This is a genomic window from Sphingomonas faeni (assembly GCF_040407505.1).
GTDB classification, from domain to species: domain Bacteria; phylum Pseudomonadota; class Alphaproteobacteria; order Sphingomonadales; family Sphingomonadaceae; genus Sphingomonas; species Sphingomonas faeni_E.
On sequence record NZ_JAPZPQ010000001.1, the window covers coordinates 736,029 to 793,699 of the forward strand.

47 protein-coding genes (2 of these 47 cut by a window edge) are annotated in these 57,671 nt (G+C 66.4%); 27 read left to right on the forward strand and 20 right to left on the reverse strand.

Features of this window, described 5'->3' with window-relative positions; all coding sequences use genetic code 11:
- The 4 genes from O6X71_RS03475 to O6X71_RS03490 form a co-directional block, all read right to left on the reverse strand.
- On the reverse strand, window positions 1-717 hold the 5' portion of the coding sequence (locus O6X71_RS03475; protein WP_353464453.1) for a beta-N-acetylhexosaminidase family protein. It extends 1,272 nt beyond the left edge of the window; 717 of the gene's 1,989 nt are visible here — the first part of the coding sequence; its start codon is at window positions 715-717; its stop codon lies off the left edge, out of view.
- Between the two features lie 81 nt (window positions 718-798).
- The gene (locus tag O6X71_RS03480) at window positions 799-1,827 is read right to left on the reverse strand and encodes an endonuclease/exonuclease/phosphatase family protein (protein ID WP_353464454.1); all 1,029 of its coding nucleotides are present in this window, start codon (window positions 1,825-1,827) and stop codon (window positions 799-801) included.
- Window positions 1,828-1,908: 81 nt separating this feature from the next.
- Entirely contained in the window at window positions 1,909-2,415 is a 507-nt protein-coding gene (locus O6X71_RS03485) for a DUF2141 domain-containing protein (RefSeq protein ID WP_353464455.1), read from the reverse strand.
- Window positions 2,412-3,335: a hypothetical protein gene (locus tag O6X71_RS03490; protein WP_353464456.1), complete on the reverse strand. Its 924-nt coding sequence runs from the start codon at window positions 3,333-3,335 to the stop codon at window positions 2,412-2,414. The genes O6X71_RS03485 and O6X71_RS03490 overlap by 4 nt, the downstream gene beginning before the upstream one ends.
- 227 nt (window positions 3,336-3,562) lie before the next feature.
- Here O6X71_RS03490 and O6X71_RS03495 point away from each other — a divergent pair, with 227 nt between their 5' ends.
- From O6X71_RS03495 to O6X71_RS03535, 9 genes are all read left to right on the forward strand, one after another.
- Window positions 3,563-4,378 (forward strand): polysaccharide deacetylase family protein, encoded by an 816-nt coding sequence (locus O6X71_RS03495; RefSeq protein ID WP_353464457.1) that lies wholly within the window; start codon window positions 3,563-3,565, stop codon window positions 4,376-4,378.
- On the forward strand, window positions 4,365-5,555 hold the full coding sequence (locus O6X71_RS03500; RefSeq protein WP_353464458.1) for a glycosyltransferase: 1,191 nt from the start codon (window positions 4,365-4,367) through the stop codon (window positions 5,553-5,555). The genes O6X71_RS03495 and O6X71_RS03500 overlap by 14 nt, the downstream gene beginning before the upstream one ends.
- A complete protein-coding gene (locus O6X71_RS03505; RefSeq protein WP_353464459.1) occupies window positions 5,546-5,809 on the forward strand; it encodes a hypothetical protein in 264 nt (87 codons plus the stop codon). The genes O6X71_RS03500 and O6X71_RS03505 overlap by 10 nt, the downstream gene beginning before the upstream one ends.
- 367 nt (window positions 5,810-6,176) lie before the next feature.
- Complete coding sequence (locus O6X71_RS03510; RefSeq protein WP_353464460.1) at window positions 6,177-6,701, forward strand: RNA polymerase sigma factor; 525 nt, start codon at window positions 6,177-6,179, stop codon at window positions 6,699-6,701.
- A gap of 140 nt (window positions 6,702-6,841) precedes the next feature.
- Window positions 6,842-7,816: a FecR family protein gene (locus O6X71_RS03515; RefSeq protein WP_353464461.1), complete on the forward strand. Its 975-nt coding sequence runs from the start codon at window positions 6,842-6,844 to the stop codon at window positions 7,814-7,816.
- Entirely contained in the window at window positions 7,719-10,082 is a 2,364-nt protein-coding gene (locus tag O6X71_RS03520; protein ID WP_353464462.1) for a TonB-dependent receptor, read from the forward strand. Before O6X71_RS03515 ends, O6X71_RS03520 begins: the two co-directional genes overlap by 98 nt.
- A gap of 114 nt (window positions 10,083-10,196) precedes the next feature.
- A complete protein-coding gene (locus O6X71_RS03525; RefSeq protein ID WP_353464464.1) occupies window positions 10,197-12,584 on the forward strand; it encodes a TonB-dependent receptor plug domain-containing protein in 2,388 nt (795 codons plus the stop codon).
- Window positions 12,584-13,867, forward strand: a complete 1,284-nt coding sequence (locus O6X71_RS03530) for an aminotransferase class V-fold PLP-dependent enzyme (RefSeq protein WP_353464465.1) — start codon at window positions 12,584-12,586, stop codon at window positions 13,865-13,867. The genes O6X71_RS03525 and O6X71_RS03530 overlap by 1 nt, the downstream gene beginning before the upstream one ends.
- A 43-nt stretch (window positions 13,868-13,910) precedes the next feature.
- Window positions 13,911-14,822 (forward strand): crotonase/enoyl-CoA hydratase family protein, encoded by a 912-nt coding sequence (locus O6X71_RS03535; RefSeq protein ID WP_353464466.1) that lies wholly within the window; start codon window positions 13,911-13,913, stop codon window positions 14,820-14,822.
- Window positions 14,823-14,830: 8 nt separating this feature from the next.
- On the opposite strand, the gene O6X71_RS03540 is transcribed toward O6X71_RS03535, so the two are convergent.
- A complete protein-coding gene (locus tag O6X71_RS03540) occupies window positions 14,831-16,792 on the reverse strand; it encodes a putative bifunctional diguanylate cyclase/phosphodiesterase (RefSeq protein ID WP_353464467.1) in 1,962 nt (653 codons plus the stop codon).
- A 180-nt stretch (window positions 16,793-16,972) separates the two neighbouring features.
- Complete coding sequence (locus tag O6X71_RS03545; protein WP_353464468.1) at window positions 16,973-17,557, reverse strand: glutathione S-transferase family protein; 585 nt, start codon at window positions 17,555-17,557, stop codon at window positions 16,973-16,975.
- Window positions 17,558-17,669: 112 nt separating this feature from the next.
- On the opposite strand from O6X71_RS03545, the gene O6X71_RS03550 reads away from it, so the two are divergent.
- Window positions 17,670-18,473: a SirB1 family protein gene (locus tag O6X71_RS03550; protein WP_353464469.1), complete on the forward strand. Its 804-nt coding sequence runs from the start codon at window positions 17,670-17,672 to the stop codon at window positions 18,471-18,473.
- 21 nt (window positions 18,474-18,494) lie between these two features.
- Here the strand turns inward: O6X71_RS03550 and O6X71_RS03555 are convergent, their stop codons facing one another.
- On the reverse strand, window positions 18,495-19,814 hold the full coding sequence (locus O6X71_RS03555; protein WP_353464470.1) for a sensor histidine kinase: 1,320 nt from the start codon (window positions 19,812-19,814) through the stop codon (window positions 18,495-18,497).
- A complete protein-coding gene (locus O6X71_RS03560) occupies window positions 19,811-20,485 on the reverse strand; it encodes a response regulator (RefSeq protein ID WP_353465055.1) in 675 nt (224 codons plus the stop codon). The genes O6X71_RS03555 and O6X71_RS03560 overlap by 4 nt, the downstream gene beginning before the upstream one ends.
- Before the next feature lie 107 nt (window positions 20,486-20,592).
- Here O6X71_RS03560 and O6X71_RS03565 point away from each other — a divergent pair, with 107 nt between their 5' ends.
- From O6X71_RS03565 to O6X71_RS03590, 6 genes are read left to right on the forward strand one after another with little or no spacing between them, the layout of a single operon-like run.
- Entirely contained in the window at window positions 20,593-21,855 is a 1,263-nt protein-coding gene (locus O6X71_RS03565; protein ID WP_353464471.1) for an efflux RND transporter periplasmic adaptor subunit, read from the forward strand.
- Window positions 21,852-25,028: an efflux RND transporter permease subunit gene (locus O6X71_RS03570; protein WP_353464472.1), complete on the forward strand. Its 3,177-nt coding sequence runs from the start codon at window positions 21,852-21,854 to the stop codon at window positions 25,026-25,028. The genes O6X71_RS03565 and O6X71_RS03570 overlap by 4 nt, the downstream gene beginning before the upstream one ends.
- The gene (locus O6X71_RS03575) at window positions 25,025-26,446 is read left to right on the forward strand and encodes an efflux transporter outer membrane subunit (protein ID WP_353464473.1); all 1,422 of its coding nucleotides are present in this window, start codon (window positions 25,025-25,027) and stop codon (window positions 26,444-26,446) included. The genes O6X71_RS03570 and O6X71_RS03575 overlap by 4 nt, the downstream gene beginning before the upstream one ends.
- Window positions 26,447-26,449: 3 nt before the next feature.
- Window positions 26,450-27,076 carry a hypothetical protein gene (locus tag O6X71_RS03580; RefSeq protein ID WP_353464474.1) on the forward strand — a complete coding sequence of 209 codons (627 nt, stop codon included), beginning with the start codon at window positions 26,450-26,452 and terminating at the stop codon, window positions 27,074-27,076.
- A gap of 43 nt (window positions 27,077-27,119) precedes the next feature.
- Complete coding sequence (locus O6X71_RS03585; protein WP_353464475.1) at window positions 27,120-28,202, forward strand: glycosyltransferase; 1,083 nt, start codon at window positions 27,120-27,122, stop codon at window positions 28,200-28,202.
- Complete coding sequence (locus tag O6X71_RS03590; RefSeq protein WP_353464476.1) at window positions 28,199-29,281, forward strand: glycosyltransferase; 1,083 nt, start codon at window positions 28,199-28,201, stop codon at window positions 29,279-29,281. Before O6X71_RS03585 ends, O6X71_RS03590 begins: the two co-directional genes overlap by 4 nt.
- On the opposite strand, the gene O6X71_RS03595 is transcribed toward O6X71_RS03590, so the two are convergent.
- Together O6X71_RS03595 and O6X71_RS03600 are read right to left on the reverse strand one after the other, a co-directional pair.
- Entirely contained in the window at window positions 29,253-30,173 is a 921-nt protein-coding gene (locus O6X71_RS03595; RefSeq protein WP_353464478.1) for a glucosamine inositolphosphorylceramide transferase family protein, read from the reverse strand. The two genes, O6X71_RS03590 and O6X71_RS03595, sit on opposite strands and share 29 nt — an antisense overlap.
- 64 nt (window positions 30,174-30,237) lie before the next feature.
- The gene (locus tag O6X71_RS03600) at window positions 30,238-31,461 is read right to left on the reverse strand and encodes a hypothetical protein (RefSeq protein ID WP_353464480.1); all 1,224 of its coding nucleotides are present in this window, start codon (window positions 31,459-31,461) and stop codon (window positions 30,238-30,240) included.
- Between the two features lie 111 nt (window positions 31,462-31,572).
- Between O6X71_RS03600 and O6X71_RS03605 the strand changes: the two genes are divergently transcribed.
- Genes O6X71_RS03605 through O6X71_RS03620 form a run of 4 tightly spaced genes read left to right on the forward strand, consistent with a single transcriptional unit; the run spans window position 31,573 to window position 36,856 of the window.
- On the forward strand, window positions 31,573-32,937 hold the full coding sequence (locus tag O6X71_RS03605) for a lipopolysaccharide biosynthesis protein (RefSeq protein WP_353464482.1): 1,365 nt from the start codon (window positions 31,573-31,575) through the stop codon (window positions 32,935-32,937).
- Window positions 32,934-33,491: an RNA polymerase sigma factor gene (locus tag O6X71_RS03610; protein WP_353464483.1), complete on the forward strand. Its 558-nt coding sequence runs from the start codon at window positions 32,934-32,936 to the stop codon at window positions 33,489-33,491. The genes O6X71_RS03605 and O6X71_RS03610 overlap by 4 nt, the downstream gene beginning before the upstream one ends.
- Window positions 33,481-34,476 (forward strand): FecR family protein, encoded by a 996-nt coding sequence (locus tag O6X71_RS03615; RefSeq protein WP_353464484.1) that lies wholly within the window; start codon window positions 33,481-33,483, stop codon window positions 34,474-34,476. The genes O6X71_RS03610 and O6X71_RS03615 overlap by 11 nt, the downstream gene beginning before the upstream one ends.
- Entirely contained in the window at window positions 34,430-36,856 is a 2,427-nt protein-coding gene (locus O6X71_RS03620) for a TonB-dependent receptor (protein WP_353464485.1), read from the forward strand. Before O6X71_RS03615 ends, O6X71_RS03620 begins: the two co-directional genes overlap by 47 nt.
- Window positions 36,857-36,860: 4 nt before the next feature.
- Here O6X71_RS03620 and O6X71_RS03625 read toward each other — a convergent pair whose 3' ends face one another.
- The gene (locus O6X71_RS03625; RefSeq protein ID WP_353464486.1) at window positions 36,861-37,358 is read right to left on the reverse strand and encodes a DUF2141 domain-containing protein; all 498 of its coding nucleotides are present in this window, start codon (window positions 37,356-37,358) and stop codon (window positions 36,861-36,863) included.
- Between the two features lie 232 nt (window positions 37,359-37,590).
- On the opposite strand from O6X71_RS03625, the gene O6X71_RS03630 reads away from it, so the two are divergent.
- Window positions 37,591-37,812 (forward strand): hypothetical protein, encoded by a 222-nt coding sequence (locus O6X71_RS03630; RefSeq protein WP_056481571.1) that lies wholly within the window; start codon window positions 37,591-37,593, stop codon window positions 37,810-37,812.
- A gap of 47 nt (window positions 37,813-37,859) precedes the next feature.
- On the opposite strand, the gene O6X71_RS03635 is transcribed toward O6X71_RS03630, so the two are convergent.
- The 3 genes from O6X71_RS03635 to O6X71_RS03645 all read right to left on the reverse strand — a co-directional run bounded on the left by O6X71_RS03635 (window position 37,860) and on the right by O6X71_RS03645 (window position 40,507).
- Window positions 37,860-38,756, reverse strand: a complete 897-nt coding sequence (locus tag O6X71_RS03635; RefSeq protein WP_353464487.1) for a glycosidase — start codon at window positions 38,754-38,756, stop codon at window positions 37,860-37,862.
- Window positions 38,756-39,529, reverse strand: coding sequence for an SDR family NAD(P)-dependent oxidoreductase (locus O6X71_RS03640; RefSeq protein ID WP_353464488.1), 774 nt, complete (start codon window positions 39,527-39,529; stop codon window positions 38,756-38,758). Before O6X71_RS03640 ends, O6X71_RS03635 begins: the two co-directional genes overlap by 1 nt.
- Window positions 39,530-39,598: 69 nt before the next feature.
- Complete coding sequence (locus O6X71_RS03645; protein WP_353464489.1) at window positions 39,599-40,507, reverse strand: LysR family transcriptional regulator; 909 nt, start codon at window positions 40,505-40,507, stop codon at window positions 39,599-39,601.
- A 100-nt stretch (window positions 40,508-40,607) separates the two neighbouring features.
- On the opposite strand from O6X71_RS03645, the gene O6X71_RS03650 reads away from it, so the two are divergent.
- Window positions 40,608-41,813, forward strand: coding sequence for an MFS transporter (locus O6X71_RS03650; RefSeq protein ID WP_353464490.1), 1,206 nt, complete (start codon window positions 40,608-40,610; stop codon window positions 41,811-41,813).
- A 90-nt stretch (window positions 41,814-41,903) separates the two neighbouring features.
- Window positions 41,904-42,821, forward strand: a complete 918-nt coding sequence (locus O6X71_RS03655; RefSeq protein ID WP_353464491.1) for a hypothetical protein — start codon at window positions 41,904-41,906, stop codon at window positions 42,819-42,821.
- Between the two features lie 4 nt (window positions 42,822-42,825).
- Here the strand turns inward: O6X71_RS03655 and O6X71_RS03660 are convergent, their stop codons facing one another.
- The 3 genes from O6X71_RS03660 to O6X71_RS03670 all read right to left on the reverse strand — a co-directional run bounded on the left by O6X71_RS03660 (window position 42,826) and on the right by O6X71_RS03670 (window position 45,906).
- The gene (locus O6X71_RS03660; protein ID WP_353464492.1) at window positions 42,826-44,994 is read right to left on the reverse strand and encodes a histidine kinase dimerization/phosphoacceptor domain -containing protein; all 2,169 of its coding nucleotides are present in this window, start codon (window positions 44,992-44,994) and stop codon (window positions 42,826-42,828) included.
- Between the two features lie 183 nt (window positions 44,995-45,177).
- Window positions 45,178-45,621, reverse strand: a complete 444-nt coding sequence (locus O6X71_RS03665; protein WP_353464493.1) for a hypothetical protein — start codon at window positions 45,619-45,621, stop codon at window positions 45,178-45,180.
- Between the two features lie 93 nt (window positions 45,622-45,714).
- The gene (locus O6X71_RS03670; RefSeq protein WP_353464494.1) at window positions 45,715-45,906 is read right to left on the reverse strand and encodes a hypothetical protein; all 192 of its coding nucleotides are present in this window, start codon (window positions 45,904-45,906) and stop codon (window positions 45,715-45,717) included.
- A 273-nt stretch (window positions 45,907-46,179) separates the two neighbouring features.
- Here O6X71_RS03670 and O6X71_RS03675 point away from each other — a divergent pair, with 273 nt between their 5' ends.
- Window positions 46,180-46,896, forward strand: a complete 717-nt coding sequence (locus tag O6X71_RS03675; protein WP_353464495.1) for a prolyl hydroxylase family protein — start codon at window positions 46,180-46,182, stop codon at window positions 46,894-46,896.
- A 146-nt stretch (window positions 46,897-47,042) separates the two neighbouring features.
- On the opposite strand, the gene O6X71_RS03680 is transcribed toward O6X71_RS03675, so the two are convergent.
- Genes O6X71_RS03680 through O6X71_RS03690 form a run of 3 tightly spaced genes read right to left on the reverse strand, consistent with a single transcriptional unit; the run spans window position 47,043 to window position 52,316 of the window.
- Window positions 47,043-47,765, reverse strand: a complete 723-nt coding sequence (locus tag O6X71_RS03680) for a L,D-transpeptidase (RefSeq protein ID WP_353464497.1) — start codon at window positions 47,763-47,765, stop codon at window positions 47,043-47,045.
- Between the two features lies 1 nt (window position 47,766).
- Window positions 47,767-50,577: a filamentous hemagglutinin N-terminal domain-containing protein gene (locus tag O6X71_RS03685; protein ID WP_353464498.1), complete on the reverse strand. Its 2,811-nt coding sequence runs from the start codon at window positions 50,575-50,577 to the stop codon at window positions 47,767-47,769.
- Between the two features lie 56 nt (window positions 50,578-50,633).
- On the reverse strand, window positions 50,634-52,316 hold the full coding sequence (locus tag O6X71_RS03690) for a ShlB/FhaC/HecB family hemolysin secretion/activation protein (RefSeq protein WP_353464499.1): 1,683 nt from the start codon (window positions 52,314-52,316) through the stop codon (window positions 50,634-50,636).
- A gap of 635 nt (window positions 52,317-52,951) precedes the next feature.
- Between O6X71_RS03690 and O6X71_RS03695 the strand changes: the two genes are divergently transcribed.
- The 3 genes in view from O6X71_RS03695 to bcsA are tightly spaced (each overlapping or abutting the next) and all read left to right on the forward strand, a layout consistent with a single transcriptional unit that may run on beyond the window.
- A complete protein-coding gene (locus O6X71_RS03695; RefSeq protein WP_353464500.1) occupies window positions 52,952-53,245 on the forward strand; it encodes a hypothetical protein in 294 nt (97 codons plus the stop codon).
- On the forward strand, window positions 53,245-53,961 hold the full coding sequence (locus O6X71_RS03700) for a cellulose synthase operon protein YhjQ/BcsQ (protein WP_353464501.1): 717 nt from the start codon (window positions 53,245-53,247) through the stop codon (window positions 53,959-53,961). Before O6X71_RS03695 ends, O6X71_RS03700 begins: the two co-directional genes overlap by 1 nt.
- Window positions 53,958-57,671, forward strand: partial view of a UDP-forming cellulose synthase catalytic subunit gene (gene bcsA, locus O6X71_RS03705; RefSeq protein WP_353464502.1) — the 5' portion only. The gene runs 639 nt beyond the window's last position; 3,714 of the gene's 4,353 nt are visible here — the first part of the coding sequence; it begins with the start codon at window positions 53,958-53,960; its stop codon lies beyond the right edge, outside the window. The genes O6X71_RS03700 and bcsA overlap by 4 nt, the downstream gene beginning before the upstream one ends.

Below are 57,671 nucleotides of genomic sequence, written 5' to 3' on the forward strand. Positions count from 1 at the left end.
CTTCAGCGTCGCGGCGGGATACGCCTCCCGCCAGCGGTCGCGCGCATACGGATCGTCCTTTGGGCTGTAGACATAGGTGTTCGCCTTGACCGTGGCGAGGAAGTCGAGATGCTTGGTGCGGTCCGCCATCGACCACGGCGCGCCGTAAAATCCCTCGATCGTGCCGCGGATCGGCATCGCCGGATGATCCTGGATCACCATGGCCGGGATCGCCGACCGCCGGGCAAGCTGGCGAAAAGTCTGTGCGGCATGGAACAGGCCGTCCGCATCGTGTCCGGCCAGCGTGACGACCCCGCCCGACGCCGACGCCGACGCCAGGCTCGCGATCGTGTAGCCCTCCGCATGGCTGTCGGCCACCGCGCGGCTGCGGGCGAGCGCATCGCGGACGATCGGTGCGACGGCGGTTCCGAGCACGACATACGTCCCGTCGATGACCGAAGGCAGGCGCCGGGCGGTCGTGATCGTCTCCACACCCGACGCCGTCAGGATGCTGCGGATCAGCGCGATCGTTTCGGCATCGACGCCGGGCGCTGCGATCAACGATACCGAACGCCCGACCTCGATCGTCCCCGACCCGAGCTCGATCGAGGTCGGCGTGGGGAACAGCGCGGGCATCGTCACCGGACCAGCGGAGGCCGATCCCGAGGCGAGACTCGCTAGGCTTGCGGCAACCATCAGCGAGGGCACGAGGCCGAACTTGCCAATTTGTCGCGTCATGCTCGTCTCCGGTATTATAATGGTATTATGACCCGGGGGATACGGTAGCTGCGAGACGACCGCAACCCGTACGGAAAACCCTCAGCGGCTGGCGAGCATCGCCGCCATCTTTGGCCGGACGGCGACCCCGTCGAGCCTGTAGCTGACCATCACGCCGATATGGTCGGACAGCATGGTTTTGTCGCCAGCAAGGCCGAACGGCGCGCTCAAGGCGACCGGCTTCACCGACAGCGCATCCGACGCCCGGTACATCAACCAGTCCTTGGCGCGCCCGGTCGAGGTCGCCACGTCGGCGGCTTGCGTCACCAGGCATGTCGGGGTCGACCGGCACCGCTGCTCGCCGCCCGTGAGCGGCATCGCCCCGCCGAACATGTGCCGCGCGAAATACGCGCGGCGTGCGATATCCTGCCCGACGTTGAAGTCGCCCGCCACCAGCAGCGTTTCGTGCGGCCGTTCCATCGATCCGATGAACGCGCTCAACAGGTCGATCTGGCGCTTATACGCATAGAGCGCGCGGGGCTCGGATACGCCGGTGGCGCCGTTCGAGTTCAGGTGTGTGTCGATCACCGTGACGGGTCCGGCCAGTCCGGGCACCGCGATCATCGCCGCCATCGCGCCCTTGTTGGCGAGGCAGTCATAACCGGCGCAGACGGGATAGCTGATCCGCCGCACCGCGAGGATCGGATAATCGGAGAAGATCGCGAGCCCGCTGTCGACATGCTTGCCGACCTGTTCGCCGCGGAACATGCTGCCGGCGGATACGAAGCTGCGGTCGGTCGGCGTCTTGGCGGTCGCGGCGGCGGCGGCGGACGCGCCGAACGCGATGTAGCGATAGCCGGCGGCGGCACCGATCGCCTTCGCGTCGAGCACGAACGCTTCCTGCAACGCGACGATCCTTGGCTGATGCCCGGCAGCTCGCATCGCCTTTAGTTGTGCCGCGATCGCCGACAGCGATGCCGTGCGGTCCTCCGCGATCGGCCAGGGCAGGCCGTGCACATTGTAGGTCATGACCGAGACCGTCGACTCCGCCCCGCTCGCGGTTGCGGGCGATGCGGCTGCTGCGAGCAGCGCGAGGGGAGCGGCAAACCGACCGAGACGACGCGAAACCATTAGCGATCCAATTCCTGTATGTGCGTGGGTGACGCCACGGTCCGGTCGGAACCGCACCTGCCCGGCTTATTTATGTGGGCGTCAGCGCTTTAGCGGCGCGAACGAGAACAGCCCGCTTCGGTAGTTCATCACTACCGTCGTCGGCGTGATGCCGGCATGCGCGACGACCCGCGCCGCCTCCGCGCTCGGTTTGGAATGGCCGAGCCGTGGATTGCCGGCAAAGCCGATGCCGTCGTGGAGCAGGCTGAACCCGTGCCCGCCGCTGCGGGCGTGGACGACGCTGAGCGCATACGCACCCTCGCCCGGAACGCGCAGGCACAGCCGTGCCGGACCTGATGCCGGAACCGGGATCACCGCGCGGCGGAACGTCTTGCCCTGCGCCACCAGCACATTGTCGTCGGCCAGGAACTCGCCTTCGACCGCGGGATAGATTTCGGCGCGCAGATTGCCCGCGCGGTCCTTCAGCCCTTCGACGGTCACGACGATCGCGGGGCCCGTCTCGTGCGGCCGGCACTGCGCCGCCGCGGTCCCCAGCGCGGGCGTCGACGCGATCTGCGTTGCGGCGAGGGCCAAGAGCGTGACGATCATTGGTTATGCTCCGGATTGAGAAGTTCGACTGCGGTCAGTGCCGCGCCGAGCAGGAGGTGCGTGACCAGCCAGAGTGCCGCGATCATCGTCAGCATCGCGGCGACGTTGGAGGCCTGCCCGACGGTGAACGCAACGAGGCCGGCAAAGACGATGTCCTTGTTCGGCAACAGCGGCAAACGCGAGACGAGCAGCCGCAACGTCGCCAGCACCAGCCACCACGCGAGCGGTGCCGCGGGTAGTGCGACTGCCCACAGCGCGGCGGCGAAGACCGTCGTCGCGACGATCCGCAACAGGTGGATGACCGCTATCCGGCCGAGTTCATCGCGCGGCAGCGTGAACAGGCGCTTGCGCATCACGAGCGCGACGACCGACGGCAACGCGATGCTCGCGGCCGATACGATCATCACCTTGGCATCGGTGCCGAGGTTCAGCGCGACAAGCGACTGCCAGCTGATCGCGGCGAGCGCCAGCGTGCAGACATTGGCGACGACCGCGGACAGGATCGACACGTCCTTTATCGCGCCGAACGGGGTGCCGACCAGCGACGCATGGCGCCGCGCCCATGCATAGAAGTACAGTTCGCCCGAATAGCCTGCGATGATCTCGTTGCTGATCCGCTTGCGCAACAGCGCCAGGAATCCGCGCGGCGGCAGGTTCCACATGCGGCGATAAATCACCCACTCGCTCGCCGGCAGCGCGAGATAACCGGCCGCGAACAGCAGCCAGAACAGCGGCGAGCGCGGCACCATCGCGATCACACCGCGGACGTCGAGATAGCGCAGCTGCCACAACGCCGCGATCAGGATCGCCGCGGACAACAAAGGCGTCAGGCCCCGTGCGACGATCCCCTTACGAACTTCGATCGTCTTCAGTGGAAGCTTGGGGGCGGGCAGGGCCGCCTGGTTGAGGGCGTTGCTCATGCCGCTCTGCGCCGTACGGCGACCGGGGCGCCAATCTGATTTCCATGACGCAGCGATGCCGCGACGGCGGGGGAGCCGGGGTGTGTCATGGGTTCTGGACGTCACCGCATCGCAGCATCCGCAGCCCGAAAAATTCCGCGCGAAAAAATAATCTGGCGGACTGCGGTTCGGATCGTGCGGTGCCGTCTCCGGGGCATGTGTGTACCAAAGCTGCCCGGACCTGCATCATGACCGCCTTGCCAAAGGCGGTGCGCCCGCCGCCACCGGACCGGCGCCTCATCGTGTCGATCCACGATGTCTCGCCGGCGTTTGCCGAGCCCATCGAGCGGCTGGCTGAGATGATCGGCGCGATCCTGGGCGGGCCGCGGTTCGCGATGCTGGTCGTCCCCGATCACTGGGGTGCGGCACCGCTGGACCGGACGCCGGCGTTCGCGCGCCGGTTGCGCGAATGGGCCGATGCGGGGGTCGAGATGTTCCTCCACGGCTGGTTCCACCGCGACACCAGCGCGCACCGAGGGCCGGCGGCGACGATGAAGGCGCGCTACATGACCGCGGGCGAGGGCGAGTTCCTCGGACTTAGCGCGGACGAGGCCGAATACCGGATGCGCGCCGGACGCGACATGGTCGAGCAGGCGATCGGCGGACCCGTCGCCGGCTTCATCGCGCCGGCGTGGCTCTACAGCCCGGGCGCGATCTCGGCTCTGAAGGCATGCGATTTCGCGCTCGCGGAGGACCATTTCCGGGTCTGGCGTCCAGCCAACGACGCGGTCGTCGCGCGCGGTCCCGTCGTCACCTGGGCAAGCCGATCCCCCGCGCGCACCGCCAGTTCGCTCGCGGTCGCCGCCGCCGCGCGCACGCTGCCGGACTGGCTCCCGACGCTGCGGGTGGCCGTGCACCCCGGCGACGTCACGAAGGAGTCGCTGATGACCAGTATCGATCGGACCATCCGGTGTCTGGCGGGCCGCCGCACGGTTGCCCGCTACGCCGATCTGCTGCCGGGCGCAGCTATGTCGGAAGGGGAGGGCCGTCATGAAGATCGTTGATGTCTGCGCCTTCTACACGCCCAGCGGCGGCGGGGTCCGGACCTATGTCGACCGCAAGCTCGTCGCCTTTGCCGAGCGTGGCCACGAGATGGTGGTCGTCGCACCGGGCGAACGCGACGGCGAGGAGCGTCGCGGCCCGAACGCGCGGATACGCTGGGTGCGCTCGCCGCGGTTTCCCCTGGACCGATCGTACCGCTATTTCTCCGATCGCTCTGCACTTCACCGCGTGCTCGACGAGGAAGATCCTGACTTGGTCGAAGTCTCTTCGCCGTGGCGCAGCGCGTCGATGGTCGCGGACTGGAAAAGCGAACGCGGCGCCCGGGCGCGGCTCGCGCTGATCGCTCACGCCGATCCGCTCGCGGCCTATGCGTATCGCTGGTTCGGCGGCGTCGCCTCGACCCAGGCGATCGACCGCGCGTTCGATTGGTATTGGCGCCATCTGCGCCGCCTCGATCAGCGCTTCGACATGATCGTCAGCGCAAGCGACAGCCTTAGCGAACGGCTGCGGGAGGGGGGGCTTCGAAAGGTGCTGACCGACCCAATGGGCGTCGAACCCGGCCAGTTTTCGCCGGCGCTTCGTGACATGACCGTGCGTCGCGAGATGCTGGCGCTATGCGGCCTCCCCGAAGACGCGATGCTGCTGATCGGCGTCGGCCGCCACGCACCGGAAAAGCGCTGGCCGATGATTGCGCAGGCGGCGACCATGGCGGGGGCTCAGGCGCCGGTAGGACTCGTCATCATCGGGGGCGGATCGCGGCAGCGGCCAGTGATCGAGGCGATCGACGGCAATCCACACGTCCGCCTGCTCGAACCGACCACCGATCGTGCGGCGCTAGCGCGGGTGATGGCGAGCGCGGATGCCTTGATCCACGGATGCGAGGCGGAAACCTTCTGCTTCGTCGCCGCCGAGGCGATCGCGTCGGGCTTGCCGCTGATCGCCCCCGATCGCGGCGGCGCCGCCGATCTCGCACGAAAATCCGATGGCGTCTTGTACCGATCCAGCGACGCGATGGCGGCATCGCAGGCGATCCTCTCGGTTGGCCGGTCCGGTCTGCGCCGGAACGCGATCGTGCCGGCCCGGGCTACTCCGGTGCGGACCATGGACGATCACTTCGATGCGCTGCTGTCCCTGTATGCCGGAGAGCAGCGTCGGATGGGGCAGGTCTCATGCCGGTAATCGCGATCGCGTTGCCGGAAAGCGCTCCGACCCCCTCGTTGCGCGTCGTGTGCCCATGGGTTGCGGCCGAAGATCAGGACTGCGACTTCAGCGGTGACGGGCGGCTTGTCGGCGCCGTCGTGGCGGACCGGTCTGCCTGGCATTGCCCGCTGTTTTACCTTGCCTTGCCCGCGTCGGCGCTGCTGCTCGGCACAGTGGCCGTTGTCCGGTTTTCCCAAGCCGCGGCCGGCGCCATAAGCCGCGTCCTGCCTTGACCGACCAGCATCGCGTTATGGCAGGGTAGGTTCCGGCGGGAACGTTTGTGTTCGGGATCATCACGGTCGCAGGGGATCGGAGATAGGGCCTGCTTGAGAAGCTACTCAATTGGGGAAGGTCCGCCTTTAGGTGGAAACCAGAGTCTTCCACGCGGGCGCGCACGGTCTCGCGATAACGTCCCCCTGCACATGTCCGGCCATTTTAAAGGCGACATCCTTCGGAGACGCGAGCAAAAGCGGCGCCGAGAGGGGCGCCAACGGCACGCGCCCCGCCGCCGCTTCCCCCGGGGGCCGTTGGAGTGCCGATGACCTTCGGAGGCGACCCGTAGCCGACGCCGACACGACCCAGAACGCCGGCCTTTCGGCGGTGCTTGCGGCGAACCGCAACCAGCTCGTTCGGTTCTTTACCGGGCGAACCGGCAGCCTCGCGGAAGCGGAAGACGTCGTGCAGGAGGTCTGGCTTCATGTCGGCCAGACTTCACCCGATCGCACCGCACAGCCGTCGCCGGGACCGCCGCCCGGACCGATCGCCAACCCGCTCGCCTATCTGCACCGCGTCGGCATGAACATTGTGCTCGACCGGGTCCGTGCGAACGGTCGTCGCCAGCGTCGGGACTCGGGCTATGTCGATGCGACGACCTCGGTCGTCGGAGCGGAAGCGGTCGACGACGCCCCCTCTGCCTTCGACACGGTCGCCGGTCGCGAACGAATCGATCGTTTGACAGCGGCGCTGTCGGGTCCGCCCGAAGGCGCGATGCGCGTTTTTCGTCGCCATCGCATCGACGGCGTGTCGCACGCCGACATCGCCGCCGAGTTCGGGATTTCGCGCAGTGCCGTCGAAAAGCACGTCGCGGTGGCGCTCCGGCACCTTAGAAAGGCGCTCGATGAATGATTTAGCGCTCGGACTGCGGTCCGCGATCCGCGGCGGCGTCTACCGATCAGACGGATATTGGTGGCAGGGATATCGCACGATCGCCCGGCATTGCGCCGGGACCAACACTGGCGGGGGGCACTCGCCGGAAAGGGGGGCATATGGTTGAGACGCACACGGGAACCGACATGGCGGCAAGCTGGCATGCGCGGCTCGACGCTCCCGATATGGACTGGGATGCTTTCGGCCAGTGGCTCGAGACCCATCCCTCTCACCGCACCGCGTATGACGCAATCGCGCTGCTCGACGCGGAGATCGCGCAGGCAGCACCCGCAATCGCGGCCCGTCTGCCGGCAAACGACGACCAAGCGATCGTTCCCGATGCGGAGGCCGTGCCACGGTCCGGTCGGTGGCGCTGGGCTGCGATCGGTACCAGCGGCGCGTTGGCGGCCGGATTGGCGTTGATGGTGATCGCCCCCTCGGGCGAAGACGCGGCACAGGCGTATGCGACGGGCCGGACCGAAACCCGGTTGGTCACGCTCGCCGATGGTAGCCGGATGCAGATCGACCGCGGATCGCGCGTGTCGGTCAGCGGCGGTGGCAGCCCGGTGATCGAGATCGCCCAGGGAGCGGCCAACTTCGCTGTAAGGCATGATCCGTCACGCGTTTTGCTGGTCCGCGCAGGCGGGTACGAGATCCGCGATCTCGGAACCCGCTTCGACGTCGTCAGCGCGCGCGGCCGCGTCGCCGTCACGGTCGCCGAGGGCAGCGTCAGCGTCACGCCGGTCGACGGCGCGTCGTCCGATGCGACGACGGTGCAGGGGGGACAGAGGCTGGACATCGTCACCGCCAAGCAGATCGCGGAACGTCGGCAGGTCGATCCGGCACGCGTATCCGACTGGACCGATGGTCGCCTCGATTACGACGGCGCACCGTTGCCGCTGGTTGTCGCCGACATATCGCGGTATGCCGACAGCCCGTTGACGGTCGATCCGTCGGCTGCGAACCTGCGCTTTTCCGGGGTGTTGACGATTGGTGATGGATCGCGGCTCGTCGATCAGCTTCGGGCGGTCCTGCCGATACGCGTTCGTCGGATTGACGGCGTCGTGCATCTGGGGGCTGCCGGCACACGCTGAACGCGCAGCGGCAGCGCAGCATCCGATCACGATACCAGCGGGCACATTGCGGTCCGCGCTCGATGCGCTCGCCCGCCAGACCGGTATCTCGATCGGGATGGCGGGTGGATTGCCCGTTCTGAACGTCCGCCGCATCGACCACGCCAGCGACGTTGCGCAAGCTCTGCGCCGGATCCTCGCCGGAACCAGGCTGCGCGCGGTGGAGGTCGACCCGACCATTTGGCGGATCGAGGCTATGCCGACAAAACCACCCCGCGCGTCTACGCGGCCGGACGCCGCTGCCGGCGGGGCGCTAGAGACCGGTGATATCGTCGTCATCGCCAGCAAGCGCGACGAACGGCTGTCCGACCTCCCCGCGTCGATCAGCATTGCCGGTGGGCAGGCGCTAGGTCGGCTGGCCGGGCGACGTGGATTGACCGACGTGATGGCGACGACCGACGGCGCCTTCTCGACCAATCTCGGCCCGGGCCGCGACCGCATCTTCCTTCGCGGCGTCGCCGACAGCGCCTTCAACGGCACCAGCCAGTCGCTCGTCAGCCTGTATCTCGACGATGCACGGATCGGCTATTCGTCGCCCGATCCCGACCTGCGGCTCGTCGATATCGACCGGATCGAGGTTTTGCGCGGACCTCAAGGCACGCTCTACGGTACCGGTGCACTCGGCGGGGTGGTTCGCGTCGTGACCGTCGCACCCGACCTCGACCGCCTGACCGGCGGTGCCGCAATCGAGGGAACGGGGATCAACAACGGCACGGTCGGTGGTGCGGTCGAGGGAACGCTCAACCTGCCGATCGTCACCGGCGCGGTCGCGCTGCGCACCTCGGGCTGGATCGAGACGATGCCCGGCTGGATCGACGATACCGGGCGCGGTCGACGCGACGTGAACCGCACGGGCCGGGTCGGTGGCCGGGCCGCGCTACGCTGGTCGATCGGCGGCGGATGGTCTGCGACCCTGAGCGGCGTCGCGCAGCGGATCGACGGGCGCGACAGCCAGTACGCGACCAGCAGCCTGTCGCGCGCTACCCGGATCGCGGAGCCGCAAGACAACGATTTCACGTCGGGCGCGCTCACCGTGCGCGGCCTGATCGGCAAGCTCGAGGCGCAGGCCACGACGGCGTATGTCGACCAGGAGTTCGGCAGCACCTACGATGCCAGCATTCTAGCGCCGACCCTCGGCGTTGCCGCGCCGGTCGGCTATGTCGAGGACCGTTCGGCGCGACTGTTGTCGCAGGAGGTGCAGCTGAGCGATCCTACTGCCCGTCACCCCTGGATCGTCGGCGCGACGATCCTGCAGTCGACGAGCCGGCTCGACGGACGTTTCACGTCGGTAGGCGGCGATGCGATCGCCGCACGCCGCGACGAGGAAGACGTCACCGACCTCGCGCTGTTCGGCGAGGGTACGCAGCGCCTCGGTTCATTCCTCGATTTCAAGCTCGGGCTGCGCGCGTTCTCGACGTCCAGCCATCTCGAACAGCAGGCACCCGGTCGGGTCCGCGCCAATCGGATTGGCCTAACCCCCAGTGGAACGCTGAGCTGGCATCGCGACGATCTGGGGCTGGTCTGGTTGCGCTACGCCAGCGCGGTGCGACCCGCCGGGATCAGCCGGACCGCGAACCCCGCCGATGTCCGCATACCCGGTGACGAACTCCAGAGCCTGGAGCTCGGCTGGCGGCTCCGCGTCGCGGGCGATCGGCTAGCCGTCCACGGCGCGCTGTTCGGGTCCGCGTGGCAGCATTTGCGCAGCGATACCGTCGGCACCGACGGGCTGCTCGGTACCGTCGATGCCGGCAACGCGGTGAACTACGGGATCGAACTCGGTGGGGTCCTGACCCTGTCCCCGACGACGATCGATTTCGGGACGACCCTGCAACGCGCGCGCCTGACGTCACCGTCGTCGAACACCAGCCTAGACCGCGATGATCGACGCCTCCCCGTGGTGCCCGACATATCGGCGCGACTGGGGGCCACGCGAAGCCTGACCATGTTCGGCCTACCGGCGACGGTCTACGCTGCCGCGCACTATACCGGCCGTACGCGATTGAGCTTCGATCCGCTGCTCGATCGACCTGCTGGAAATTACGCGACGATCGATACGGGCGCGACGATCGACCGAGGCCCCTGGCGTTGGTCGATCACCGTCGTCAACCTGCTCGACAGCCGCGGCAACAGCTTCGGCTTCGGCAACCCCTTTACACTGGCAACCAGTAATCAGACCGTTCCGATCCGGCCAAGGGCCGTCACCCTGCGGCTCGCGATAGGACTCTGACGCGGCGCAATCGGCTGTCATCAAACTGCATTCGTTCCGTCATCAACACGAAAAGCCCCGCGCCTAGCTGTCCTCGCGAACCGGCGGATCCCAGTCGGCAACCCCAGGGGCATCATGAAATTCATCACCGGCAGCGCGTTGATCGCGCTGATCGCCAGTTCGTCATCGGCCCTTGCACAGACGACACCGCAGGCCCCAGCCGCCACCGCCAATGATACGGCCGCGGACGACAGCCTGATCGTCGTCACCGGCACGCGCGATCGCTCGCGGACGCAGTTCGACACGCTCGCCCCGGTCGACGTCCTGTCGGGCGATGCGGTGCGCTCCAGCGTCTCGGGCGACCTGTCGGATACGCTCGCGCAACTGCTGCCCTCGTTCAACGTCCAGCGCCTTCCCGCCGCCGACGGCCAGGCGTTCGTGCGCCCGGCGACGCTCCGCGGATTGTCCGCCGACCAGACGCTCGTCCTCGTCAACGGCAAGCGCTATCACCGCTCGGCCCTGCTCGGCACGCGCGGTGCGCAGGCGCCCGATCTCGCCGGTATCCCCTCGCTCGCGATCAAGCGGATCGAAGTTCTGCGCGATGGCGCGTCGGCGCAATACGGCTCGGATGCGATCGCCGGCGTCGTCAACATCATCCTCGACGATACCGCGGGCATGGAAGCGTTCGGGCAGTTTTCGCAATATTACAAAGGCGACGGCAAGGAATATCAGACCGGCGCGCGGGGCGGCATCGCGCTCGGCGACCGCGGCGCGATCGTCGTCACCGGCGAGTACGACCATTCGGAAGCGACCTCGCGGACCCGACAGCGTCCCGACGCCATTGCATTCCAGGCCGCCAACCCGACGCTGGTCGTGCCCAATCCCGTGCAACGCTGGGGCCAGCCCGACGAGGAACGCATCCGCGGCGCGATCGACGCGCATTACGCACTCGCCGATGCCGCGACGCTGTATCTGTTCGGTACCGCGCAGCAGGGGGAGGGCGTCACCGACTTCAACTGGCGCAATCCCGCCGGCACGGGCAGCGTCTACAACGCCAGCAGCGCGTTTCCCGGCTTCTCGTTCCGCAGCATCTACCCGGTCGGTTTCACCCCCCGGTTCGGCACGACGTTCAGCGACTATCAGGCGGATGGCGGGCTTCGCGGCGATCTCAGCGATCGCTTCAGCTACGATCTTTCCGCCGCGGTCGGCCGCAGCCGCATCGCCTATACGCTTGCCGAGAGCCTGAACGCATCGCTCGGGCCGGCCAGCCCGACCAGTTTCTATCTCGGCCAGCTCGAACAGCGCGAGTTCAACCTCAACGCCGACTTCGTCTACCGCCTGCCGGTTGGCACCGCGCATCCCGTCAACGTCGCGTTCGGCGCGGAACGGCGTCGCGAAACCTATCAGGTCTCGGCAGGCGATTCGTCCTCCTACGCCATCGGTGCAGGTGCAGCGACCGGCCTCGCGCCCAATTCCAACGGCTTCCCTGGTTTCAGCCCGAGCCTCGCCGGTATTTTCGACCAGACAAGCTATGCCGGCTATCTCGATCTCGAATGGCAGCCGATCGAGATGGTGACGGTCGGTGCGGCCGGTCGCTACGAGGACTTTTCCGAGTTCGGAGACACCTTCAACTACAAGCTGTCCGCGCGGTTCGAACCGGTGAAAGGCATCGCCGCACGCGGGACCTATTCGACCGGCTTCCGTGCACCGACACCGGCACAGCTGAATACGTCGCAGACCACGCAAGGCCTCGACACCACCACGCTCCAGATCTTCAACCAAGGCCGCCTGTCGCCCAGCGATCCGCTGGCGATCGCGCTGGGGGCCAAGCCGCTGACACCCGAAAAATCGAAGACCGCGACCGCCGGACTCACCTTCCAGAGCCGGTTCGGGCTGACCGGGTCGATCGACGTGTATCAGATCGACGTCGACAACCGCTTCAGCCAGTCGCGGACCTTCGCCGTCCCGACCAGCTTCGCCAATCCGCAGCGCTTCACCGCGGTCTCGTACTTCACCAACGACTTCGACACGCGCACGCGCGGGATCGATGCGGTCCTGTCCTATGCGCACCACGTCGGACCCGGCCGCGCGAGCCTTAGCCTCGCCTACAACTACAACCAGACCAAGGTGCGCAGCGGCGTCAGCGCGGCGATCCCGAACGACACGCAACGCCGCATCTTCGAGGAGCGCCTGCCTCAGCACAACGGCACCGCGACGCTGGGCTACGACATCGGCGCGGTGTCGTTCCTGGCGCGTGGCCGCTATTACGGGGCGTGGACCGACGTCACCGGCAACGCGACCGGTGAACTGTTCCAGCGGTTCGGCTCGATCGCGTTGTCCGACGTGTCGGCCAGCTATCGGTTCGACGAGCATTTCACCTTGCGTGTCGGCGCCGAGAACGTCGCCAACACCTATCCGGCCGAGGCGACCAACCAGGCCGTCCGCGGGCTGATCTACTCGCGGAATGCACCGTATGATACCGATGGCGGTCAGTATTACGCCCGCGTCGGGATGAAGTTCTGATGACGCAATTCGTCGATCGCCGCCTGTTCCTGACCGGCGCCGCCGCCTTGCCTGTGGCGGGGCGGGCAGGGGCTTTTCCGTCAGGGGCGATCGGCGAGGACGCCTTCTGGAAAGACATAGCGTCGCAGTACGACGTCACGCGCGAGATCATCCAGCTGGAGAACGGCAATTGGGGCATGATGGCGCGGCCGGTGCTCGACGCATATGAACGCAACGTCGAGTGCGTGAACCGCGATACCAGCTATTACACGCGTCGGGGGATGATCGCCGACTGGATGCGCGCACGCGATGCGCTGGCGGCCACCTTGCAGGTCCAGCCTGACGAGGTTGCGTTCACGCGCAACGCGACTGAGGCGCTCAAGGCGTTGATCCTGGGCTACAACCGCCTGACGCCCGGCGATGCGGTGCTGTACGCCGACCTCGATTACGACAGCATGCAGGCGTGCATGGACAGCCTTGCGACACGGCGCGGCGTGTCGGTGGTGCGGATTGCGCTGCCGCAGCCGGCGACCCGCCAGTCGCTGATCGACACCTATGCTGCGGCGATGGCGGCGAACCCGCGTCTGAAACTGATCCTCCTCACGCAGCTCAGCCATCGCACCGGCCTTGTCTTGCCGGTCCGCGAAATCGCTGCGATGGCGCGCGCGCGTGGGATCGCGACGATCGTCGATGCCGCGCACAGCTGGTGCCAGCTCGACATGACGCTGGCGGATCTCGACTGCGACTATGTCGGCATCAACTGCCACAAATGGCTGGGGGCACCGCTCGGCGTCGGCGCGATCCACATCCGGCGCGGCGCCCTGTCCGCGATCGACCGCGACCCGGCTAATCCAGCGTCCGACCGCGACACGGTCCAGGCGCGGATCCATACCGGCACGGTCGACTTCGCGGCGCCGCTTACCATCCCCGCTGCGCTCGCCTTCCAGGCGCGCATCGGCAGCAGGCGCCGTGCCGATCGTCTTGCGGCACTCCGCAACCGCTGGGTCGATCAAGTAAAGACGATACCCGGCATCGAGATACTCACGCCGGACGATCCCACGCTGCACGGCGGCATCACGTCGTTCCGCGTCCACGGCAGGACGAGCACCGCGGAAAACGTCGCGCTGTCGGCTGCGCTGCTGGAGAAATTCCGGATCTTCACGGTCCATCGTGACGGTCCCGCCAGCGGGGCCTGTGTCCGCGTCACGCCAGCGCTTTTCAACACCATGGCCGAAATGGATGCGTTGGCGAAGGCGATATCCGGGCTTCTAGAAACTCCGCCTTACAGATCAAAACCGACGTAAACTTTTCGCGCAGTAATCCGCTGCGCGTGAAAAGGACGTCATAATGACCCTGCAATCTTCGCCTGACAGCGGTCGTCAGCCTCATGAGGTGTCGATCCATACTTTTGCTGCCGTTCCCCAACGGCGCCCCTTCGAATTCGTCGACTTGGAAACCCGGTTCGATCCTGATCTTGATACCCTTTGGACCTATATGCGGCAACGCACGCGGCCAAGTTTCAACCCGGGACTACTCGTCGAATTCGACCAATGGCAAACCGACATTGCCGCCGCGCGTTCTTCGGGTGCCATGCCGATCCGGTACCTTGTGCTGGGATCGCGCTTTCCGGGTATCTTCTCGCTCGGTGGCGACCTCGACCTGTTCGCGGCACATATCCGCAACCAGGACCGCGATGCGCTGGTTCGCTATGGCCGCGCGTGCGTGCAGATCCTGCACCGGAACATGCGAAGTCTCGATCAGCCGATCATCACGATCGGCCTGGTGGAGGGCGACGCGCTCGGCGGTGGGTTCGAGGCGTTGCTTTCGTTCAACGTCGTCATCGCCGAACGCGGCACGCACTTCGGGCTGCCGGAAACCAACTTCGGCCTCTTTCCAGGCATGGGCGCGCATTGCTTCCTGTCCCGACGCCTGGGGGCAGCACGTGCCGAGCAGATGATCCTGAGCGGACGTTCGTATAGCGCCGAGGAGTTGTTTGACCTTGGGATCGTCCACGCTCTTGCCGATCCCGGCATGGGTCGTGCGGAGGTGGAGCGCTACATTCGGCAAAACCGCCGCCGCCACAGCGGCCATTGCGCGATCTACGAGGCATCGCGGTCCGTCAATCCACTGCCGCTCGGAGAACTCGAAGCCGTCGTCGATCTTTGGGCGGATGCAGCCCTGCGACTCAGCGATGCCGATCTGAAACTGATGCGCCGCCTCGTCGGAGCGCAGACTCGGTTACTGGACAAGGCCGCATAACGAGATGCTCAGGATCGTCCCTGTGCCTTGACGCCCCCGCCGGCAAGCATGCTAGCGACCATGCTTGCCGGCATCGGGTGTGCCAGTAGAAAACCCTGTACCGCATCGCAGCGGGTACGCCGCAGCTGATCGAGTTGCGCGCGCGTCTCGACCCCTTCGGCTACCGTCTGCATGCCCAGCTTGGCCGCCAGCTCGATCACGGTCTGGACGATCGCGACCGAGGCCGGACTCTGCTCGAGGTCCGCGATGAACGATCGATCGATCTTCAACGTCTGGAACGGGAATTTCGTCAGATAGCTGAGCGACGAATATCCCGTCCCGAAATCGTCGAGCGTGGTGCGGACGTCGAGACGATTGATCGCGTCGAGCGCCGCCAGCGATGCGTCGATATCTTCGAGTAGAACGGACTCCGTCACTTCGAGCTCGAGGCGGCCCGCCGCAAGGCCGCTGGTCGCCAGTGCGCTCAAGATGACGGTGGGCAAGTTCGCCGATCGCAACTGGATCGGTGACAGGTTGACGGCGACGGTGACGTCCGCCGGCCAGTCGCTCGCGATCCGGCAGGCTTCGCGGATCACCCAGCCGCCGATCACGACGATCAGACCATTGTCCTCGGCGATCGGGATGAACTCTGCCGGCGAGATCGCGCCGTAGCGACGGTTAGTCCACCGCAGCAACGTCTCGCACGACAGGATGCGCTCGCCCGTCAGGTCGAAGATCGGCTGGAACATGACGTGGAACTCGCCACGCTCCAGCGCGCCCTGCATTTCGGCGCCAAGATCGCGCGTACGTTCGATCTTTTCGTCCATCAGCGGCTCGTAGAAGCGCATCTGACCGCGGCCGCTCTCCTTGGCGCGGTACAGAGCGAGATCCGCATTCTTTAGCAACGTGTCCGCGTCGGTACCGTCGGACGGTGCGATCGCGATACCCAGCGATGCCCCGACGTGGAGCGCGCGTCCGTCGTGATGGACCGGCTGCTCGACCAGTCCGATGATCTGCTCGCCCGTCGCGGCAGCGTCGTTTTGCTGGCCGACATCGCAGATCACCGCGAACTCGTCGCCGCCGAGGCGCGCGACGATGCCGGTCGCGCCGAACGCCGCGTCAAGCCGCTGCGCGACCCCCGCCAGCAGCGCGTTGCCGGCCAAATGTCCGAACGAGTCGTTGATTTCCTTGAACCGGTCCAGGTCGATCCAATAGATCGCGAGACTTCCCTCGCCCTTGCCGATCGCGTGCAATCGTGCCTCGAACCATTCCCGGAACGCGGTCCGGTTGGCCACACCCGTCAGGTCGTCGCGACGTGCGATGGCGGCATGATGCTCGGCCAGCGCCGCTTTCTCGCGCGAGACCAGGGTCGCCTTCAGGATCACGCCATAGGTCTGCAAGGTGATGTCCATCATTGCGATGACGAACAGGACGATCACAGCCGCCAGCGCCATCTTCAGCGGCTGCAGCGATACGACCAGTCCCACCGTCAGCGGCAACGAGGCAAAGCATAGCTGCGACAGCGCGATCCACGGCCGCCCCGCGTTGCGACCTGCAATCCCCGCGGCGTATCCGATCGTCGTCGTCACCGCGAGCAACTGCAAGACACCGTCGTCGCTATGGACCAGCGTCAGCAGCCCGAACGTGCCAAGCAGCGCCGAATACCCCAGCGCCCCCGATCGATAGAGAAACTCCTGCCGTCCCGCCCAGCTGTTTTTTGCTGGTATCGCCTGGCGTGGCTGCCGCCGTCGGTTGAGTGCATCGATCACTCGGATGCCCGCAACGAGCGCGATCGCGATGGCGCAGACGATCAGCGAAGGATTGCCACTGACGAAGGCGACGATCCCCATGATGCCGCTGCTGGTGATCGCACCGATAACCAACGACTGTGGTGAAGCGTAAAGCGACTCCAGCAAGGTAGCACGCACCGAAGCGGCGATCGCCTGATCGGAATGCCGCAGTTGTCTGAGGCGAGAGATTAAGCCACTCATGCAACAGTCCATGGACGGCGGGCACGTAAAAGAAACCAACAAAGTATAACCGGCTGTCGTCCGGCATGCGTCTCGGGCACAGCGATCACGTCATCGCGGTCGAGCGCGCAGATCGGACTCACGGGCATCGCGTAAGGTGGATCGGTAAATTGCGACCGCCTCCCGCGAGGCCCATCCGCATCAGATCAGCTCCTCGTGCGTCATCGCCGTCCGGACTGCAGGGCGTGCCTTCATCCGCTCACGGAATGCCGCGAGCGGCACCGGCACGTCGATCTGGTTCTTGGCTGCCCACAACAGCATCACGAACAGGTAGCAGTCCGCCGCGCTGACCGCGTCGCCGAACAGATACTCGCCCTGCATCGTGTCGGCGAGATACGTCAGACGCTTCACGATGGTCTCGCTGGCCTTCGCCTTCTCGGCGTCGCTGCCACCGGCAAAGAACGGCTTGAAGCTCTTGTGGATTTCCGTCGAGATAAAGGCCAGCGCCACCAGCAGATGCGTATGTCCCATCGCGCCGCCGGGCTTGAGCGCGGTATCCTGATGCGCGATCCAGTTCAGGATGGCGATGTTCTCTGTCACTGTCTCGCCGGAGTCGAGAGTAAGTGCGGGGACGTATCCCTTAGGATTGATCGTCGTATAGTCGACGCCGCTTTCGGTCCTCTTGGCTTCGAGATCGACCTTTTCATGTTCGAACGAGAGACCGGCCTCATGCAGCGCGATATGATCTGCGAGGCTGCACGCGCCGGGGGAATAATAGAGCTTCATCAAGGGTCTCCACGGTGGACTTCATGAACGCGCCACCGCGCCGATAGCTGCGCCGCATCGAATCTCACGCCAGCTACATTGCAGCGTCGCCGTGCGCACCCATCTCCGATCGATGAACGAAAATCTGATCCGCCTCGGTCTTCTCGACGAGGATGACATCATTCTCGACGAAGCCGCATTGTCGCTCGCGCTGCTCGATCATGCCAGTGTCGACCCGACGCCGTACCGCATGCTGCTCGATACCGTGGCGACCCGTCTCGATACGGTTGGCCGCAACGCCGTTACCGCGGACGCGCGCGCCGATGTGTTGTCGGAGGTATTGAGCGAGGAGTTCGGCTTCGTCGGCGACCGCGAGACCTATGACGATCCCGCCAACGCCGACCTGATCCGCGTTATCGACCGGCGCCGCGGCCTGCCGGTAAGCCTGTCGGTCCTCTACGTGGGCGCGGCACGCCGGATCGGATGGACGGCGGACGCGCTCGATGTCCCCGGCCACGTGCTGGTAATGGTCGGGGCTGAAGCCGCCCCCGTCATCGTCGATCCGTTTCGGGGCGGAATACGCGTCGACCGCGAAGCCCTGGCCGCCTTGGTGCTCGCGTCGAGCAACGGGCCTGCCGCCGCGGTGAACCACATCGCGACGATGCCGAACCGCGCGATCCTGGTGCGGCTGCTGCTGAACCAGGCGACGCGTGCCGAACAGGCTGGGCATGGCCGACGCGCCCTGGAACTCTATACGCGGATGACCCTGATGGCGCCTGCTTACGGGCACGCGTGGTGGGAGCGTGCCCGGCTCGAGTTGGTCGACGGCGACGTGACGGCCGCACGAGGCAGCTTGAGCGCCATGCTGGAGATCACGCGCGATCCCGATCTGCGGCGACGCGTGACCGATACGCTCGGGTCGCTGCCCTCGGCCTAGCCGTACCGGTCAAACCACACCTCACGGCGCCTGTCGATCGGACGGCCCCAATGTCATCCGGAACTCCAGTCCGCTGGTGCCGGCCCGCGGGCTGATGTCGAGGACGCCGTAGTGGGCCCGCGCGACGCGGTCGACGATCGACAGGCCGATGCCCGAGCCTTCGGAGCGGGAGCCGTCCGCGCGCCAGAACCGCTCCTTCAGACGGGTCAGATGCTCGACGGGAATGCCTTCGCCGTCGTCGAGGACGCTCACGCTGCCGTCCAAATTCACGCGCACGCTGATCGTCGTCCCCGTCCGCGTATGGCGTACGGCGTTGTCGACGAGGTTTTCGAGCGCCAGCGTGATTGCGCCAGCATAGCCGTGTTGGATCATCGATCCCGTCGACAGGTCTTCCAGCGCAATCTTGCGACCACCTGCGATGATGCCGGGCGCTCGCTGTGCTACGACGGCTTCGGCAAGCGTGGCTAGCTGCAGTGGCTCGCCATGATCCTCCATCGGGCGTTCGAGATCGGCCAGCGCGAGCAGTTGCGCGATGACCCGTGCCGCACGGTCCACCGAGGCAATCAACGCGCCGCGCGCCGCGACGTCGGTCACCGCGTCCGCCCGCAGTCGGATCACCGCGAGCGGGGTACGCAGTTCGTGCGCGATGTCGGCGGCGAATGCCGTCTGCGTACGAAACCCTTCCTCCAATCGGTCGAGCGCTTCGTTGGTTGCCGCAGCGAGCGGTTCGACTTCGGACGGCAAAATGCCCCGCGGCAATCGCGTATCGAGCGTACGCGGGCCGATCGCGGCGGCGGTCGCGGACACCGCCTGCATCCGCCGCGTCAGTCGACGCGTCAGCAGCGCACCGATCAGCGGCACGAGCGCGGCAATCGGCAGGACCAGCAGCGCGAACCGTTTAAGGAAGGCGCTGACGATATCGTCGGTGATGACTTCCGGCGCGGCGCCGTCCTGTGACGCGACGATCCAGCGCCCGCCGGCGATCGGCAGGCTGTACGCCTCGATCACGCCGCGGCGAAAGAAATGTGCGCCGTGATCCATCGGCACCGCGGCGATGATCCTCGGTCGGGCAGGGCCTTTCTCCATCAGGACGGTGCGGCCTCGGTCGATGATCGCGACCGCCATGCCGTCGGTCAGCGCATCGCCCGGCAGCGCGACCAGCGGCGAGGCGCTGGCAACGATTGCCGCCTGCTGGCGGAGCAGCCTGCGCTGGTAATGGTCGGCCGTGCTGTGGAGGAGCATCGCAACCCCCAGCGACAGCGTGATCGTCGCGATCAGCGCGGTGACGATATGGAGCGCAACGAACTGCCCCAGCAAGGATCTGGGCAGGCGAAGCTTCATGGCTTGCAGACGATGATGTAGCCGACCCCGCGCACCGTCTCGATCCGTGCGCCGCTCGCCGCCTCGTCGAGCTTTTTCCGCAGGCGGTGAACATAGACTTCGACCGCGTTCGAGCCGAGCTCGCCGCCGAGCCCGAAAAGATGATCCTCCGCGATCCGCTTGGGCACGACGTTGCCAGCACGACGGAGGAGCAATTCAAGCAACTCGGTCTCGCGTACCGACAGCGCGATCGTCATCCCTTCGACATGCGCGACGCGGATTTCGAGATCGAACGTGAGCCGTCCGCATGTCAGCGACCGGCCTAGATATCCCCCTTGGCGACGCAGTACCGCAAGCAGGCGAGCGTGGAGTTCGTCGACGTCGAACGGTTTGACCAGATAATCGTCGGCGCCTTCGTTCAACCCGCGGATCCGCGCATCGATCGTGCCGCGCGCGGTCAGGATCAGCACCGGGCGGGTGTCGCCACGGCTCCGCATCCGGTGGAGCAGTGCTAGTCCGTCCTCGTCCGGCAGGCCCAGATCGAGCAGGACCGCGGCGTAGTCGCCGTCCTTCAGATACGCCTCGGCCTCGCCGCCGCTGCGCGCAAGATCGACCGCGAACCCGCGCGGAGCCAGCGCCGCTATCAGCGCCTGCGCCAGATCGCGGTCGTCCTCGATCAACAGCACCCGCATCGAATTCGACCTCATATTGCCGCCCATATTGCGGCAGCGCAGCATCCGTAAGCGCGCTGTAAGCCAGCGGCGCTACCGGCTCCAGTCTAATCCCCAAGGGGCTGATTATGCACGCATCGACGACACCCGAAACGCTCCCCCCGACACGCTCGCTGTCCCGTTCCGCGCAGATGCGCTGGCTCGGTATCGCGGCCGGCGTGATCGTCGGACTGGTGCTGATCGTCGTGCTGATCGGCAAGCTCACGCATCACGAGCCCGCGCCCGCGCCCGTGTCGCCTGCCGGCACGTTCCGGCCGACCAAGGATCAGATGGCCGGGCTGACGACGATGCGCGTCGGCTATGGCGCATCCGATGCGCGGACGTTGGCGAGCGGCGCGATCACGGTCGATGGCGATCGCAGCACGCCGGTTTTTATGCCCTATTCGGGGCAGGTGGTGCGCGTGCTCGCGGACGCGGGGCAGCGCGTGACGCAAGGCCAGCCGCTGATGCTGGTGAAGACGAGCGACTTCGTCGATGCACGCAGCGGGCTGTTCGCGGCGCGCGCCGCTGCACAGAACGCGCAGGCGCAACTTGCGACCGCCGAGCGGACCGCGGAACGCCAGCGGCTGATCTACGAGACGGCGGGCGGCGCGCTGAAGGACTATCAGCAGGCCAAGACCGATCTCGCCGCCGCACAGGCGACCGCACGCACGGCCGCCGCGTCGCTCGGTGCCGCCCGCGATAAGCTGGCGATCCTCGGCAAGTCGCAGGGCGAGATCTCGCGCCTGGAGAATGTCGGCGAAGTCTCGGGCATCCATGACGTGACGACGCTGCACGCGCCGATCTCCGGTCTGATCGCGTCGCGCGACGTATCGGCGGGGCAGTATCTCTCGCAGGGCGGCGACAAGCCGGTGATGACGATCACCGATCCGTCGCGCGTCTGGCTGATCGCGCAGCTCGCCGAGGGCGATGCGAGCGCAGTGCATCTCGGCGATAGCGTCACGGTGACGACGCCCGCGCTGCCGGGGCGCAGCTTCCACGCGACGATCGACCTGGTCGGCGCCGCGCTCGATCCGCAGAGCCACCGCCTGCCGGTGCGCGCGACCATCGCCAACCCGGACGGGGCGCTGAAACCACAGATGTTCGCGAGCTTCTCGATCCAGCGCCCGCACAGTGGCGACGCGCTGCTGGTACCTGCGGCGGCGGTGATCCACGAAGGCGACGACGCGCGCGTGTGGGTGGTTCGGCCTGATGGCCTGCTGGTCGCGCGGAAAGTCACCGCGGGCGAGGAGCAGGACGAGAAGGTGTCGATCACCGCCGGCCTCAAGTCCGGTGAGCGGATCGTCACTGCGGGTGCGCTGTTCGTCAACGAAGCCGGTCTCGGCGAATGAACCGCATCGTCGAATTCGCGCTGCGTCAGCGGCTGCTGATCGTCGGCATCTTCGTCGCCATGCTGGTGGCGGGGGGCGTCGGCTTCTACAATCTCAACATCGAGGCGTATCCCGATCCGGTCCCGCCGATGGTCGAGATCATCACCCAGACCCAAGGCCTGTCGGCGGAGGAGATGGAGCGCAACGTCACCATCCCGATCGAGGTCGGTATGGCGGGCATCCCGCATCTGACCGCGATCCGCGCGATCTCGCTGTTCGGGCTGTCGGACATCAAGATCCAGTTCAGCTACGACCTCACCAACGACGAGGCCAAGCAACAGGTCATCAACCGCCTGTCGCAGCTTCCCCCGCTCCAGGGTGGCGCACAGCCGACTCTGTCCCCGACCAGCCCGGTCGGCGAGATCTTCCGCTACAAGATCACCGCGCCGAAGGGCTATTCGGTGATGGATCTCAAGACGTTGCAGGACTGGGTCCTCCAGCGCCGGTTCAAGCGCATTCCGGGCGTGATCGACGTCACCGGCTGGGGCGGCAAGCTGCGGACCTACGACGTGGTGATCGACAATGATCGCCTCGCCGCGCACAACGTGACGGTGTCGCAGGTGCTGGCGGCGCTTGCCAAGAGCGATGGCAATGTCGGCGGCCAGACGATCAATTTCGGTGCGCAGGCAGCGATCGTCCGCGGCATCGGCCTGATCCAGTCGGTCGGCGGTATCGAGAACGTGCTCGTCGGCACCGGCGGCGGCCAGCCGGTGTTGTTGAAGGACGTCGCGCACGTCCGCATCGGCAACGCGCCACGGCTCGGCATCGCCGGCTACAACGACCAGGACGACATCGTCCAGGGCATCGTCCTGATGCAGCGTGGCGCGCAGTCGATGCCAACGATCCTCGCGGTGCAGAAGGAAGTGTCCGACATCAACGCGTCGGGGATACTGCCGCCGGGCGTTCATCTCGACCGGATCTACGATCGTTCCGACCTGATCCACCTCACGATCCACACCGTGCTGGAGAACATGGTGGTCGGCATCCTGCTGATCTTCGCGCTCCAGTGGATCTTCCTGGGCAATCTGCGCAGCGCGATCATCGTGTCCGCGACGATCCCGTTCGCGCTCGCCTTCGCGATTTTGATCCTAGTGTTACAGGGGGAAAGCGCGAACCTGCTGTCGGTCGGCGCGCTCGATTTCGGGCTCGTGGTCGATGCGTGCGTGATCATGGTCGAAAACATCTTCCGGCACATGGTCGAGCGATCCGCGCATGTCGAAAGCGGCAAGGGTCATTATACGCTCGCCAACCGCTTCTCGGCGGTGCTGGGCGCCAGTTCCGAGGTCAGCCGCGGGATCTTCTTCGCCGCCGCGATCATCATCGCGAGCTTCCTGCCGCTGTTCACGCTGACTGGTGTCGAGGGCCATATCTTCGGGCCGATGGCGAAGACCTATGCCTATGCGATCACCGGCGGGCTGATCGCGACCTTTACGGTCGCGCCGGTGCTGGCGATGATGCTGCTGCCCGACAAATTGTCGGAGGTCGAGACGTGGATCGTCGGCAAGCTGCGGCGCGTCTACGAACCGGCCGCGGCATTCGCGCTCGGCAACCGGGTCGTCGCGATCGGCGGCGCGCTGCTGCTGATGGCGGTCGCTCTGGTGGGCGTGCGCTCGCTCGGGATCGAGTTCCTGCCGCATCTCGAAGAGGGCAACATGTACATCCGTGCGACGCTGCCCGCGTCGGTCAGCCTCGAGGCGGGGCAGCCGGTGGTCAACGGCGTCCGCCGCATCCTGATGCAATATCCCGAGGTGCAGGCGGTGCTGTCGGCACACGGTCGCCCCGACGACGGCACGGATTCGACGGGCTTCTTTAACGCCGAATACTTCGTGCCGCTGAAGCCGTTCGATACCTGGCCGAGCGGCGTCACCAAGGAAACGCTGACCGAGGAACTGTCGAAGCGGCTCAGCGCCAAATACCCCGGCGTCGACTTCTCCTTCTCGCAGATCATAGAGGATAACGTCGAGGAGGCGGCGTCGGGCGTGAAGGGCGCGAACTCGATCAAGCTGTTCGGCCCCGACCTGACCACGCTCGAGAAATATGCAAACCAGATCAAGGCGCAGATGGGCAAGGTCCGCGGGATCGAGGACCTTGGCGTGTTCCAGTCGCTCGGCCAGCCGACGGTGCGGATCGACGTCGATCGCGCGCGTGCCTCGCGCTACGGGCTGACCCCCGACGATATCAACGCGACCGTCGCCGCAGCGATCGGCGGGCAGTCGAACGTCGACTTGTACGAGAAGGGCACCGATCGTCACTTCCCGATCGTCGTCCGCCTGAAACCCGAACAGCGCGACACGATCGACGCGATCCGCCGGATCACGATCGGTGCGCCGTCGCCCGATGGCGCGGGCACGATTCAGGTGCCGCTGTCCGAGGTCGCCGACGTCAAGCTGACGACCGGTGCCTCGTTCATCTACCGCGAGCATCAGGAGCGCTACATCCCGATCAAATTCTCGGTCCGCGGTCGCGATCTCGGCGGTGCGGTCGACGAGGCGCATGCGCGGATCGGCCAGACCGTGCACCTGCCGTCGGGCTATCACCTCGAATGGGCGGGCGAGCTCGACAACCTCAACAACGCGGTCGCGCGGTTGGAAGTGGTGGTGCCGATCAGCCTGCTGGTGATCCTGCTGCTGCTCTATGCGAACTTCGGCTCGATCCGCGACAGCCTGCTGGCGTTCTCGGCGATCCCGATGGCGATCATCGGCGGTGTGCTTGCGCTGGCGCTGACCGGGACCGCGTTCAGCATCTCGTCGGCGATCGGGTTTGTCGCGCTGTTCGGAATCGCGGTGATGGACGGAATCCTGGTAGTCACGACCTACAATCACGCCGTCGACGAAGGGTTCGCGCGTGAGAATGCGCTGGCGACCACGGTGCGTCACAGCCTGCGTCCGGTGGTGATGACGTGCCTGGTGGCGGCGATCGGCCTGCTCCCCGCCGCGCTGTCGAGCGGGATCGGCAGCCAGGTGCAGAAGCCGCTCGCGCTGGTCGTCGTCGGGGGCATGACGCTCGCGCCGATCCTGATCCTGCTGGTGCTACCGGTGCTGATCGCCCGCTTTTCGAAGCGCGTGCCGCCCGAAGATCGCGGTGCGCACGGGCGCGACGTCGGGCACCATCCTCATACGGAGGTTCAAGCATGAAGCGTCTCGCCATCCTCCTGCTCGCGGGTGTCACCAGCGCCTGCACGATGGGCCCGCACAATCTCGACGCGCATGCCAGCCTGCCGCCGACCCTCGCCGCACAGACCTTCGCACCGTCCAGCGGCGCGGCGCAGGCCACCACGCTCGCGGCAGTGCCGGCCGAGTGGTGGCGGACCTTCGGGAGCCCGCAGCTCGACACGCTGGTGAGCGAGGTGCAGTCGCATGCGACCGATATCGCCGTGGCGGAGGCGACGCTACGCCAGTACCGCGAGCAGGGTTTCGCCACGGCGGGCTCGGCGCTGCCGCAGGCCGACGTCAACTATCAGGCGGAGCGCACGCGAATCTCGAACGCGCTGTCGCCCGCGGTCGCGGACCAGAACCAGCAGCTCTATACGCTGCATACCGCGCAGGTGACGGTGAGCTATGCGCCCGACCTGTTTGGCGGCACCCGCTCGAAGATCCGCTCCGCGCGCGCCGCGACCGAGACGCAGCGGCAGCGGCTGGCGGCGGCCCGGACAGCTGTGATCGCCAATCTGGTAGAAGCGGTGATCCAGCGCGCCTCGCTCGCCGAGCAGATCGTCGCGGCGCAGACCGCCATCGCGGTCAATCACGACATCCTGCAGACGTTGGTCAAGCGCCAACAACTCGGCGCCGTCGGTGCCGCGGACGTCTCCACGCAACAGGCCGCACTGGCGACTGCTGAGTGTGCGCTGCCACCCCTGGTACGAGCCGAAGCGCATCAGCGCGTCGTGATCGGCACGTTGATCGGGCGATCAGCAGGATCGGACCTGCCGCCGTTGCCGACGCTAGCCTCGCTGACCCTGCCGCGTGACCTGCCGCTGATCGTGCCCTCCGATCTGGTCGCGCGTCGTCCCGATGTGCTGGCGGCACGCGCGCAGCTCGAAGGGGCAGGTGCCGACGTCGGCACCGCGATCGCCGCGCGTCTGCCCGCGATCTCGCTCAGCGGATCGGCGGGCGGGACATCGGAACGGTTCGGCGACATGTTCAAGAGCGGCAATCCGTTCTGGACGCTGATCGGCGGTATCACCCAGCCGATCTTCCACGCCGGCGCGCTTCGTCACCAACAACACGCCGCCGAAGCCGCGCTCGATGCCGCCAAGGCGCAGTATCGGGCCGCCGTGCTCCAGGCGTTCGGCGACGTGTCGGACGCGCTGACCGGCCTGCGCACCGACGCCGATGCACTCGACTCCGCGACGCAGGCGACCGACGCGTCCGGCCGTGCGCTCGCCTTCGTCCGCCGTCAGCTCGAGCTCGGCGACGTCGGCACGCCCGCGTTGCTCAACGCCACCGCGTCCGATGCGCAGGCGCGTGGGCAGGCGGTGCAGGCCCGCGCGGCACGACTGTCGGACACGGTGGCGCTGTTCCAGGCCGCGGGCGGCGGCGTTTCAGGAGGATAGTTGATGGGCGGAATCATAGGCGCGACGAGCGGGAAGTTCGTCATGATGGCGGCAACGCTGCTGTTTCACGGCAGGGTCGACAATGCGCGGGCAACGATCGCGATCATGCCGGGCGTGCCGCATTCTGCCCTCGCCACGAAGCTGGCCGAGAGGATCGCGCATCGGAACCGCGTGAAGATCGGCATTCGCGCGGAATATCTCCATGCGCCGATCGCCGCGATCGAACCGGAACCGGCGACGGGCGCGGACGTGCGGATCGGCCAGGATATTCTCGATGCCAACCCGATCGAGATCGACTTCACTAATCACGAACTCCGCCTGCTGTTGGCGGGGGAAGCATCGCGTGTCGAACGCGGAATGATCGCGATCCCGATCACGCATCAGGCCGATGGCTCGATGACGGTACCGCTGGCGATTGGTTCGGCGCCGCCGACGGCCGCGATACTCGACCTCGCGCGCCCAACGGACGTCATTGCGCCGACCAGCGCCGATGTCGTCGCGCTCGGCCATGTGGTCCTCAAGAACGCGGTCGTCACGCAAGGCGCGACGCCGTCCGTCGGGCTCGCTGCGTTCAGGAACATGCGCGTGATCTTCGATCTAGGGCACGACCGTATCTGGGTAGCGACGTAACAAAGCTTGGCGTCGACGCGATGTCGGCGCTAACCGCGCGGGAATGGCCGCGCTGTCGATCCTCATCGTCCTTCACGATTTCGCGCTGGGCGGCACCGAGCGGGTCGCCGTGCGTCTGGCCGAAGCGTGGGCGAAGCGGGGTGTCCAAGTTACGATCTTTGCCGGTTCGGATGCCGGGCCGCTTAGGGCATTGGCGGGCGAAGCGGTCGAGATCGTCGTTGCAGAACCTTCGATCCCGCGTGAATCGGGTTCGCGCAGGCGATTGGCGCAGGCCGCGCGCGCGTTCGTCGAGCGGCGTCGGTTCGACGGCGTCTTCGTTCCCGGTAATTTCCATTGGCCGGTCGCCGCCGCGCTGGCCGGATCGGGGATACCCGTGGTCGCGCAGGTCAGCGCGGCGCTCGACAAGCCGCAGCGCGGTCGGCTGCGGCAATGGGCGTTCGAGGTTCGGATGCGACACCTCCTTCGTGGGGTGCAGGCCGTGGTCGCGCTGTCGGACGTCGCGCGCGATCAGGCGGACCGGATACTGCGCCGTCCCGTGACGACGACGATCGCGTTGCCCGCGCTGAGCGACGACGCTGCGTCGCCATTGCCGATCCCCAAAACGAAGCCGCCGGTCATACTCGCCGCGGGCCGACTGGTCCCCGAAAAGGGGTTCGCGCGCTTGATCGACGCCTTCGCAAAACTGCCGAAAGGTACGGCGCATCTAGTCATCGTCGGCGACGGCCCGGAAGCGGATGCATTGCGCCGACTGAGCGAGACGCTGGGACTTGCCGATCGAGTCGAGCTCGTCGGGTATGTTACGGATATCCGGCCCCGGCTTGATGCCGCGCGGCTGTTCGTGCTGGCGTCCGATTTCGAGGGGTATCCGGCAGTCTTGGTGGAAGCTCTGGCAGCGGGTCGACCGGTGGTCGCGACCGATTGTACCCCGGCGACACGACTGCTCGATGCGCAAGGCGCGGGCATGGTCGTGCCACTGAACGGTAGCGACGCCCTTGCAGATGCGATCGTGGCGATGCTTGCGCAATCTCCGCCCGATCCGGAAGCACTTGCGGCGTCGGTCGCGCATCACCGGATCAACGCGGTTGCGGCTGCGTATCTCGGTCTGTTCGCAGGGTTGCGGGCGTGAGCAATCGCCCGATGCGGATCGCTTACGTGATCAACTCGGTCGAGGGCGGCGGGGCTGCGTCCCCGGTGCCCGCAGTGCTCGGCGTGTTGCGCGACGGCGGCGGGGAGGTGGCGGTGTTCGCACTGACCGCCCGCGACCGTCGCGGCGAGACTGCGATGCGCGCCGCCGGGCTGGATGTGCATGTCCGCGATGGCGGCGAGACCGATCACGCGGCCGCACTCCGCTGGCTCGACGCGACCCTCAAGGACTGGGCGCCGACGCATCTCTGGACCTCGCTTACACGTGCGACTTTGCTCGGCCAGATCGTCGGCGTGCGCCGGGGGTGGCCGGTCGTCAGCTGGCAGCACGCCGCCTTCCTCAAGCCGGCCAACCGCGTCTTGCTGCGTGCAACGCAACGGCTGTCGCGGCTCTGGGTCGGCGACTCCACCGCCGTGACGCGACTGACCGCGGAACGACTGCACGTTCCCCCCGAGCGTCTAGTCCAATGGTCGATCTTCCGCGCGAATCCCCAAGCGCTTCAGGCGACGCGATGGCAGCCGGGCCAGCGTATCAGGATCGGTAGCCTCGGCCGTCTGCACCGCGTGAAGGGCTACGACGTGCTGGTCGAAGCGCTGGCGCTGCTCGACACGTCGACGCCGTACGAGATGGTGATCGCGGGGGACGGCGCAGAACGGCACGCTCTCGAAGCTCGCGCGAATGCTCTCGGGATAAAGACGCTGCGGTTCGCAGGCTATGCGGCTGACCCCGCGGTATTCCTGGCAAGCTGCCATCTCTACGTGCAGCCATCGCGCTCGGAAGGCCTTTGCGTTGCGGCCCACGAGGCGATGCAGGCGGGGCTCCCCGTGATCGCTTCGGCGGTCGGCGAACTCCCCGGTAGCATCGTCGAAGGCGAGACCGGCTTCACCGTCCCCCCGGGCGATCCGGTAGCGCTCGCCGCTGCGTTGTCGCGAGCGTTGGCCGAGCCGGCGCAACTGGCGACGATGGGGCAGGCAGGTCGCGAGCGCGTTCTCGCGACGTTCGGACCAGACCGGTTCGCCGCGACCGGTCTTGCTATCCTCGATCGGATGCGCGCCTTTTAAGACGCAGTTTTTTCACCTCGCGTACTGCTTCGATCGAGAGCCCATGTAACGACAATTCGGTACGCTTCATATCGACCAGCGTCACCGGCCCCGCCGTCGACAGCGTGTGCAACCCCTCGACGAACGGCGCGGAAGAGGCCGGCGGGACCATCGCGTCGCCCACCTCGGCCTCGAACCGTTCGGTGGTCAAAACGGTCATCGTCAGCGGCCGGATCGCGCCACCATAGGTCCGGCTGCAATCCTGCACCGGCAGCACGATTCGGCCATCGATCACCAGCGGCATCCCGCCCGGTCGCGCGCTTGCGACATCGACCCGCACAGGGTTCATCGGGTGCGGCGTCCACGGTCCCGCCAGCCGGTCCGCAGAGGCGAGGTGCAGCGCGCTCATCTTGTCCGGCTCGCGGTCGGCCGAGGTATAGAACAGCCACCACCGCCCGTCATGGAACACCGGCGTCGCATCGACGGCGACGTGATCGAGTTCGATGACATGCGCCGGCTCCCACCGGGTCGGGAAGTCGACCGCACGATACAGCGTCAGCCGGTTCGAGCGATGCGCCTCGGGCAGCATCCACGTCTCGCCATTCGCCTCGAACACCAGCGGGTAGGACAGATGCCAGGGCTCGTTCAGCACCGGCTGACGATCGACCAGGCGGAAGTCGGCATCGTAGACCAGCACTTCGATCGCGCCGATCCGGACGCGGTAATCATAGGTCTCGACGAACACGTACAGCCGCCCATCGCGCCATAGCCCGAACGGATCCGCGAGAAACTGGAAGCTGCCCATCGGCGGCAGCCACATCATCGGGAACCCCTCGATCGAGCCGCGCGCGACGATCGCCTCGGCAGTCGCCATCACGATCGCAGGGCGCCAGATATCCTTGCGTAGAGCCACGGTGGTCGATTGATCCCAAACGCCGCGTCCGACAGGGACGCAGCGCGGGCCTTGTCGCGGCGGATCAGGCCACGCGCAACCCCTGCGTTCCGGTTGCCGTTTCCAGTTCGCGCTCGGGCAGCACGGCCGGGATGGTATCGCCGAGCACGCTTATCACCGCGCGCGCCGCACGCACTGCGGAGCGTTCCGCGGTCAGTTCGAAGCTCCGCTGGAACAGCGCGCGTTGGACCGGACGATAGCGGTCGTGTTGCGCCACAGAGCGGTCGAGCGCGGCGCCGAGGTCCTCGGTACCGGTGACGACTTCGCCCGCCTGCCAGTGCGCATAGTTCGCATCGCCGTCCCACGCCGTCGCATGCGCATCGAGGAACAGGCACGGGCGCGGCGTGTGGAGGAACTCATAGACCTGGCTGCTGACGTCGCCGAGATAGATGTCCGCCGCGGCGGTATAGGTCATGTCGGTCGATGCGGCCGAACCAAGATCGACATGAATGTTCGGCGCATCGAGAAAGCGCTGCTCGATCACGCCGGCGCGGTCGATCCGGAACTTGTCGATCGTCAGCACGAACTTGCGGTGGAACAGCATGACGTGCGGCGCGAAGATCAGATTGTAGCGGTCGTCGTGCAGGAAATGCTCAAGCACCGCGCGGCCCTGCGCATACCAGGACGACAGGTGCGGCGACGGATGCGGATTATAGAGCACCGTCGGCTTGCCGTTAGCCTGGAACGGCAGGCGCGGGGCAGGCTCCGGCATCAGGTCGAACTTGGGATAGCCGATCAGGCTCATCCGGTTGAACGGCACGCCGGCCTCGCGGTGCAGGCGCTGGCGGATCTTGCTGCCCGAAACGAGGACGTGATCGAACGTCGCGCTGTGCTTGTTGAAGCCGATCGCGCGGTCGCCCGCACCGTGGCGCGTGTGGATGATCTTGAGATCGTCCAGGCCGTAGCGGGTCTTGAGCAACAACGACGTCTTCTCGGCGACGACCAGCGCATCGAGCGACCGGAAGAAATCGAGATTGTCGCGGTAGATACCGATCTTGGTCACCGGCAGTGCCCATTCGAGCGCGCCGGACAACGCACGCGTCGATGCACGACGTAGGCCTAGTTCGACCAGCGGTACGGTAACGCCGAGCCGCGCGCACAGGCGCCGGACTTCGTCGGTCAACCGCGCGTTGGTGGTCGCGACGACGATCTCCGCATCGGGATAGCCCTCCGCCATCGCCAGCGCGGTCGGGAGGGCATGCGCGACCTGATGAACCTGGTCGTGATTGAACAGAAAACCGATCTTCATGGCCGGTAGACGTTCCCGGCACCGGCCATCCTCACTAAATATTTTGTCATCTGGCCGATTGCGCGGAACTTTCCGTTCGTCGGCGCAACGATCGGCGTCTAAGCGCTCGCGATGCGTTCGCTTCTCCACCGTATGACGACCCGGCAGGTGCACTCCGCCAAAGCTGGACCGGAACGCGGCGATCGGTCGGGGCTGTGGCTGGTGCTGGCGAACCTTGGTCACCTGCTCGGCGGCAAGGCGGCCGCGGGCATCATGAGCCTCGTCTACCTCGTACTCGTGACGCACCGGTTGGGCGCGGCCGAGTACGGCGTGCTGGTGCTGGTCAACGCCTATGCGGTGCTGATCGGCAGCGTCCTTGCGTTCTCCGGGTTTCACGGCGTGGTGCGGTATGGCGGGCTCGCGCTGGAGGCGGGCGATCGGGCCGGGTTCGCGCGGATCGTCCGGTTCATGGCGGTGATCGAACTCGGCTGCGGTGCAGTAGCGGTCGTCGTGGCGGCACTACTGGTGCCGCTGATCGGACCACGGCTCGGCTGGTCGCCCGACACGATCCGGATCGCCATTCCGTATTCGCTCGCCGTAATCGCGACGGTCCGCGCGACGCCGCAAGGCCTGCTGCAGATCGCCGACCGGTTCGACCTGATCGGGATCCACCAGGCGGTGTCGCCGCTGATCCGCCTGGTCGGCGCGCTCGCAGTCTGGTTCGCGGGCGGCGGGCTGATCGGATTCATCGCGGTCTGGCTGGTCGCTGCCGTCGCCGAGGGGCTCGCGATGTGGGGTTTCGGCTGGGTCGCGTGGCGCAAGCTTGCCGCCGGCGAGCGGTTGCGCGGACCTTGGCGCGGCACGGCGCGCGATACCGAGGGGCTCAAGCGCTTCATCCTCATCACCAACTTCGACATCACTGTCCGGGAACTCGCGCCGAACCTCGCGCCGCTGACGGTCGGCTGGCTGCTCGGGCCGGCGGCGGCAGGACTGCTCGCACTGACCCAGCGCGCGACGTCGTTGCTCGCCCAGCCGACGGTGTTGCTGAGCCAGGCCAGCTACGCCGTGCTCGCGGCCCAGGTGGCTCGCGGTGATCTGACGGCGTTGCGGCACACGGTCTGGCGCAGCGCGGGGCTTGCTCTCGCGGTGGCGCTGCCGATTGTTCTGGTCCTCGCTTTCGCAGGCGACTGGTTGCTGGTCACACTCGGTGGCGCAAGCTTCGAAGGCGGCACAGTCCTCCTGATCCTGATCGCTGGCGCGCGTGCCGCAGGGCTCGCAAGCGCACCATTAGCCTCGGGACTGACAGCACTCGGACTGCCGGGCCGCTCCATGACCATCGGCCTCGTCACCAGCCTCGCGCTCTACCCGCTGCTGCCGGCTATGCTGTGGGCGCTCGGGACCGACGGGGCAGGGTGGCACGCGCTGCTCCAGAACGGCGTCGCGATTATCGCGCTTGCGGTGCTGTTCCGCCGCGATGCGAAGGCCGATCCGGCATGACCCTGGGCGGGCTCCGCGCCGTATTCCTCGCCGAGCGCGCGATGCTGCTGCGGCTCCTCGTCGCGCGGTTGGGCAGCGTCGAGGAGGCGGAGGATGCGCTCCAGGATCTGTGGCTGAAGCTGGAAACGGTGACCGGCGGGCCGATCGCCGAACCGCTCGGCTATATCTGCCGGATGGCGAACAACATCGCCGTCGACCGCCGTCGTCGCGCGGCGCGGCGGGCGGACCGCGACACCGACTGGCTGGAAACGCGGGCGACCGCCGACGAGCATCCCGATGCCGAACGCGCATTGATCGCCCGCGAACGGCTCGGGCGGGTCGAGGCGACGCTCGCCGGCCTGCCCGATCGCGTCGCGACCGCGTTCCGGCTCTACCGGTTCGAGGACCTACCGCAGAAGGCGATCGCCGAGCAGATGGGGATCACCGTCAGTGGCGTCGAGAAGCTGCTGCACCGCGCATACCTGCGAATTCACTTGCAACGGAGCAATTCCGGTGCGGATATCCCGCAGGCAGGACGTCTCGCTCATGAGGAGGACCAGCGCGATGGTCGATGAGTGGGGCAAGGACGGCGATTACGGCCCGGGCTTCGGCGAACACGCCGCAGCCGAGGCGGTCGCGTGGCACCTCCGTTTGCCGACTGCCGATGGTGGCGCATGGACGGCGTTCGCCGACTGGCTGGAGACTGACCCGCAGCATGCACGTGCCTATGACGCGTTGGCGGTTGCGGACGCGGAACTGACCGACGCGCTGAGCCCGCCAGACTGGTCGCAAGCAATACCGCTGGTTGCCGCCAATGACGATCGACCGCCTCCGCGGCGGCGCTGGGTGCTGGGAACCGTCGGCGGACTGGCTGCGGCCGGGATCGTCGGCGTCATGCTGCCGCTCGAAAACCCATCGACGACGGCGGCGCGGATCATCGAGACACCCGCCGGGGTTCGCCGCAGCGTGACGCTCGCCGACGGCAGCCGTATCGACCTGAACGGCGGGACCAGGCTGGCGGTCGACGACGGTAATGGGCGTCTGGTCACGCTGGAACGCGGCGAGGCGATCTTCCGGGTCACGCACGACGTCGCGCATCCGTTCGTCGTCCAGTCGGGGACGATGCGGTTGCAGGACGTCGGCACCGTCTTCAACGTCGCGCGCGTCGGTACGCATCTCGGCGTCCAGGTTGCCGAGGGTGCGGTGATGTTCCAGCCCGAACAGGAACGCATCATGCTGACCGCCGGCGCAGCGCTGTCGCATGTCGACGGCGGCGCGCCACGGATGTCGGGTATCGCGATCGACGATGTCGGCAGTTGGCGTAAAGGCCGGCTGGTGTTCCAGCAGACGCCGGTGCGGCTCGTCGCCGCAGCATTGGAACGCAGTACCGGTACGGTCGTCCGCGTCGCTCCCGGACTGGCGGAAACGCGGTTCACCGGATCGATCGGCGTGGCGGGCGGTGCCGACAGCCTGATCCCGCGCGCCGCAGCGCTGATCGGCGCTCGAGCGGAGCATGCTAACGGCCGCTGGCGTCTGGTTGGAGGCCATGCCGGTCCGTAAACTCCGCCTGGCCGTATCGCTCCTCGCCGCCACCCTGATTACACCGTCGCTGTCTACGCCTGCTCACGCAGCGGAGCGGCAGGCGATCGCCGTTGCGCCGGGGCCGCTCGATCGCGCGGTCGCGGTGCTCGCGCAGCAGGCGGGCGTCGATATCGGCAGTGCGGAGCCTGGCTTGTCGCGGGTCATGACGCGGGGGGCAAAGGGTCGACTGACCGCGGCCGCAGCCCTTGACCAAATGCTCGCAGGCAGCCCGTACACCGCGCAGCGACTTGGCGGAGGCAGCTTTAGGATCGTTCGTCGCGCTGTCGTCCAGCAACCAGTTGCGCGCGAACGCCAACCGAAACCGAGACTCCCCCTGACGCCGCCGCCGGTCGAAGTGTCGCCCGAAATCATCGTCACCGCGACCAAGCGCGCGACGTCGCGACTACGCTTTCCCGGCGCGCTCACGATCCTGCGACCGGCAAGCGCCGTGAACATCCGCAACGATGCCGCGAACGGCATGGACGAGGCGATCGCCGCGACACCGATCCTGCAGAGCACGGCGTTGGGTGCGGGTCGCAACAAGCTGTTCATCCGCGGGGTCGCGGACAGCAGCTTCACCGGACCGACGCAATCGACCGCCAACGTCTATTTCGGCGAGGTGCCCGTCGCCTATAACGGTCCCGAACCGGGGCTGAACCTGTACGACGTCGATCAGGTCGAAGTCCTCGAAGGGCCGCAGGGCACGCTGTACGGCGCAGGCGCGATCGGGGGGATCGTCCGGCTGGTGCCGCACGCGGTGGATCTCTCGGGGGTGTCGGCCAATGTGTCGGGCGGCGTCAGCGCGACCAAGTCGGGCGATCCGGGCGGCGATATCGCCGGGATGGTCAACATACCGATCGAGACGGGCGTCGCTGGCGTACGCGCGGTCGGCTACCGGGTCGTCGAAGGCGGCTATATCGACGATATCCGCCGCAACCTTCGCAACGTCAACCGCGTGGCGACCACGGGTGGACGCCTCGACGTCCGCGTCGTTCCGGCAAGCGGGTGGACGATCGACGCGGGTGTCGTGATCCAGAACGTGACCGCCCCAGACCTGCAATATGCCGAGCGCGGAATGGGATCGCTCTCCCGCGCGTCCCTGCTCGCGCAGCCGTTCAGCCAGCAATATTTCCTCGGGCGTGTCGTGATCGACAGGCGTTGGGAAGACGGGCTGCACCTCGTCTCGGCGACCGGGTTGGTCCGCCGCGATGCGGAGAGCCGGTTCGATGCCACGCGGCCGATCCGTCCGAACGCGCCGATCGCCTATGACACCGACGAACGCAGTCGCTTGTTCTCGCACGAGACACGCCTCTCCCGCGCCAAGCCGAACGGCGCCGGTTGGCTGGTCGGCGTCGCGCTCATTCACGCGCGCGACGCCTATGCACGCAAATACGGCGCGCCCGACAAGCTGCGCGACATCGTCGGCGTCACCAATCGGACGCTCGACGCAGCGGTGTTCGGCGAGGCGGGGCTCGCGATCAGCCCGGCGTTGACGATCACCGCGGGTGCACGACTGACGCATCAGCGCACCGACGGCGACCCGATCGCCAAGCTCAAGACGACGACATACATTCGCGGACTAAGTTCTACCCGACTCGATCCGACGCTCGGCGTATCATGGTTGCTGACCCCGACGCTGGCAGCGTATGCGCGCTACCAATCGGGTTTCCGGACCGGCGGGATCACCGTGGCGCCGGGCGTTGGCCGCGTTGCCGATCTCGTTCGCGATACAATTCATGTCGGGGAGATCGGCCTGCGCCAGGAGCGTCACGGACCGCTGGGACTTGCGGCGTCGATCGGTGCATCGCTGACCGACTGGCGACATATACAGGCTGATCTGGTCGACAAATCCGGTTTTCCGTTCACCACCAATCTCGGCAACAGCCATATCTATGGACTGGAGGCGAGCGCCAACTGGGTGCCGCTGACCGGCTTGAAGATCGACATGGCGATGTTCCTCAACGAGACCCACGTCGCCGACGCAGACCCCGCACTACGCCGGCAGGTCGGCGCGCGACTGCCCAACACGCCGCCGTTCGCGGTGTCGGGAAGTATCGGCTATGAATGGTCGCTCAGCGCCGATACGCACGCCAGCGTCGACGCGGGGTGGCGCTACGTCGGCCGGTCGACCGTCGGGACGCAGGCCCCGCTCGATGTGTCACAGGGGGAATATGGCAGCACGCACCTTGGCGGAACGTGGACGCGCAATACCATCCGACTGACCGCCACCGTCGAGAATGTGTTCGACGTGAAGGGAGACCGCTTTGCGGGCGGCAACCCGTTCGCGCTGGCGGCGCGTAACGAATACACGCCACTGCGCCCGCGCACGTTCCGGTTGGGCGGCGCGATCGGCTGGTGATCGATCAGCGGATCGGCTGCAGCGATCCGCCTTGCAGGTAGGTGAGGGTGACCGGCACGACCGTCGTGCCTGATCCGACACGCACCTGGACGATCTTCGGATCGGGTTTGCGCGAGAACAGCATGTCGAACAGCGTGACGTGCGGATTGCCCGACGCCCCGCCGCCGTCGCTGCGGTCGGTCTTGTCGTTGGCATTGATGTCGTGACGCACGTCGACCGCATAGACGCCCGGCCGATCGACTGGCATGCAGATCGCGACCCGGCCTTCGCGCGGCGTCGGAACTTCGGTGCGCAACAGCGTCTTTTTCTTGTCGAAATACGTCGAGGGCGACCCCCCGAACGTGCGAACACGAACGGTTCCGGTGCGCGCCTTGAACCCCTCGACGACGACCAGCATCGCCGAGTGGGTGCTACCCGCTGTGCATTTCGCCGCGTCCGGACCGATCGGTTTCAAGGCGGCATTGGGCGTCATCGACAACGCCGCGAGATACAGGGCAATCATGGTTCTTGGCTTTCGGTTCGTTCGGATCGGGATGCAACGCCGGGGCGTCGTACCCGGATCGGTGGATGCGCCGCTCGTTACAGGACTACCGCATCTTCAATATCTTATGGCGGACAGTTCGTATCGTTGACGAGACCTTCGCACATGCAGAACATGACGAATTTCTCACGGAACACGGTGGCGGCTTGGACGGTATTTCAGGTCTTCCTGCAGTGCTTTCAAGGATACCGCCATGCGCTTCATCACCCTTCTCGCTCTTCCGCTCCTCGCGATGACGGCATCGCCCGTGTTGGCGAAGGGCTGCATCCGCGGCGCTGCCGCTGGCGGCGTTGGCGGGCATTTCGTCGGTAAGGGCCACGCTGTTGCCGGGGCCGCCATCGGCTGCGTTGTTGCGCATCACCACTACGCCAAGCAGGCACGCGCGCAGAAAGCCGCCGCCCGCGCTCACGGCTGATGATGAATGGTCGCGGACGGTATGTCGCCCGCGACCATTCTCCGTAGTCAGCGGCTATAGCGCCCGATCAACGCGCGCCGCAGCATGCGGTCCTCGAGCGAATAATATAATGCGATACTGTCGCCCTCTGCGACGGTGGACGCGGCGAACGCGATATCTGTCGCCTCGCGGCTCAGCGCAGGCGGCGGCAATAGCAGCGGTTCCAACCCGCGCCCCGTGACCCGCGTGAGATCCGGGCTGAAGCTGATCCAGCCGATCCGCCACCGCGCATCATGCGTCGCGCCATTGTAGAACATTACCGGGTCGGCGCCCTCCGCCTGCCAGATCGGCCCGGTCGACAGATGCCAATTGTCCCAACTGTCCTCGCGTATCCCGAACGGATCGGGCAGCACCGTCCACGGTCCCTTTGCAGTGGGTCCGCCTGCCATGCCGATCCGCGACGCGCCATCCGCCGCGTATTCGTAGAACAGCCGCCAGTCGCCAGCACTCGTCTGCACCAGCGTGGCTTCCTTGATGTTACCCTCGCCCGGTGGTGCCTTCAGCACCAGATCCTCCTTGACCAGCGCCGTCAGGTCGCAGCCGGCGGCGAGGATCATGCAGCCTTGCGAGCGGTCCGCATCGACGCCTGTGTAGTAGATCAGATACTCGTGGTCAGGGGTCATTAGGACGGTCGGGTCCTCGCACCCACCCATGTCCTCCGCGCCGGGACCGGGGGTGATCGCGAGCCCCGGATCCATCGTGAACGACAGGCCGTCGCGACTTTCGCCGCGGGCGATGATCCCGGTCGGGTCGTGCGGTCCGAGCGGATGGGGAACGCCGCGGACCATGATCCGGTAGAGGCCGCCCTCCTTCCAAACGAACGGGCTCATCAGGTCCATGCCGTCGATCACCGAATTGGCGGAGATCGCGACGGTGTCGAGCTGCTCGACCGCGTAGGTGACCATCACGCGCCCTGCGCGACGGTGAGCGACAGCGCGCCGTCGATCGTCACCGTCGTGCCGGTGATATAGTCGGCGGCGGGAGAGAGCAGGAACGTCACCAGCGACGCGACCTCGTCGGGCCGCCCCGCGCGTTTCCACGGGATCGCGGCCTCCTTGGCGGCGAGCTCCTGCGGATGATCGAGCGAGGACTGGTTCATCGGCGTCAGGATCATGCCCGGTGCGACACCGTTGACCGCAATGCCCTTCGGCGCAAGTTCCAGCGCCAGCGTCGCCGTCAGTTGCGACAAGCCTCCCTTCGCGGAATCATAGTCGACGCCGCCGGGTCGCGGCGCGCGTTCGTGGATCGACGAGATGTTGACGATGCGGCCCTTGGTATTCTTGGCTTCCAGAGCACGGACCATGCGGCGACACGTCAGGAACGGGCCGTAGAGGTCGGAGCGGATCACTCGGTCGAACTGGGCCAGTTCCATGTCCACCAGCATGACGCCGCTCATGTTGAGGCCCGCGGAGTTGACGAGCAGCGTGACCGTGCCGAACGCTGCTTCCGCCTGTGCGAACAAATGTTCGATCGCGGTTTCATCGCCGACGTCGGCCTGGACGGCGATGGCGCGGTCGGATCCGCCGATCGCCGCACATACCGCCTGCGCCGCCGCTGCGTCCTTGAAATAGGTGATGACGACGCGTGCGCCGGCCTCGCCGAGCGCCTTGGCGCAGGCGGCACCGATCCCGGATTCACCGCCGGTGACGATAGCGATTTGATCGTTGAAGATGGTCATCCTTTCCCAACCGGCAACGCCACACCGAGTTGCAGGAAATGGCGGGATGACGCGCTTTTCACCTCTTCGTCATGCAATCCGAAGTCCGCTGGTCAGCGCATCGAGCAGCGCATCAACCTTCGGGCTCAGTTGCCGGCGCCGGGGCCAGATCAGATGCAGGGGCAGCCCCGCCGTCGCCAGTTCGGGAAGAACCTCGACCAGGTCGCCGCGCGCGAGTTCGTCCTCGATCAACCAGGTCGCGAGTTGCGCGATACCGAACCCAGCCTTGACCGCTCCGACCTGAGCCTCCGCGCTGCCAAGGACGATGCGGCCATCCATCGCGCGCTCGTCGATGCCGCCAGCGCCATCGGCAAAACGCCACTTGATCGTGCTGCCGTCGCCGCGCCCGTAGAGGATGCAGTCGAACCGACCGAGATCGTGCACCGCTGCCGGTGTCCCACGCCGCGCGAGATAGGTCGGAGCGGCGCAGATTATGACGCGCTCGCTGCCAAGATAGCGATGGCCGAGATTGTCCGCCCATGGCTCCGACGCACCGATCCGGATCGCGACGTCGATGCCCTCCTCGACGATGTCGATCTTCCGGTCAGTAAAGGTAATGCTCGGACGTAAATTCGGATGGCGTTCGGCGAAGGCGAGCAACAGCGGCATCGCCTGCATCCGCCCGAACGCGATCGGCACGTCGACCTTCAGCCGCCCGACGATCTCCGACCGGTGCGCCGCGAGCACGGCTTCGGCATCGGCGAGATCCTCGAGCACGCGGACGCAGGTCTCGTAGAAGGCGGCGCCGACGTCGGTCAGCGTCAGCCGACGCGTGGTGCGTTCGAACAGCCGGCTACCCAGGCGCGCCTCCAGCCGCGCGACGCTTTTGCTGACCGCGGAGTTGGTCAGGTTCAGCCGTACGCCGGCCGCAGTGAAGCTGCCGGCATCGGCGGTACAGACAAAGGCTTCGATGCCCTTGAGGCGTTCGGATGGGATCATGCGAGTCCATTCTGGAATTATTGTCCCGCCATACGCGAAAACATGCCGTAGGACGTCGCTTTTCGTCGCGCGTAGAGACGGCAGCTACAGGAGTTTGCCAATGTCGTCCCCCGTTCGTCCTCTCAATGCCGCGCCACCCAGCGCCAAGTCCGCAGGGCATGGCTTGGCCGTGCTGCTGCTGGCGATCTCCGCGTTCGTGATCGTCACGACCGAGTTCATCATCGTCGGCCTGCTCCCGAGCCTGTCGCGCGATCTCGGCATCTCGATCACCGTTGCGGGGCAACTCGTGACGCTGTTCGCGTTCACCGTGATGCTCGCCGGCCCGTTCCTGACCGCGATGCTGTCGCATTTCGAGCGCAAGCGGCTGTTCGTCGTGATCCTCGTGATCTTCGCAGGCGCCAACGCTCTCGCCGCGGCCGCGCCGGATATCTGGGTGCTGGGCGTCGCGCGGTTCCTGCCCGCGCTGGCGCTGCCGGTATTCTGGGGGACGGCAAGCGAGACCGCGGGCGAACTCGCGGGGCCCGAGAAGGCGGGCAAGGCGGTCGCCAACGTCTATCTCGGGATTTCCGGCGCGATGGTGCTCGGCATTCCGCTCGGGACGCTGGCATCGACCGCCTTCGGCTGGCGCGGGACGTTCTGGGGATTGTCGGGACTGTCGCTGCTGATGGCGGTGCTGTTGCTGGTCGTGATGCCGACGCTGGCACGCCCCGCGCGCGTCAAGCTCGCCGAACAGGCGCGCATCCTGAAGGACCCGTATTTCCTCGGCAACGTCCTGCTGTCGGTGATCGTCTTTACCGCGATGTTCACCGCCTATACCTATCTCGCGGACACGCTGGAGCAGATCGCGCACATTCCGGCGGGGCAGGTGGGCTGGTGGCTGATGGGCTTCGGCATCGTCGGTCTCGCTGGCAACTGGTTGGGCGGACAGTTCGTCGGCCGCGGGCCGTTGCTGGTGACGGCGATCACGTCGCTGGTGCTGGCGGTCGGCATGGCGGCAACGACGTTGGTCGCGGGCTCGCATGCCTGGCTCGCGGTAGCGTTGGCCGTCTGGGGCATCGCCAACACCGCGCTCTACCCGATCTGCCAGGTCCGCGTGATGCAGTCGGCGAGCCACGCGCAGGCACTGGCCGGTACGCTCAACGTGTCGATGGCCAATGCCGGCATCGGTCTCGGCGCGATCATCGGCGGCTCGGTGATCCAGCATCTCGGGCTCGGTGCGGTCGGCTATGTCGCCGCCGCGATTGCGATCCTTGCGGTGCTCGTCACGCCGGTAGTCAACCGGCTGAAACATCAGAGCATCGCGTAACGATCGGTTTTCATGCGGGAATTTGCGCACCCGCCGGACCCTGCTTTCTGTCTTCGCGCGTTCGACCCTTCCGTCATCAGGAACCCAGTCATGCCCAAAGCCTCGACCACGACCGACTATGCACAGCGCGATGCCAGCATCGTCATCAACAGCTACACGACGGTTCTGCGCCGCCCTCGCGTGCCGCACGAGGTGTTCGCGACCTATTGGCGCGACGTCCATGGTCCGCTGTGTTCGCGCATTTCGGGGCTCGGCTGGTACGTCCAGAACCACCTGGACCGCGAGCAGGACGCGCATCTCTGGCCGGTGATCGACGGTATCGCGCCCTTCGCGGATTATGAACTCGACGGCGGGGTCGAGATCGGCTTCGCCTCGAAGGCGGACCAGGACGTCTTCAACGCCGCGAGCCACATCCTGTTCGCTGACGAACAGAACATGTTCGCAGCGACCGTCGCCTATGCGCTGCCCAACGGATCGCGCACATTGGTCGACCGGATCGCGGATCCGATCCCGAATGGCGACGATGGCTTCGACCGTATCCACGTCCACTTCGGCGCGGCGGGCGACGATGCGCACGCGTTCGGTACGTTCATGACCGGGTTTGCCCGGACGCTTGCCGCTGACCCTGCGGTGCTGAAACTGCGGCTGCACGTGCCGGACCGCTACGACAACGCCGAACCCGCGCCGCCCGCACCCAACGTCGACCACCTCGTGCCGGCCGAGCGTGCGCTGATCGCAGTGATCGAACTGGCCTTCGAGAGCCCGCTCGCACGCCGCGCATTCTTCGAGTCCGACATTTTCGTCGCCACGCAGGGCGCGCAGAAGGCCAACATCGCGCATGTCCAGGCGTTCGCGGTCAGCGGCGTCTACACCTATGTCCGCGACAAGCAGCTGACGACGGCCGGCCTGCGGGGCAGCCGTCAGGCGCAGTTGATCGAGCAGCTCGGCGCCAACAATCAGGTCGCGGACGACGTGCGTCACCTGATGCATACGGGCTCGACCGAGTAGCGGATCAGGCGTGCGGCGGGTCGTCGGCGATCGGCGCGCCGATGGTGACGCGGAGGCCGGGATCGTTGTCGGCCTCCTCGATCGTGCCGGACAGCCGCGCGACCATCGACGTGAGCATCCGGGACCCAAACCCCGTCCCGGAACTCGCCTTCCCACGACCGCGATCGGCGACGATCAGGCGAAAGCGGTTGCGATGCTGTTCTAGCGCGATCGTGATCGGTCCCGACGCGCCGGCATAGGCATATTTGTTGGCGTTGATCACCAGTTCGGTCAGGATCAGCCCGACGCTGACCGCGCGATCGGTGGAGATCAGGATCGGCGCGAGTTCGAGCTCGATCTGGCCGCCCCATGACCGGTCCATCGTCGATTTTATCTCCGTACAGAGGTCGCCGATGTACCGCGCCAGATCGACCGCCTGGACGTGCTCGTCGGAATGCAGTCGGCGGTGGACCATCGCGACCGCCGAGAGCCGACGCTGCGCCTCCGCAAGATGCGCGGTCAGCACGTCGTCGCCGACCGCTCGCGCCTGAAGGCCGAGGAACGCGGAGACGAGTTGCAGGCTGTTCTGGACGCGGTGGTGGACCTCCTTGATAAGATAGTCCTTCTGCAGCAACAGGCTCTCATTGTCGGCGATCGTCGCGGTCAATTCGCGGTTCACCTCGAACAGGCGGCGGTTCTGGCGCGCGTCGAACATGGTGCGCTTGAGGCGCCCGGCAGCCTCGATCTCGAACAAGGTCCAAGGTACCGATCGGCCGCGAACCGCCTCGCTCCAGCTTTCGAAGGAGGCGCGGGGTGTCAACGGGATGTGAGGATCGACGCCCAGATCCTTGTGCGGGTTGCCGGCCCAGTTCATCACCTCAATCTGCTCGGCACGAAACCAGATCAGGATCGTCGGCTCGTCGGTCGACATCGTCACCGCAAGAACGCCGCTGGCGAGATCCTGGAAACCGGTGGCGGCCGGCAGCTGTTCGGACAGTCGATCCGTCGAGAAGGGCAGCGCCCGGCCGAGATCGATCACATGAGCGGCGACCGCGCGGATGTCGTCATGGCGCGGCGAGCGGCCGGCGACGAACAATTCGGTCCCGCGAACCGCCGCGAAACTATCGGCGCCCAGCATCCGGCACATGTCGTCGCCCGCGGTCGCGAAGAAGCCGGCGAGCGAGATATCGCTGCCGAGCCGCAGCACGACCGCGTCCTCCGCGGTACGGAGGCGAATGCGTTCGCGGTAGAGTTCGGCATCCTCCTTCGCGCGGATCTGGCGGGCAAGGCTCCCGGCGAGCGCACGGCAGGCCATGCGGACATGCAGTGGCAGGAACTTCGGCGTCGGATGGTGGCAGGCGACAAGGCCCCACAGCGCGCCGTCTCGCACGATCGACACCGAAGCCGACGCCGCGACGCCCATGTTGGCGAGATATTGCAGGTGGATCGGCGATACGCTACGCAGCGCGAGATCGCTCATGTCGAGCGGCGTCGCACCGGCGGGACGGAGCAATGCCGGTTCATAGGCGATGTCGGGAATGATGCGGACGCGGTTTCGCACGTACAGCGCGCGCGCCTGCTTCGGGATGTCGGACGCCGGGAAATGCTGGTTCAGGAAACTGCCAAGCACGGGATCGCGGTCCTCGGCCAGGACGACCCCGGCGTCATCATCGAGAAAGCGGTACAGCATCACCCGGTCGAACCCGGTCAACTGGCGAAACGTCCTGGCGGCGCGTTCGCACAGTTCGCGCAGGCCAAACGCCTGTTCGAACGTCGCGGCCGCTTCCTCCATCTCGACCAGCACGTCGATCGGGGAGGGCATCGCTGTGGGTGCCGGCTCGAGTTCGACGACGATCGTGTTCGACACCCGGTGTGCGATCGCATCGAACGGCGTTTCGATACCGATGACCCGCGCGAGGACGACCGTGCTAGCGTTGGGCCTGGCGGCCAGTTGCATCGAGACGGCTTGCCCGAGCAACTCGTCGAGGTTCGCGCCGAGCCAATGCGGCGTCAGCAACTTTTCGATCTCGCCCGCGCCCGCCATGATCTTGAAGGTGCAGGCGTCGGTGACGAGGACGAGGCCGTGCGCCTGGATCGATCCTGGCCGGTGAATCGGTTCGCGGTCGCAGGCAGAAACGTCCGGGCCGTGCGATCGTGCACCGCCGTCTATCGCCTCGGGTAGAGAACCAGGCATGGCGTGTGCAATCCAGACGGAGGCGATCCGACACCGTAATGGGCCGTATCGTTACCCTAACGATACAGAAGCCGTCGGTAGGATCTTGTCAACGACCTGGATCAGCCGGAAGTAGTTATTGCGTTGTCGATACCGAACTAGCGCCACAGTCTTGAGTTTCCATTATACGCCGCGATCGCTGGACTATCGCGCGAAGCAGGCGTCCATTGCAACCACCCGCGCCGCGCCGTCGGTATGCGTCGCGTCACCTGGATAATAGCGCATCGTTCCGCCCAGCTTCGACAGTTCGTCTCGTGTAAGCCAGCCCTGTATCTTGCCCTGTTGCACCGCCCAGCAATCCGCAGCGGCTTCGCCCGGACCGAAGATCTGGTGCGCGCATTCGTGCGTGTACCAGAAGAGTTGCTGCGCGCGCGGCAGGTCGAGGACGCGCGGGTGGAGGATGATGCGACCCTTGTAAGCGGCCGCGATGTCATTGATCGGCTGGATCATCGTATCGACCGGTCCGCAGGTCGCGCGGTAGCCGGCGAGCAGGAGCGCGCCCGGCAATACCACCGTCTGCGCGGACGAGGGTTGCGGGATGATCGCGAGGAACGCCGCGGCGGCGCCGGCGAGAAGATTTTTGAACATGACTATCCTGGCCCCGCGAGGCGCGAGGACGAGCAAGAGCAGATTTGGGGAAGCGTTGGTGGGTCGAGCGTCCGGCGCGCGACCCGCGAGTGCCTACCGAAAGCGTTCGGTGTCCCGGTTCTTGATCCGCTGCGAGACGCGCTGGTCCTGTGCTTCCGCAGCAACCGCCGTCGCCAGCGCGCAGGCAGCGCCACGCTGGAATGCGGCGGTCGAGCGCGGCCTATCCGCCAGGGGTGCGCGCGTGCCGGATCGCAGTCCCGCACCCACGAGATAACGCGTGTTCATGGTAAGTCTCCGCCGATGTCGTTCAATCGCGTCACCCAAGGCTCACGCCGGCAGCGGAGCGGGGGATGTTCCCGAACTCTTCGGTAGGTGCGACTTATGCGCATCCATGAGGGCAGAGGTTCGCGATGTAGTCGCGCAACCGGCCTAACCTATGTTGGTCGTACATGATAAACGTCGGTTATCTCATAAGGATGCACGTTGTACGAAACTTAACCTGCTTTATAGATCCAAGTCATAATCCATATCGTGATTCTTGTGAGTATTGCGGACTTTATGACTAATCTTGACAACCCGGGCGCCAATTCTGACGTGCGATCCACCGATCGTCGCGATGGTCAAATCGAGGCGCTTGGCAGGGCGAACTCCGCCGAGCAGGTGCGCGATCGGATCCTGTGCTATCCCGGCGCTGTCCGGATGCCGGCGAACGGCGTGGAGCTTTACATCGTTCGCGATTTTCTCACGCTCGACGAATGCGCCGCTATAATCGCGCTCATCGAGGCCAATCGCGTGCCGTCGCCGGTCGTGGGCGATGCCCCGGTGTCTCCGCACCGCACCAGCGAGACGTGCTACCTCTATCCGGGCCCGGCGCCCGTGACCGCGGTCGAGACCAAGCTCGACCTGCTGACGGGACTCGAGCCGCAATACGGCGAGGCGTTGCAGGGGCAGCGTTACGCGGTCGGGCAGGAGTTCAAGCCGCATCACGACTTCTTCGACACCGAACAGCCCTATTGGCTGGATCAGGTGACGATGGGCGGCCAGCGGACTTGGTCGGCGATGACTTTTCTCAACGAGCCCGAGGCTGGAGGACGCACGAACTACCCGACCGCGGGGGTGATGATCGCACCGAAAGCGGGCAATCTCGTGATCTGGAACAACATGGACGAGTATGGCGCGCCGAACCTGGGATCGCTTCACCAGGGCATGCCGGTCGAGCAGGGCGTGAAGTACGTCCTGACGAAATGGTACCGCGAACGGCCTTGGTGCCAGTGACGTAACGTTTGATCCTCCCCCGCAAGGGGGAGGTGGCGCCGAAGGCGACGGAGGGGGAGGGCACGATCATGCCCGTTCCGTGTCCTCCCCCTCCGTCTGGCAAGCGCCAGCCACCTCCCCCTGGCGGGGGAGGATCGAGAGTTCGGTCAATTAGCTCCGACCGGCACGGCGAACACGCTCCGCAACGGGTTAACCTCAGGCAGGATATAAACGATTCCGACGGTGCCGGTGAACAGCGGCTTCACCACATCATCGTAAAATCCCGGCGGCACGTTGACGCAGCCATATGAGATGCGGTTATCGCTCGGCGTCGCCGATGCGAGCCGTCCGGCGCGATCGTCGACGCGTCGGCCTTTGATCACGCGGTGCAGCGACAGCGCGGCATCATAGTCGATCCACAGGATATCCTGTTCGAAATCGCGTCCTAGCGAGGCTTGGAAGCGACCTGCCGGCGTGGTGCGCTCGGCGGGCGTAATGGTCGCGAGCTTACGCTGGCCGATACCCGGCACGCTGGCGTCGCCGCGTGCCATCCCGAGCAACGCCGGCGCCCGCCCGCGTAAATTGCCGCTGCCATCAAACGCGAGCACGACCGCATTCACCTTGTCGATCACGACGAACGGCAGCGCGTGATTGTCGTGCGACGTCGACACCCAGTTCACTGTGTCGCGCACGTCGTCGGACGTTGCCACGCCGCCGAACCGGCCGGCATCGTCCGGCGCAGCGGTCGCGACAATAGCAGCCGGCGCGGGGGACGTCGCGATGCCCGGTACGGCGCCGCCGCTCGCAACGATTCCCCAGCCTAGCAGTACCTGCCAGCGCGAAAACCAGCGAGCGGGCGCCGAGACGCCGCGCCGCGCGGTCCCGATCATCTCAATGACGCGCCTGCTTCCGCGGATAATTGGGCACGGCTGGCGTGTTAGGCGGCGTAGGCTGCACGAACGGGCGTTCGACGACCGGTTGCACGACCTGCGGCGTTTCGGGCGTTTCTACGATTACGGTGCCGGGCCGTTCTGGCGTCGGATACGTCACGCCACCCTCGACGACCTCGATCGTCGGCGGCGTCGGTACGCGCACCGTCACCGGCGGAACCTCCAGAAACGGCCGCGTAGCATTGGGCAGGTTCGGAACGGGGGTGAGGGGCGGCGTCGGGGTGGGCGACGGCGTGGATACTGGCGGAGGCGTCGGGGTTGGTGCCGGTGCGGGCGCCGGTGCCGGAGCAGGCGCTGGTGCAGGAGCAGGCGCCGGTGCTGGTGCTGGAGCAGGCGCTGGTGCTGGAGCAGGCGCTGGTGCTGGAGCAGGCGCTGGAGCGGGCGCCGGTGCTGGAGCAGGCGCCGGTGCTGGAGCAGGCGCTGGTGCTGGAGCAGGCGCTGGTGCTGGAGCAGGCGCTGGTGCTGGAGCGGGCGCCGGTGCTGGAGCAGGCGCCGGTGCTGGAGCAGGTGCTGGAGCAGGCGCTGGAGCAGGTGCTGGTGCTGGAGCAGGTGCAGGTGCTGGAGCAGGCGCTGGAGCAGGTGCTGGTGCTGGAGCAGGTGCTGGTGCTGGAGCAGGCGCTGGTGCTGGAGCAGGCGCTGGTGCTGGAGCAGGCGCTGGTGCTGGTGCTGGAGCGGGCGCCGGTGCTGGAGCAGGCGCCGGTGCTGGAGCAGGCGCCGGTGCTGGAGCAGGCGCTGGTGCTGGAGCAGGCGCTGGTGCCGCAGCCGTGATCGTCCCGGTCGTCCGGAACCCGGCGACGCAGCACGAACTCGCCAGCGCATATTGGTTCGCGTTCGCGCCGGTCAGCGTGTAGCCGCTGAAGCTGACGCCGATGCCCGTGCCTTCGCCGGTGCTGTCGAACGTCGCGGTCGCATTCGGGCCGGCGACCAGCGAAACCCCGGTCGGCGTCCCCGAGGTGCCGTTGGTGTTGAACCCGCTCAGCACCGCCGCATTGGTGCCGTCGGCGACCTTCTGCGCGGTTGGGAACAGCAGCATCCGCTGGGTGATCGCCGCGCCCTCGGTCAGCACGAACTCGGTCGAGAAGTCGGTCGGCGTCGTGTACGAAACGGGGTTGTAGTTGATCGACACCGGTGCCGCAGTGACCGTGGTCGGCGGCGACAGCGCGGAGAACACGATAGTGCCGCCGTTGACGCCGGGGCCGGTGCCGTCCGACCCTGCGATCAGCGTGAGGCCGACTGGCAGGCCGAGGCTCTGCGCCGGAATCGTCGTGCCACGGGTCAGCGTGACCGCAGCGTCGATCATCACGTCATGGCCGGCGCACAAGGCGATGTTGCCGTCGGTTGTCGTGATCGCGTGAAACACCTGCACGTTCCGCCCGGCGTTGAGCAGGATGCTGCCGTTGGTGGTGGTCAGGTCCGCGTTGACGTTCACGTCGCGGCCGCAGCACGCGACGATGTTGCCGTTGGTCGCGGTGATCGGCGCGTTGATGTTGACGTCGCGAAATGCGTTCATCGTCAGCGTCGTCGGCACGCCCGACGCGGTCCACGCGACCGCGTCGTTGACGAAGATGTCGCCATTGCCGGTGGTCGTGTCCCCCGCCGCGGGGATCGTGCTGATCGTGATGCTGGTCGTCACGAGCTGCGCCGACAGCGTCGCGCCCGAGATGTTGCCGCCCGCGCCGATGACGTAATCCTGCGGATCGATCAGCCACATGCCGGTCATACCGGACCGCGCGAAGGTCGAGACCTTTGCGCTATCGGCGACGTTGACGGTCGCCGCCGACGTCTCGATAAAGCCGCCATTGCCGCCGACCGGCGCGCTGGCATCCAGCGTGCCGGCGAGGCTGACCGTGCCGGTCTTCATGTCGCCGAGCAGCATGATCGTGCCGCCGCGGTTCTGCAACGTACGCGCCTCGACGATGCCGGTATTGTTGACCGCGGTGTGGAGCAGGTCGCCGGCGCCTTGCGCGGTCATCACGACCTTGCCGCCGTCGGCGCGGATCAGCCCGCCGTTGCGGATTAGCGCGCCGACCGCACCCTTGTCGACCGCCACGTTGAGCAGCCCGTCACCCGCCACGTCGAGCGTGATCGCCTCGCCGCCCGCCAGCACGACGGTGCCGAAATTGGCCTTGATCGTGCCGCTGTTGCCGACGTTCGCGCCGAGCAGCGCGACATAGCCGTTCTTCGCGGTGATCGTGCCGTCGTTCTGCACGCTCGCGCCGCTCGTGCCCGCGAAACTGTTCTTGCCCGCGAGGAAATCGGCGTCGGAAATATTCAGCGTCGAGGCCACGAGCCCGCCGACGTTCACGTTGGCGGTCTGGCCGAACAGGATGCCGTTCGCGTTGACCAGGAACACCTTCCCGTTCGCCGACAGATTGCCGAGGATGACCGACGGGTCCGAGCCGAGCACGCGATTCAGCGCGACCGAGCTGCTGGTCGGCTGCTCGAAGACGACGCTCTTGCCCTTGCCGATCGAGAAGGACTGCCAGTTGATCGCCGCGCGGTCGCTGGTCTGCGTCACGGTCAGCGACTTGGTGCCGGTCGCGATGCTCGCCTGGCCCGCGACGACTTCGCCACCGGTCGGTAGCGTCTGCGCCTCGACCGGGCGCGCCGCCATCGTGCCCGCAAGGCTGAACCCGATCAGCCAGGCAAACCGCGCGAGGCCGGTCGTGCCGAACAACCCGCCTCGCTTGATGCGCGTGACGGTGGGAGCGGGGCGACGGGTGTTTCTGATCGACGAAGGGATGGGGGTCATGTGCGGTATCCTCGGTGGCGGCGGATGGCCGCTGAATTTTGGGGGTGCTGGTGCGCTCAGAAGGTCTTCGAGAGCTGGAACCAGGCGCGGCCCGACTTGTCGGGGGCTGACGTCGCATCGGCATCGCCGAGCTTGCGGGCATAGGTTGCCCTGGCGGCGATCCCGTACGGTCCCGCCCAGCTCAGGCCGGCGCCGTACGCGCTGCGCTTCGCGTGGTTCGATCCGTCGAAATACGGGTGCTTGACGTAATCGACCTCGCCGACGTCGACGAACCCGAACAGCTGGAGCGCACCCGGCACGACCTGCGGCAACGCCAGCCGCGCCTCGGCGGTGGCGACATAGCCCTGGTCGCCGTAGGCCTCGCCCTCGGGATAGGCGCGCACCGCATAGGCGCCGCCCAGCTCCATCTTCTCGGAGATGTCGAGGTTGCTGAACGCGATCTGCCCGCGCGCGGAGGCGAACAGCGACAGCGGCCCGGCGATCGTCTGCAATCGCGCGAAGCTGAACTGGACCTTCCCGTAGCTGCCGTCGGTGCGTGCGGTCAGCGCGTCGACCGAGCGTTCATAAGCGCCGCGAATGTCGAGATTGCCGACCGAATAGCTCAGCGAATAGGCGCTCCAGCCGCCACCGAGCAGCGTGTCGTGCTCGTCGCCGCTCAACCCTGCGGTGACGACCTGCGCACGGCGGTACGTGGTGACATCGACGATGCCGATCTTGTCCTCGAACCATTTCACGTCGCCGCCGAGCGTCACGTACAGGTTGTTGTCACGCGAGCGGATCAGCGGATAGCTGGCATAGACGCTCGCGACGTCGGCATTGCCGCTGCCGTCGAGGCTGTCGAATTCCTTGCCCAGCGAATAGTCGAGATGCGCGAACGCGACGCCCAGCGTGACCTGCCCGATCGGGGCCTGGTACGACGCGCGACCATACGCGAGCCCCGAGAACGACGTCAGCGCGCGCAGGCTCAGCACGTCGCCCGAGCCGGTCAGGTTGTTCCAGTTGACCGATCCGCCGACGCGGTAGGCACCGGTGTAGCGGTTGCCGGCATTGTCGGCCTCGACACTGCCGGTGATGGTCTGGCCGGGGGTGATGTCGACCAGCAGGTCCGACGTGCCGACCGCGGTGCCGGGGCTCAGCGTCGACGATACGCGCACGCCGGGCAGGTCCGACAGCATCAGCAGCCGGCGCTCGAGCGGTGCGACCGCGACCGGATCGCCGACGTCGAGCCCGGCAAGGATGCCGTTCGCGACGCTGTCGGAAAGTCGTGACTCGTTCTTGACGCCGACTGCGCCGAAGCGTCCCTCGATGACGGCAATCGTAACGGCGCCGCTCCGTACGTCCTGTGCGGGCAGGTAGGCGTTCGCGACGAAATAGCCGCGGCTCGTATAAAAGGCGGTGATCCGCGCGGCGAGCGTCTTCAGTTCGGACAGGTCGAGCTCGCTGTTCGGCGTGAACTGCGATGCCGCGATCAGGTCGGCCTCAGGAAACAGCGTCGCCCCGGTTACGCGCAGCGACCGGACGAGCGTTTTCGGGCCACCCGTGGCGGCAACGACGACCGGCGTCTTGCGCTCGAATCCGAAATCGGGCGCGGGCGTCTCGTTCAACGGTACGGGCGGGATCTGCTGGAGCTGTCCACCGGCCCCCACGGGAACCTGCGCCTGCGCCGACTGCGTCGAAATCAGCAAGGCAGCCGGGCTCACAGCCGCAAGCGCGGCCGCCCAAAGGGTCGACTTGTACATGAACACCTCGAAAGTCACCGCGGATGGAAGGCACGGGTCTCCCATCCGCAGCAGCGGGAGCCGTTCGAGGAAAGGGTAGAGCGCCCGAAGCGAGGACGAAGCCTGTAAAGACACGATGGTCCGACTATTGTCGGTTCCAATCGTAGCTGTATGCGAACTGGCAGCTTGGACTTGGGAATGGTCCGTCGCGACGGTCGCGCCGATTGGCCTATTCCAACTAACTTGATCTATGTGTGTAATTCAGATCAAACGCAAGTTAAAACGTTGATTATTCAGTCATTAACTTACAATCTCGGTTCCGCCTTGCCAACGAAACTGCTGGAAAACCGGATCGGTTTTCGTTGTGATGCGAGCAACTGGCTCAATCCGACATGATGATTCGAACGCCATATCGATTGTAAGCGTGATATGTGTGGAACATATTCCGCTCGATTTACTAGCGAACGTAATCCCCCGATAAGCCGATATCACATTGGTGTTTCAATCCTCGTTGCGACACCTCGGTGTAACGCACCGGTACTCAACGATTATATCGCTTGCGGCGATGTGGATCCTTATGATTGTAGATAAATCACCGTTAGTATTAACCATTTGATGTGAATTTTAGGCGAGGGTCCGGAAACAAGGAGTTCCCGATGCGACCCGATGCCAAGGCACTATTAGCGAGACTGGGACAGCGCGATTTCCAGTATCGCCAGTTCGCCGATCCAATTGCCGACGTCGAGCCGTGGCCGTTGTTCGCCGCGTTGCTGGAGGACGAGCGCGTCGTCGGTCGTGCCGACCGTGCGACGGAGGAGAGGGCGCCCGCCAAGAATTTCCTGAGCGATTACCATGACATGTCGGCGCGTGGCGGCTCCGGCCAGCGCCAGGGCGGCAGCCTGCGCGCGTTCCTGTCCGGACTTTCCGACGACCATACGGAGCGCCGTTGATGCCATTGATACTGTGCCATTCACCGGTCGGCGGCGTCGGAACCACGTTCCTGACCGCGCGCCTCGCGCTTGGTCTGGCCGCACGGGGGCACGACGTCTCCGCAATCGATTTCACGCACGCCGACGCATTGAAGCTGTTCTTCGGGATGCTCCCCGCGCAGGAAATCCCGGCGATGACCGATGCCACGACCGAAGGCATCGTCGTCGACGGGGTCGAATTACTGTCGGGCTATGCCGCCGTCCAGAGCGGCGCCTTCGGGCGCCTGATCGCGCGGTCGGGCGCGTCGCCGTTCGATAGCGAGCGGATCGTGATCGCCGATGTTGCCTCTGCGGACCTCGCGCTGAAGACCAGCCTTTTGCCACACGCCGCGCTGCACCTGTGCACGCTCGTGCCGCAGCCGACATCGCTCGCGGCGTTGGCGAAGGTCCAGCCGGGCACGCCGACGATCGACCTCGAACAGACCGTCTTCGTGCTCAACCAGGTCGACGACACGCGCAAATTGTCCCGCCATTCGCAGATCTTCTTGCGCGCGCTGTTCGGCGATAATTTGATCGCGACGGTCCGCCGTGACGAGGCGGTGAACGAGGCGCTGGCGTCGTTCCAGCCGATCGCGCGCTACGCCAAGCAGAGCGTCGTGCTCCCCGATCTCGCCGCGATGACCATCGCGATCGAGGCGCGATGCGGCCTCGTCGCCGCTACGGAGCCGGCGGAATGACCCGCGGATCGGTCCGCAAGGCGTTTCGCGCCGATACGCTCGGCATCGTCGTCGCGGCGCTGTTGACGCTGGTCGTCGTGACGGTGCCGCTCGACCTCAAGTCGCAGTGGATCTTTGCGGGCGTATCGATCCTGGGCGCGATCGTGCTCGGCCGGTCGAAGTCGCGTCGTGGGACGCTGGTACTCGCCTTGCTGTCGCTTGTCGTATCGACGCGCTATCTGTTCTGGCGGACGACCGCGACGCTCGAATTCGAAAGTGCGCTGGGCACGGTGCTCGGCATGGGACTGTACCTCGCCGAGCTCTACGCGTGGGTCATCCTCGCGCTCGGCGTGCTCCAGACCGCGTGGCCGCTCGATCGCCAGTCGGTCGAGCCGGAGGGCGAGCCGCACGAATGGCCGACTGTCGACGTCTATATCCCGACCTATAACGAAAGCCTGGAGATCGTCCGGACGACCGTGCTCGCGGCGCTCGACATGGATTATCCGCGCGATCGCTATCACGTCTACCTGCTCGACGACGGTCGCCGGCCAGAATTCCGGGCGTTCGCGCGCTCCGTCGGCTGCGGCTACATCACGCGCGCCGACAACAACCATGCGAAGGCGGGCAATCTCAACGCCGCGATGTCGAACACAGAAGGTTCGCTGATCGCGATCTTCGACTGCGATCACGTGCCGACGCGCGCCTTCCTGCAGATGACGGTCGGCTGGTTCCAGCGCGACAAGAAACTCGCGCTCGTCCAGACGCCGCATCACTTCTATTCGCCCGATCCGGTCCAGCGCAACCTGGGCTCGGTCCGCGACCTGCCGGGCGAGGGCGACCTGTTCTACGGCGCGGTCCAGCGCGGCAACGATCTGTGGGACGCCGCTTTCTTCTGTGGGTCGTGCGCGATCATCCGCCGCGCGGCGCTTGCCGACACCAACGGGTTCGCGTTCGAGACCGTCACGGAGGATGCGCATACCGCGCTGCGCCTCCAGCGGATGGGCTGGTCGACCGCGTATCTCGGCATTCGCCTGTCGGCCGGGCTCGCGACCGAGCGGCTCGTGCTCCACATCGGCCAGCGCATTCGCTGGGCACGCGGGATGACGCAGATCCTTCGTATCGACAATCCGCTGTTCGGGCGCGGCCTCAGCCTGCAGCAGCGGTTTTGTTACTTGAACGCGATGCTGCATTTCCAGTTTCCGCTGCCGCGCATCGCCTTCCTGACCAGCCCATTGGCGTATCTGATCCTGGGCGAGAACATCATCCATGCGTCTGCGGGCATGATCTTCGCCTATGCCGCGGCGCATCTCTACTGCGCGCAGGTCTCGGGTGGGCGGTTGCAGGGCGGCGATCGCCGGCCGTTCTGGGGCGAAGTGTACGAGACGATCCTCGCGTTCCACCTCGTCCGGCCGACCGTCGTCACGCTGTTCCGCCCCCACGGTGGCAAGTTCAACGTCACCGACAAGGGTTCGCTGCTCGACAAGACACATTTCGACACCGCGACCGCGCGCCCGCATCTGATCTGTATCGGGCTGGTATTGTTCGGGATTGCCTTCGGGTGCGTCAAATACTTCTTCTTCGCGCATCTGTTCAACATCCAGGGCGATACGCTGGTGCTGAACACGGTGTGGGCGGTCTTCAGCCTCGTCATCCTGCTCGCTGCCGTGTCGGTCGCGCGCGAGACGCGGCAGGTCCGCGAATATATCCGCATCCCCGTCCAGTTGCCGGCGACGCTCTATTTTGCCGACGGCCACGTCGTCGATGCGGAGACGATCGATCTGTCGATGGGCGGGCTCGCGATAACCGCGCCACCCGGCGTTACGCTTGCCGACCGCGAGGTCACCCACGTCGCGCTCCCGATGGGCGACGAAATCCTCACGCTCCCCGTCCAGACGCAACGCGTCGACAAGAACATGGCCACTATGCGGTTTCTGGAACTCGACATGCTTCAATTACGTCAACTCGTCCGCGCCGTCATGGGCCGCAACGATGCCTGGGAACCGGAAGCGCCCCGCGCTCCGATCTCGACGCTGCGATCGCTCCGCGACATCCTGGTCGTCGATCTCGTCACGCTGAAACGCCTGCTCGGCTTCAACCGCGCCGAACGTCGCCGCGAGCGCACCCGGCTGAAGGCCGTGACCGCCGCGCTGGCCGCCGCCGCGCTGGTGATGAGCGTCGGCTTACCGCAGCCGGTCGCGGCTCAGGCGCCGGCCATACCGGTGTCTGCACCCGAAGCACCGGGCGGTATCCGCCAGGAGCGTCTCACACTGCGCGACCTGCGGATCCGTAGCGCGATCCGCCTAGCCGGCACCCGCGGCGAGATCGCGATCCCGTTCGGCCTCCGCAGCAACGAGGTCGTGACCGCCGCGAATCTGACGCTGGCACTCGCCTGGTCGCCGGCATTACTGCCCGACCTGAGCCAGTTCGTCGTGATCCTGAACGGCGAAGTCGTCCGCACGGTTCGGCTCACGCCCGACGGTGCCGGCGGCCAGCAGCTCACCATGGCGGTCAATCCCGCGCTGTTCCTGCCGGGCGACAACCAGCTCAACCTGCGCTTGATCGGTCATTACACCCGCGATTGCGAGGATCCGTTCCACAGCTCGCTCTGGGCGAACGTCAGCAATACGCGCTCGGCGCTCGACCTGACGATCCAGCGTCTCCCGCTCGGGCCTGACCTTGCACGGCTGCCATCACCATTCTTCGATCGCGCGGACAATCTGCCGCTCAACCTGCCGTTCGTGTTCGGTGCGGCGCCGTCGAACGGCGAACTCGAGGCCGCGGCCAGCGTCGCATCCTGGTTCGGACGGCTGGCCAGCTATCGCGGGTTCGCGTTCAAGCCGAGCTATGGCCGCATCCCGCGCGGCAACGCGATCGTGTTCCTGCGTCCCGGCATGCTGGTTGGCAGCTACGTTCCGACGATCGCCGGGCCATCGGCACAGGTCATCCGCAATCCGTTCGACGGTTTCGGCCAACTGCTGCTGGTGATGGGGCGCGACGAGCGCGAACTGAAGCTTGCCGCCGCCGCGCTCGCCACCGGCCGCGGCACGATCGGTGGAGCCGCGGCGTCGTTCGACGGTGTCCGCATCCCGACCTATGCGCGCTACGCCGCACCCCGCTGGCTCCGCTCCGACCGCGCCGTCAAACTGGGCGAGATCATGGACCCCCGCGCCCTGCAGGGCGTCGGCCTGCCACCAGGTCCGCTGACTGCCGCCTTCCGGACCGCGCCCGACCTGTTCTTCTGGCCGCGCGGGGGTGCATCGCTCGACCTGCGCTATCGCTATCCGTCGGCGACGTGGCTCGACCGTCGGGCTTCGCGCCTCGATATCTCGATCAACAACCAGTATCTGCGAACGCTCCCGCTCGCCGGCGCAGCCTGGTGGCAGGCGCTGATCGGCGGCCAGGACGGCGCATCGTCGAGCCAGGCTCGCGCCACGGTCGAACTGCCGAACTACAATCTGTTCGGCCAGAACGAACTGATCTTCGATTACAACCTGATCCTCGGCACCAAGAAGAAGTGCGAGGGCACGCTGCCCGAGAACGTCCATGTCGCGATCGACCCGGACAGCGCGATCGACCTGACGCACGCCTATCATGCGCAGCGGATGCCGAGCCTCGCGACCTTCGCGAACGCAGGCTATCCGTTCACGATCAGTCCCGACCTTGCCGAGACCGTCGTCGTCGTCCCCGCCTCGCCCGACCTGGGTATCGTCGAGGCGTTCCTGGCGATGATG

Excerpts from the sequence above, each read along its gene's own strand:
- O6X71_RS03555 (WP_353464470.1), bottom strand. The coding sequence starts at position 19,814 with ATGAAGCTTCGCCTGCCCAGATCCTTGCTGGGGCAGTTCGTTGCGCTC.
- O6X71_RS03570 (WP_353464472.1), top strand. The coding sequence starts at position 21,852 with ATGAACCGCATCGTCGAATTCGCGCTGCGTCAGCGGCTGCTGATCGTC.
- O6X71_RS03525 (WP_353464464.1), top strand. The coding sequence starts at position 10,197 with ATGAAATTCATCACCGGCAGCGCGTTGATCGCGCTGATCGCCAGTTCG.
- O6X71_RS03695 (WP_353464500.1), top strand. The coding sequence starts at position 52,952 with ATGCGACCCGATGCCAAGGCACTATTAGCGAGACTGGGACAGCGCGAT.
- O6X71_RS03660 (WP_353464492.1), bottom strand. The coding sequence starts at position 44,994 with ATGCCTGGTTCTCTACCCGAGGCGATAGACGGCGGTGCACGATCGCAC.
- O6X71_RS03635 (WP_353464487.1), bottom strand. The coding sequence starts at position 38,756 with ATGGTCACCTACGCGGTCGAGCAGCTCGACACCGTCGCGATCTCCGCC.
- O6X71_RS03620 (WP_353464485.1), top strand. The coding sequence starts at position 34,430 with ATGCTAACGGCCGCTGGCGTCTGGTTGGAGGCCATGCCGGTCCGTAAA.
- O6X71_RS03545 (WP_353464468.1), bottom strand. The coding sequence starts at position 17,557 with ATGAAGCTCTATTATTCCCCCGGCGCGTGCAGCCTCGCAGATCATATC.
- O6X71_RS03640 (WP_353464488.1), bottom strand. The coding sequence starts at position 39,529 with ATGACCATCTTCAACGATCAAATCGCTATCGTCACCGGCGGTGAATCC.
- O6X71_RS03485 (WP_353464455.1), bottom strand. The coding sequence starts at position 2,415 with ATGATCGTCACGCTCTTGGCCCTCGCCGCAACGCAGATCGCGTCGACG.
- O6X71_RS03565 (WP_353464471.1), top strand. The coding sequence starts at position 20,593 with ATGCACGCATCGACGACACCCGAAACGCTCCCCCCGACACGCTCGCTG.
- O6X71_RS03575 (WP_353464473.1), top strand. The coding sequence starts at position 25,025 with ATGAAGCGTCTCGCCATCCTCCTGCTCGCGGGTGTCACCAGCGCCTGC.
- O6X71_RS03675 (WP_353464495.1), top strand. The coding sequence starts at position 46,180 with ATGACTAATCTTGACAACCCGGGCGCCAATTCTGACGTGCGATCCACC.
- O6X71_RS03480 (WP_353464454.1), bottom strand. The coding sequence starts at position 1,827 with ATGGTTTCGCGTCGTCTCGGTCGGTTTGCCGCTCCCCTCGCGCTGCTC.
- O6X71_RS03505 (WP_353464459.1), top strand. The coding sequence starts at position 5,546 with ATGCCGGTAATCGCGATCGCGTTGCCGGAAAGCGCTCCGACCCCCTCG.
- O6X71_RS03670 (WP_353464494.1), bottom strand. The coding sequence starts at position 45,906 with ATGAACACGCGTTATCTCGTGGGTGCGGGACTGCGATCCGGCACGCGC.
- O6X71_RS03685 (WP_353464498.1), bottom strand. The coding sequence starts at position 50,577 with ATGACCCCCATCCCTTCGTCGATCAGAAACACCCGTCGCCCCGCTCCC.
- O6X71_RS03665 (WP_353464493.1), bottom strand. The coding sequence starts at position 45,621 with ATGTTCAAAAATCTTCTCGCCGGCGCCGCCGCGGCGTTCCTCGCGATC.
- O6X71_RS03490 (WP_353464456.1), bottom strand. The coding sequence starts at position 3,335 with ATGAGCAACGCCCTCAACCAGGCGGCCCTGCCCGCCCCCAAGCTTCCA.
- O6X71_RS03600 (WP_353464480.1), bottom strand. The coding sequence starts at position 31,461 with ATGAAGATCGGTTTTCTGTTCAATCACGACCAGGTTCATCAGGTCGCG.
- O6X71_RS03655 (WP_353464491.1), top strand. The coding sequence starts at position 41,904 with ATGCCCAAAGCCTCGACCACGACCGACTATGCACAGCGCGATGCCAGC.
- O6X71_RS03495 (WP_353464457.1), top strand. The coding sequence starts at position 3,563 with ATGACCGCCTTGCCAAAGGCGGTGCGCCCGCCGCCACCGGACCGGCGC.
- O6X71_RS03690 (WP_353464499.1), bottom strand. The coding sequence starts at position 52,316 with ATGTACAAGTCGACCCTTTGGGCGGCCGCGCTTGCGGCTGTGAGCCCG.
- O6X71_RS03650 (WP_353464490.1), top strand. The coding sequence starts at position 40,608 with ATGTCGTCCCCCGTTCGTCCTCTCAATGCCGCGCCACCCAGCGCCAAG.
- O6X71_RS03630 (WP_056481571.1), top strand. The coding sequence starts at position 37,591 with ATGCGCTTCATCACCCTTCTCGCTCTTCCGCTCCTCGCGATGACGGCA.
- O6X71_RS03535 (WP_353464466.1), top strand. The coding sequence starts at position 13,911 with ATGACCCTGCAATCTTCGCCTGACAGCGGTCGTCAGCCTCATGAGGTG.
- O6X71_RS03585 (WP_353464475.1), top strand. The coding sequence starts at position 27,120 with ATGGCCGCGCTGTCGATCCTCATCGTCCTTCACGATTTCGCGCTGGGC.
- O6X71_RS03560 (WP_353465055.1), bottom strand. The coding sequence starts at position 20,485 with ATGCGGGTGCTGTTGATCGAGGACGACCGCGATCTGGCGCAGGCGCTG.
- O6X71_RS03540 (WP_353464467.1), bottom strand. The coding sequence starts at position 16,792 with ATGAGTGGCTTAATCTCTCGCCTCAGACAACTGCGGCATTCCGATCAG.
- O6X71_RS03515 (WP_353464461.1), top strand. The coding sequence starts at position 6,842 with ATGGTTGAGACGCACACGGGAACCGACATGGCGGCAAGCTGGCATGCG.
- O6X71_RS03610 (WP_353464483.1), top strand. The coding sequence starts at position 32,934 with ATGACCCTGGGCGGGCTCCGCGCCGTATTCCTCGCCGAGCGCGCGATG.
- O6X71_RS03530 (WP_353464465.1), top strand. The coding sequence starts at position 12,584 with ATGACGCAATTCGTCGATCGCCGCCTGTTCCTGACCGGCGCCGCCGCC.
- O6X71_RS03580 (WP_353464474.1), top strand. The coding sequence starts at position 26,450 with ATGGGCGGAATCATAGGCGCGACGAGCGGGAAGTTCGTCATGATGGCG.
- O6X71_RS03615 (WP_353464484.1), top strand. The coding sequence starts at position 33,481 with ATGGTCGATGAGTGGGGCAAGGACGGCGATTACGGCCCGGGCTTCGGC.
- O6X71_RS03645 (WP_353464489.1), bottom strand. The coding sequence starts at position 40,507 with ATGATCCCATCCGAACGCCTCAAGGGCATCGAAGCCTTTGTCTGTACC.
- O6X71_RS03625 (WP_353464486.1), bottom strand. The coding sequence starts at position 37,358 with ATGATTGCCCTGTATCTCGCGGCGTTGTCGATGACGCCCAATGCCGCC.
- O6X71_RS03500 (WP_353464458.1), top strand. The coding sequence starts at position 4,365 with ATGAAGATCGTTGATGTCTGCGCCTTCTACACGCCCAGCGGCGGCGGG.
- O6X71_RS03700 (WP_353464501.1), top strand. The coding sequence starts at position 53,245 with ATGCCATTGATACTGTGCCATTCACCGGTCGGCGGCGTCGGAACCACG.
- O6X71_RS03605 (WP_353464482.1), top strand. The coding sequence starts at position 31,573 with ATGCGTTCGCTTCTCCACCGTATGACGACCCGGCAGGTGCACTCCGCC.
- O6X71_RS03550 (WP_353464469.1), top strand. The coding sequence starts at position 17,670 with ATGAACGAAAATCTGATCCGCCTCGGTCTTCTCGACGAGGATGACATC.
- O6X71_RS03520 (WP_353464462.1), top strand. The coding sequence starts at position 7,719 with ATGGATCGCGGCTCGTCGATCAGCTTCGGGCGGTCCTGCCGATACGCG.
- O6X71_RS03680 (WP_353464497.1), bottom strand. The coding sequence starts at position 47,765 with ATGATCGGGACCGCGCGGCGCGGCGTCTCGGCGCCCGCTCGCTGGTTT.